At 42.3% G+C, this 46840-nt stretch carries 40 protein-coding genes and 2 pseudogenes; 23 read left to right on the top strand and 19 right to left on the bottom strand.

Going from position 1 to position 46840, the window contains the following annotated elements; genetic code table 11:
* Positions 1-48: 48 nt before the first annotated feature.
* Both VB740_RS23065 and VB740_RS23060 read right to left on the bottom strand, forming a co-directional pair.
* Positions 49-1140, bottom strand: coding sequence for a relaxase/mobilization nuclease domain-containing protein (locus tag VB740_RS23065; protein ID WP_323202232.1), 1092 nt, complete (start codon positions 1138-1140; stop codon positions 49-51).
* Entirely contained in the window at positions 1121-1519 is a 399-nt protein-coding gene (locus tag VB740_RS23060) for a plasmid mobilization protein (RefSeq protein WP_323202231.1), read from the bottom strand. The genes VB740_RS23065 and VB740_RS23060 overlap by 20 nt, the downstream gene beginning before the upstream one ends.
* 669 nt (positions 1520-2188) lie before the next feature.
* Here VB740_RS23060 and VB740_RS23055 point away from each other — a divergent pair.
* The 6 genes and pseudogenes from VB740_RS23055 to VB740_RS23030 all read left to right on the top strand — a co-directional run bounded on the left by VB740_RS23055 (position 2189) and on the right by VB740_RS23030 (position 7742).
* Positions 2189-2593, top strand: coding sequence for a hypothetical protein (locus tag VB740_RS23055; RefSeq protein WP_323202230.1), 405 nt, complete (start codon positions 2189-2191; stop codon positions 2591-2593).
* A gap of 289 nt (positions 2594-2882) precedes the next feature.
* Positions 2883-3331, top strand: a pseudogene (locus tag VB740_RS23050) (fasciclin domain-containing protein).
* Positions 3332-3752: 421 nt separating this feature from the next.
* Positions 3753-6065 carry an NACHT domain-containing NTPase gene (locus tag VB740_RS23045; RefSeq protein WP_323202233.1) on the top strand — a complete coding sequence of 771 codons (2313 nt, stop codon included), beginning with the start codon at positions 3753-3755 and terminating at the stop codon, positions 6063-6065.
* Positions 6066-6468: 403 nt separating this feature from the next.
* Positions 6469-6924: a response regulator gene (locus VB740_RS23040; RefSeq protein ID WP_323202228.1), complete on the top strand. Its 456-nt coding sequence runs from the start codon at positions 6469-6471 to the stop codon at positions 6922-6924.
* Positions 6925-7195: 271 nt separating this feature from the next.
* Positions 7196-7390, top strand: a complete 195-nt coding sequence (locus VB740_RS23035; protein ID WP_323202227.1) for a hypothetical protein — start codon at positions 7196-7198, stop codon at positions 7388-7390.
* 109 nt (positions 7391-7499) lie between these two features.
* Complete coding sequence (locus tag VB740_RS23030; protein WP_323202226.1) at positions 7500-7742, top strand: hypothetical protein; 243 nt, start codon at positions 7500-7502, stop codon at positions 7740-7742.
* Here the strand turns inward: VB740_RS23030 and VB740_RS23025 are convergent.
* The 3 genes from VB740_RS23025 to VB740_RS23015 all read right to left on the bottom strand — a co-directional run bounded on the left by VB740_RS23025 (position 7682) and on the right by VB740_RS23015 (position 12592).
* Entirely contained in the window at positions 7682-11227 is a 3546-nt protein-coding gene (locus VB740_RS23025) for a PriCT-2 domain-containing protein (RefSeq protein WP_323202225.1), read from the bottom strand. The two genes, VB740_RS23030 and VB740_RS23025, sit on opposite strands and share 61 nt — an antisense overlap.
* Positions 11228-11487: 260 nt before the next feature.
* Positions 11488-12213, bottom strand: a complete 726-nt coding sequence (locus tag VB740_RS23020) for a hypothetical protein (RefSeq protein ID WP_185585980.1) — start codon at positions 12211-12213, stop codon at positions 11488-11490.
* 145 nt (positions 12214-12358) lie between these two features.
* Entirely contained in the window at positions 12359-12592 is a 234-nt protein-coding gene (locus tag VB740_RS23015; RefSeq protein ID WP_185585979.1) for a hypothetical protein, read from the bottom strand.
* Positions 12593-12814: 222 nt separating this feature from the next.
* On the opposite strand from VB740_RS23015, the gene VB740_RS23010 reads away from it, so the two are divergent.
* The 10 genes from VB740_RS23010 (at position 12815) to VB740_RS22965 (ending at position 19384) form a co-directional block, all read left to right on the top strand.
* Positions 12815-13930, top strand: coding sequence for a ParM/StbA family protein (locus tag VB740_RS23010; RefSeq protein WP_323202224.1), 1116 nt, complete (start codon positions 12815-12817; stop codon positions 13928-13930).
* A gap of 3 nt (positions 13931-13933) precedes the next feature.
* Positions 13934-14167: a hypothetical protein gene (locus tag VB740_RS23005; protein WP_193947674.1), complete on the top strand. Its 234-nt coding sequence runs from the start codon at positions 13934-13936 to the stop codon at positions 14165-14167.
* Positions 14164-14388 (top strand): hypothetical protein, encoded by a 225-nt coding sequence (locus VB740_RS23000; RefSeq protein WP_323202223.1) that lies wholly within the window; start codon positions 14164-14166, stop codon positions 14386-14388. The genes VB740_RS23005 and VB740_RS23000 overlap by 4 nt, the downstream gene beginning before the upstream one ends.
* The gene (locus VB740_RS22995) at positions 14385-14660 is read left to right on the top strand and encodes a hypothetical protein (protein ID WP_323202222.1); all 276 of its coding nucleotides are present in this window, start codon (positions 14385-14387) and stop codon (positions 14658-14660) included. The genes VB740_RS23000 and VB740_RS22995 overlap by 4 nt, the downstream gene beginning before the upstream one ends.
* Positions 14632-14826: a hypothetical protein gene (locus tag VB740_RS22990; protein ID WP_323202221.1), complete on the top strand. Its 195-nt coding sequence runs from the start codon at positions 14632-14634 to the stop codon at positions 14824-14826. The genes VB740_RS22995 and VB740_RS22990 overlap by 29 nt, the downstream gene beginning before the upstream one ends.
* Positions 14827-14908: 82 nt before the next feature.
* Positions 14909-15352: a hypothetical protein gene (locus VB740_RS22985; RefSeq protein ID WP_323202220.1), complete on the top strand. Its 444-nt coding sequence runs from the start codon at positions 14909-14911 to the stop codon at positions 15350-15352.
* A gap of 11 nt (positions 15353-15363) precedes the next feature.
* Positions 15364-16080 (top strand): hypothetical protein, encoded by a 717-nt coding sequence (locus tag VB740_RS22980; RefSeq protein WP_323202219.1) that lies wholly within the window; start codon positions 15364-15366, stop codon positions 16078-16080.
* 21 nt (positions 16081-16101) lie between these two features.
* Positions 16102-16650 (top strand): hypothetical protein, encoded by a 549-nt coding sequence (locus VB740_RS22975; protein ID WP_323202218.1) that lies wholly within the window; start codon positions 16102-16104, stop codon positions 16648-16650.
* Positions 16647-18488 (top strand): hypothetical protein, encoded by a 1842-nt coding sequence (locus VB740_RS22970; protein ID WP_323202217.1) that lies wholly within the window; start codon positions 16647-16649, stop codon positions 18486-18488. Before VB740_RS22975 ends, VB740_RS22970 begins: the two co-directional genes overlap by 4 nt.
* A 224-nt stretch (positions 18489-18712) precedes the next feature.
* Positions 18713-19384: a response regulator transcription factor gene (locus tag VB740_RS22965; protein ID WP_323202216.1), complete on the top strand. Its 672-nt coding sequence runs from the start codon at positions 18713-18715 to the stop codon at positions 19382-19384.
* 239 nt (positions 19385-19623) lie between these two features.
* Here VB740_RS22965 and VB740_RS22960 read toward each other — a convergent pair whose 3' ends face one another.
* Positions 19624-20460, bottom strand: a complete 837-nt coding sequence (locus VB740_RS22960) for an Rpn family recombination-promoting nuclease/putative transposase (RefSeq protein ID WP_323202215.1) — start codon at positions 20458-20460, stop codon at positions 19624-19626.
* Between the two features lie 374 nt (positions 20461-20834).
* Between VB740_RS22960 and VB740_RS22955 the strand changes: the two genes are divergently transcribed.
* From VB740_RS22955 to VB740_RS22940, 4 genes and pseudogenes are all read left to right on the top strand, one after another.
* Complete coding sequence (locus VB740_RS22955; RefSeq protein WP_265278265.1) at positions 20835-21404, top strand: tyrosine-type recombinase/integrase; 570 nt, start codon at positions 20835-20837, stop codon at positions 21402-21404.
* A gap of 374 nt (positions 21405-21778) precedes the next feature.
* Positions 21779-22087, top strand: a complete 309-nt coding sequence (locus VB740_RS22950) for a hypothetical protein (protein WP_323202214.1) — start codon at positions 21779-21781, stop codon at positions 22085-22087.
* A 176-nt stretch (positions 22088-22263) separates the two neighbouring features.
* A pseudogene (locus VB740_RS22945) lies at positions 22264-22422 on the top strand (tyrosine-type recombinase/integrase); the annotation flags it as partial.
* Between the two features lie 37 nt (positions 22423-22459).
* Entirely contained in the window at positions 22460-22729 is a 270-nt protein-coding gene (locus VB740_RS22940; protein ID WP_323202213.1) for a hypothetical protein, read from the top strand.
* 674 nt (positions 22730-23403) lie between these two features.
* Here VB740_RS22940 and VB740_RS22935 read toward each other — a convergent pair.
* The 6 genes from VB740_RS22935 to VB740_RS22910 all read right to left on the bottom strand — a co-directional run bounded on the left by VB740_RS22935 (position 23404) and on the right by VB740_RS22910 (position 32754).
* The gene (locus VB740_RS22935) at positions 23404-23850 is read right to left on the bottom strand and encodes a hypothetical protein (protein ID WP_323202212.1); all 447 of its coding nucleotides are present in this window, start codon (positions 23848-23850) and stop codon (positions 23404-23406) included.
* Between the two features lie 180 nt (positions 23851-24030).
* Positions 24031-24681 (bottom strand): GUN4 domain-containing protein, encoded by a 651-nt coding sequence (locus tag VB740_RS22930; protein WP_323202211.1) that lies wholly within the window; start codon positions 24679-24681, stop codon positions 24031-24033.
* A 1-nt stretch (position 24682) separates the two neighbouring features.
* Entirely contained in the window at positions 24683-25756 is a 1074-nt protein-coding gene (locus VB740_RS22925; protein ID WP_323202210.1) for a hypothetical protein, read from the bottom strand.
* A 70-nt stretch (positions 25757-25826) separates the two neighbouring features.
* Complete coding sequence (locus VB740_RS22920; protein ID WP_323202209.1) at positions 25827-30608, bottom strand: eIF2A-related protein; 4782 nt, start codon at positions 30606-30608, stop codon at positions 25827-25829.
* A gap of 139 nt (positions 30609-30747) precedes the next feature.
* Positions 30748-31695: a DUF1822 family protein gene (locus VB740_RS22915; protein ID WP_323202208.1), complete on the bottom strand. Its 948-nt coding sequence runs from the start codon at positions 31693-31695 to the stop codon at positions 30748-30750.
* Positions 31696-31749: 54 nt separating this feature from the next.
* Positions 31750-32754: a hypothetical protein gene (locus VB740_RS22910; protein ID WP_323202207.1), complete on the bottom strand. Its 1005-nt coding sequence runs from the start codon at positions 32752-32754 to the stop codon at positions 31750-31752.
* Between the two features lie 542 nt (positions 32755-33296).
* Between VB740_RS22910 and VB740_RS22905 the strand changes: the two genes are divergently transcribed.
* Positions 33297-33530 carry a hypothetical protein gene (locus tag VB740_RS22905; protein ID WP_323202206.1) on the top strand — a complete coding sequence of 78 codons (234 nt, stop codon included), beginning with the start codon at positions 33297-33299 and terminating at the stop codon, positions 33528-33530.
* Positions 33527-33688, top strand: a complete 162-nt coding sequence (locus tag VB740_RS22900) for a hypothetical protein (RefSeq protein ID WP_323202205.1) — start codon at positions 33527-33529, stop codon at positions 33686-33688. Before VB740_RS22905 ends, VB740_RS22900 begins: the two co-directional genes overlap by 4 nt.
* A gap of 114 nt (positions 33689-33802) precedes the next feature.
* Here the strand turns inward: VB740_RS22900 and VB740_RS22895 are convergent, their stop codons facing one another.
* The 7 genes from VB740_RS22895 to VB740_RS22865 all read right to left on the bottom strand — a co-directional run bounded on the left by VB740_RS22895 (position 33803) and on the right by VB740_RS22865 (position 45556).
* Positions 33803-36676, bottom strand: a complete 2874-nt coding sequence (locus tag VB740_RS22895; RefSeq protein ID WP_323202204.1) for a DEAD/DEAH box helicase — start codon at positions 36674-36676, stop codon at positions 33803-33805.
* 88 nt (positions 36677-36764) lie between these two features.
* A complete protein-coding gene (locus tag VB740_RS22890) occupies positions 36765-37877 on the bottom strand; it encodes a ParB/RepB/Spo0J family partition protein (RefSeq protein ID WP_323202203.1) in 1113 nt (370 codons plus the stop codon).
* The gene (locus tag VB740_RS22885) at positions 37874-38629 is read right to left on the bottom strand and encodes a ParA family protein (protein ID WP_323202202.1); all 756 of its coding nucleotides are present in this window, start codon (positions 38627-38629) and stop codon (positions 37874-37876) included. The genes VB740_RS22890 and VB740_RS22885 overlap by 4 nt, the downstream gene beginning before the upstream one ends.
* 308 nt (positions 38630-38937) lie before the next feature.
* Positions 38938-41364, bottom strand: a complete 2427-nt coding sequence (locus tag VB740_RS22880) for a CHASE2 domain-containing protein (RefSeq protein WP_323202201.1) — start codon at positions 41362-41364, stop codon at positions 38938-38940.
* The gene (locus tag VB740_RS22875; RefSeq protein WP_323202200.1) at positions 41357-43459 is read right to left on the bottom strand and encodes an AAA-like domain-containing protein; all 2103 of its coding nucleotides are present in this window, start codon (positions 43457-43459) and stop codon (positions 41357-41359) included. Before VB740_RS22875 ends, VB740_RS22880 begins: the two co-directional genes overlap by 8 nt.
* 437 nt (positions 43460-43896) lie before the next feature.
* A complete protein-coding gene (locus VB740_RS22870) occupies positions 43897-44130 on the bottom strand; it encodes a hypothetical protein (protein ID WP_323202199.1) in 234 nt (77 codons plus the stop codon).
* Positions 44131-45079: 949 nt separating this feature from the next.
* Entirely contained in the window at positions 45080-45556 is a 477-nt protein-coding gene (locus tag VB740_RS22865; protein WP_323202198.1) for a toprim domain-containing protein, read from the bottom strand.
* Positions 45557-45743: 187 nt separating this feature from the next.
* Here VB740_RS22865 and VB740_RS22860 point away from each other — a divergent pair.
* On the top strand, positions 45744-46840 hold a 1097-nt coding region (locus VB740_RS22860; protein ID WP_323202197.1), incomplete at its 3' end, for an ISL3 family transposase.

Raw genomic sequence — 46840 nt, 5'->3', positions numbered from 1 at the left:
ACTTTTGGTCACGTTATGGTTCAAAATTTGGTCATGCAGGGGGTAAAATCACACTAATGCGCCAGTTTTTTCACCATCTAAATCACGCTTGATAAACAAAATATTTCGTTGCTCATCCATGTAAAGCAACTGATTATTATGTAATCCTTGCACAATATAATCTGGTATATAGCGTTTCTCGCTTAAGTACTTGTGCAACACTTGCCAAACAACTTTATCCTCTGGTGGTGGAGTGAACTGGGGCTGTTGCTGAAAGCGTTCAATTTCTTGAAGAAACTTTTCTAACTCCTCAACTGGGAGTGGTTTAACAGGTTTGAGCAGCAATTCATGAATAGGTTCATCATCACGTTCTGGTTGGTAGTCAATGCCAAGATGTTTTTGCAGGCCAGGGAAAGTGTAAGCTGCACCTAGTTGTGTGCCACTAAAAGCCTGCCCATCTTTCTCATAAGAAATACCTTTAGACTTACCGTTCCTAGTAAATCCTGTTCTGACACTAATGCCAGCTAACTGCAACCGCATAATCAGCGTTGGCATTTGGGGATTATCAACACTAGCCCTATCAATTGTCTGCTGAAGTTCCTCTTTAATAGTGCGTCCTGGTGGCTGCTCAAGTTTACCTAGTTCATATTCTTCTTGCTCTCGCCTTATACGCCTGATTTGCCCAGTGCTGGGTGTGCGATTCAGTTTTTCTCTACTACCTTGGACTTGCACCAAATTATAGTCAATTTCAATCTGTCGCAGGACTTTCTCAGAGCGTACATAATCCCAAGAATCATGCACTACTAGCCCTGTATCCATCCTGATGCGGCTGGCTGCAATATGGATGTGGTCGTCATCGGTGTTATGGTGGCGGAAAATGACAAACTGATTGGCATCAAAGCCCATCTCCTTCATGTAGCGATCGCCAATCTCGCTCCACTTCTCATCATCTAATTTATCACCCTTAGCTGCTGACAGTGAGACATGATAAACAACTCGGTCTGCATCAGAATTTAGTTGTCGAGACAGCTTAAATTCCCGCGCCAATTCTCGCGCATTTCTCCCGCTCATATTGCCGCCGATTAGTTTAGCATCTTCACGAGATTCCAAATAATCCAACAACTTGCGAAAACCTCTGCCTTTAGTCTGCTTCCCAATCATCCTCTTCCTCTTCCGAATCTTCGTCTTCAATGTCATCCGAGGCAATGTCTCGTCTACACTGGTGCAACAGTTCTAAAAGTTCTCGTAACAGTTCTGGATCAGCAGGTAAAGTTCGCCCAACTAAGAGTGCTGTGTTAGTTGCCTTTACAAGCTGATTGAGGTTGTTCCCGATTTGTCCTAATTCCCAGTATGTCTGCAAACTAATTTTACTCAGTCGTTTTGGTAACGGACGCATCAACGCATTACGCCTCATCAGTTCACTCGCTGACATTCCCGCGTCAAGTGATTTTATTCGCAGCAGATCCAATTCGATATCACTTAATCTCACTGGAAAAATATGCTTTCGGACTAGAGCTTTTGACTGCTTGCGGTTCGTCATAAATCAAGAAGATATCGGGACATTGCGAGGGGGGTTTTTCAAGGGGGGTTTCCCCACTTGAACCAGTCTGCCGTTCGAGCGCAGCGAGACAAAGCGTAAGCTTTGAGGCATGGCTGGCTTCTAGCCCAAATACGGGGGTGGTGAGGTGTTGTATATTACGGCTGTACGGAGGACACAGCAGGGGGTTGAAGGCAGGAGTATAAAGGCGTAGCCGTGCTGCTGATCATCCTACAACTTACAGGGGAGGATAGCAACGGCGTAGCCGGAAGTTGAATTAAATCAAGCAGGAGATCAATTCTGGTTCGGCGTAGCCACCATAGAGGAGATAAAAACGGCGTAGCTGCTATATGAAAATTCTCTGCTTCAGTGTAGCTGCCACACAATAGAATAGTCCGGCGTAGCCGTAATACTAAAAAATAATTCAGCGTAGCTGTTTTAAATAAAATTCTCTGATTCAGCGTAGCTGTAACAGTCAGATTGTTTAGCATTAGCTTGAATAATCAGACCAGCGAAGCTGCCACACTAAAAAGTATAAGGCGTAGCCGTGATGCGAAGAGGTAATTCGGCGTAGCCGCAATAGCCGATTTTTGTAAGATTTTGAAAATCAATTGGTACAAATTATTTCAAATAGCCGATAATTATCAGTTAATCGGGATTCACGAGATAACCATGAGTGAGCATCAGAATTCAGAAGTAATTACGAAGGGCAAGATTGATAAAGCCATCAATTTGCTGAAGTCACAGAAACCGAAAGAGCGGGAAGATGTATCGGACAGAGAGACCATCAGGAAAATGAGACGGTACATTGAGAAGCTGACCTCTGATAAGTACGGCTACACTTACGACGAAATTTCAGAGATGCTGAAGGGTTTGGGGATTAATTTGGCTGGCAGCAGAATCAAATATTTAATCGGTGAGTTGAAGAAAAGCAGTCGTCGCCGTCATCAGGCATCTGATAACGGCGATAGTAGTATGTCAGTTCAGGGGGCTACTGAAAATCAGCAGGCAGTTGTTGAAAGCAGCGAAAGTGAAGAAGCACCCGTGAAGAGTACGAGGGGTAAGAGTAAAAAATAACTACTTGCAGCAGAGGCAGCAACAACATAGAAACAATGGCATCCTAGTTTTACAATCTATCGCAGGTTTTACAGTGTAGGCAAACCAGATAAAAAAATTGAATTGTGGCTAACAAGATTTTTCCATTAACTCCAAATTTTTAACTCCTAAATTCTGGTGTATTCTAGTTATTTAATTTTTTAGCTCATATTATACAACTTATACGCTTCTCAATCGCTTACTCAAACATGATTTATAACACTAGGATGTCATACTAACAACTATTCATTACTAAATTAAATAAAACCAAGTGAAAGAAGAGGCTCATACTACTGATACTGCCGTTACCTCTGGTTCTTTTAGTACCATAGTTGATGCAATCAAGGCTGCCAATCTGATAGATACTCTCAAAGGTGTTGACTCGTTTATCTCCTCTGCATCCACAGATCAAGCTTTTGCAAAGCTTCCAACAGGTACTGTAGAGACATTGCTTAACAATATTAATAAACTCCAGGAACTCCTGACATATCACATCGTTTCCGGCAAGGTGATGCCCATAAAAGCGATTGAAGGCTCAAGCTTTAAAATTAACCCTTTCAATAGTTTCAATCCAGATTATGAATCACAGCCTCACAACCCGATGCTGTTGATGATAACGGTGTCATCCACATCATTGTTGATTCCTCAGCCAACAAACGTATAAATAATAACGTGTGTAGTCTAAAAACTATTTATAGTCACTACCTCACGACTGTCTAGATATGTTTTCAGGAACTCAAGCAAGTTAAATGTTATACCTCTCTCTAAACCTCTCTCCTAAGAGGAGAGAGGTTCGTTTTATATTTTTTGAGGTTGTTTAACTTAGTAAATACTTTTAGACGGCGACATCATTTATCTTCAAATTTGCCTGATCAATAAAAACAACATCAGCTAAATTAATTTGGCAATTTATGTTTTAAAAACGAAACATTGTTTTAATTCAGCATTGGCAAATCTTCTAATGTATAAGATAAATGTATAACGTTTGAGTTTGTCGCAAAAATTTAAAAACTTGAGAGTAACTCTGGGATTTTGTATAACTTTAAGCAGTGAAAATGCTAGTATCATATAAAAACCTATAATATTGCAGATATTAATAAAAGTTAAAGTTCATAGATTTGAGGAGCAGGGTTTTTGTCCTATGGTCAAGCGATCGCTCCAAGCATCACTCACTGGGATTCAACAGGCTAAAAGAGCATTTGCTTTCAAGGGATGGACACAAGACAATCTAGCAGTAGAAGTCAACCTCAAGACGAGACAACCAATTTGGCGGTTTTTCAGTGGTCGTCCGGTTGAGCGTCATACCTTTATTGAAATTTGTTTGGTGCTGGAACTGAATTGGCGAGAGATTGCTAGTAATCCTCCGGCAGAATTCTTGGAACTAGAAGAATACACTAAGCCCTCTGTCCTGGATATTGATACATTAGTGCAACAAGTGCGATCACAACGCTTCGACAAAATTCAAGACCAGTGTGGTATTTTGCAGTTATTGGATATTAGCCGTCCCGTTGCGATCAATGACATATATATTGATGTGAATATTTTGGAGGAAATTGTTAGTCAACAGTGGTTAGAAATTGCTGACATCCAAAACCTCAATCGAGAAGAATTTGACCACTTTGGCTTAGGCGAAGTATCCCTAAAACAAATACCCGGTATGCGGGCAGTAGAAACCTACCCCAAGCTTAGGGTGCTAGGAAAACCAGGAGTTGGTAAAACCACCTTTTTGCAACATCTTGCCATTCAATGTAACCAAGGTGCATTTGCAGCCAATCAGGTTCCTATTTTCATTGCACTGAGAAATTTTGCGGAAGAATCTAAAGTTAGCAACGAATTCAGCCTATTAAATTACATCCGCCAAGAGTTTGTTATATCTGGAATTTCAGATCCGTCAATAATCGAAACCTTGCTTAGTGCAGGTAGAGTGTTACTGTTGCTTGATGGTATGGATGAAGTTCTTAATCAACAAAGCAATGCTGTCTTAAGCGAAATTCGCAGATTTTCAGATAAGTATCACAAAAATCAGTTGGTGGCGACTTGTCGAACAGCAGCTCAAAAGCTCAGATTGCGAGGCTTTACTGATGTTGAGATTGCTTCATTTACCTCACAACAAATCATCGCTTTCGCTCAAAAATGGTTTGTGGCCTTTACCAAGACAAATATTCAAGATGGTCAGGCACAATCAGTTCAGTTTATTCAGAAGTTAGACTTAGATGAAAACTGGCAATTTCGCCAACTCGTAGTTACACCCCTATTTCTGCATCTTGCCTGCTGGGTGTTTCACGGTCAAGAAAAATTTCCGACTAAACGGACTGACTTTTATAAGCAAGGTTTAGACCTTCTATTGGGCAAATGGGATGAAGCCAGAGGCATTGAACGGGATGATATTTATCGAGGGTTTTTGTTACCACAAAAGCTCAAGTTATTGAGTCAGATTGCAGCGGCGACATTTGAGCAGAGTCAGTACTTTTTTGAGCAACGCATCGTTGAGCAATACATTGGTGAGTATATTCAGAATCTGACTAATGTGCCAATGGATGCAGAGGAACTGCAAATAGAAAGCGAAGCGGCGCTGAAAGCAATCGAGGCTCAACATGGGCTACTGGCAGAACGGGCGCGGGGAATTTTTTCCTTCTCCTATCTAGCATTTCAAGAATACTTCACGGCAAGGAAAATCGTTGCCAGCCATAACCTACAGGCATTGGAGCAAGCGTTGGGAGGGCTAGTGGGTCACATCACTGACCCGCACTGGCGCGAAATCTTCTTGTTAACAGCTACCATGCTCAGGAGTGCAGACGGGCTGGTACAGTTGATGAAGCAACAGATTGATGCACTGGTTGCCCAAGACCCTTATTTACAAGAGTTTTTGGCCTGGGCCAGCCAAAAATCTCGTACTATTCCAAGCCAATCAAAAGATGCGACAGTTCGAGCATTTTACCTAGCATTGAGTCGGACTCCTAACATAGCTTCTCAGTTTGCCTTAGCCAGCAGCCTCGACCAAGGCATGTTTCTGGATGCGGCATTAAATAACCTGCTGCTAGAGTGTGCAATTGAAGGGAGCCAAGACTTTGCCCACATCCACGCCTGCGGAGATGCTCTCTCGAACATTCTGGGTATTGTTCTGGATGTTGGACTTTATAAATCTCTGCAACAACTCTCTGACCAATTTCCAAATTCTCGTCAAAGTCAAGAACGGTTTGGGCTATGGTGGCAAACGAACTATTCAGCCTGGGCTAAACAGTTAAACATGACGGTGATTAATTACCGCAACATTAACCACCAGTGGCAGTTTAGCCTTGAGCAACAGCAAGTGCTGCAACGCTACTATGATGCTAATCAGTTACTACTCGATTGTCTGCATAGCAATTGTGAAGTGACATCTGCTATTAGGCAGGAAATTGAAGCCACTTTATTGTTGCCTCAGAAGGAACTTGAGGACAGGGAATGGCAATAATTCTTTTGGTTAATTACGCAAATAGGTTGGCTACCAAATTAGTTTTTATTACGTTTTGTATCGTAGTTAATCAACTAATCTAGTAAATCAAACAACACCTTGCCATATTACAGAAAGTTTTTCATTTGATTTCTAGCAAAAATCCATCTTTCGGTACTTTTCTTTGTGACTACTCTTCTCCTGAGCCAGAAGCTGCATATAGCTTACTTAGAGTGGTACGGAAACGTTTCCAATGAATGTACCTTTTCACCGAACAAACTAGAGACGCGTTAGCGGGGCGTACCCCTGCGGGGAAGCAAGCTACGCTATAGCGTCTCGTAGAGAAGCCCAGTGCAATTTCGCATCTCTACTTACGGATTTTTCAGATCACTTTGCACTTAAAATCCTAATGGCAGGTCTTGTTATGAATTTAATCAATGGCTTTTGCTTGACAGTTGGGATACTCAAAGGTGTAGAAGTACTCATTGTAGACAACGATCGCGACAGTAGAGATTTGTACGCATTTTTACTCAAAGACTTGAGCGCACATGTGATTACTGCTGGTTCCGTAAAAGAAGCTTTAGAAATTTTGAGTTGGTTCACGCCCAATATTCTTGTCTGTGAAATTAGGTTTTTAGGTGAAAGTATTTATACATTGCTAAATACATTGAGTGCTATGGAAGCAGACAATGGAAATCATATCCCAATCATTGTGACTTCAACATCTACCACAGGTACTCATGACCAAATTCCAGATGTAGAGTTTGAGGAATATTTACTCAAACCATTCGACCTTGACAAATTTGTTTTCATAATTAGGAATCAAGTACAGGAAGATGTAGCAAAAAATTATTGCCCCGATGTATTAGTTTTACACTAGTAGACTGTGCCGGAAGTTTGCTTACCTCCTGTGATTACATACGAACCATCTCAATAGTAACGGATGAACTTTACTTAGATAGAGTGATTATCGTATACAAAAAAGCAAATAAGTGAAGGTATGCGCTAGCCACTTTTCATCGTCGTCTAAGTCAGCCAAATTTTTATTACTACCGCTATTAAGACTATCTAATAGCAGAAGTAATATTTTTTCAAACGTAGCCCAGCCCTAGAAGCATTACAATTCTCAAAGCTTTAGTTTAATTAGACTGATGACGTTCACCTATTCTCTATACCCAGATAATTGGTCAGAAATTGCCACGGAAGTTAAGCAACAAGCCCAGTGGCGTTGTCAAAAATGCGGGTTACAGTGCATTCCTCCTGGTGAAAAAACATCACATACAACACGCTCAAAACGCAGGGTGTACACCCTACAAGTTCATCATTGGGACAGAAACCCAGCTTAGAACCACAGAAGCAACCTTATAGCTCTTTGTAGTGCTTGTCACCTTTTATACCACAGGTGTGGGAAATCAAATGTTTCACCGGGGCAGCTATCTTTGTGGTAAATAAGTCATGGATGATGATACTCAAGAACTAATCGCAATTCAGCAAGAACTTTCAGGAATCAGCGATCGCCTGAGAAAGATTTTTCCGTCAACTCATCCCCAATTTGACAACGTGTTTGAAGACGTGGGTGCAGCTGGATATTACATTCGGGAAGCTGGTTATCGTCTGGAATCAGTTCTTATGACTGTTCAAGGTGATAGCGCAGGTTCTGCGAGTGACCCAGAGATTGAAGAAACTGAAATTGAGTAAACTTCAGTAGGCAAACAACTCACGAAAGTCATCAGCAAGTCAGCCCTAACTTGAGGGGTACATCCGTGTAAAACTCGCCGCATCGCCCTAGTACTAAAAACTTCGGCAACTTCCGCCACCCCCTCTAACAGGTGATCTGGTGATGACTCCGATTCAGCAATCAACATCGGAAAGTATGTACGCGCTAGCCACTTTTCATCCTCGTCTAGGTCAGCCAAATTTTTATTACTACCGCTATTAAGACTATCTAATAGCAAGAGTAATAATTTTTTAAAGTGCTGCCAGCCCCCCCAGCGTTGGGTAAATCGGCTCACCCATCCTTGGGTAGTGTCTATGATTTTGGCTATAGCCTTTTGTCCAATTTTCTGGTGTGACTGCCAAAGCTGGGTAAACGCTTTGACGATGGCGTGTCCCGTCTGCTGGTCGCGGCTACCAGCTTCAATGCAGAAGTCGCAGGCATCAACGCTTTCTAATTTCACCCCTGGTAATTCACGATCGAGAAAACCCAAATCATAGTCAGCGCAGAAGTAGAATGTTAGCTCCACATTGGGGCGACGATGAGCGCGTAATCGCCCAATCTCTTGGATGATTTCTGCACGGATCAGGTCTGTGAGATACTTTTGGAAAGCGCTGTTTTTATCTTCCAGGTTGACTGGTTCACCAGTCATCACCTGATATTGTGCTGCTAAAACACCGATGTTTTGGTAGGGAATGCCAAAAGAAGCGATCGCATCACACTCACTAAAGCGATTAACACCACGCCCATCGACAAAGTGACCGTATTCTGTGCGGCCCTCGGCTTGGGTTGCAATCTGTTTCCAATCGATAATGCCAAGGTTGGGACAGAGTTTTTTTAAGGTTTCTTTGAGGGCATTGACACGGTTGCTAAGTGGAAGAGAGCGATTTTTGGGCAGTTTCCCCAGCCCAGTGACGTTGACCACTTTTAAATTGCTGTAGTCTGGGCGTTGTTGCTCAATTATTAATACAGGCTCATCGATGCCCAGTTTCAATTTCAACTTGTGAGATTTGAAAGTGGCATCAAGATAAATATTAAAGTTCGCTGATTTGGCCAATTCAGTATGCTTGGGGTTTCGGCGGTAAATGCTGAGTACACCCCATTGAGATTGGAAACTACCATCACCTTTCCAAGCTTCGAGGAAGTCAGGCAACCAGTAATTAGGCAAGTCAAGAAATTCCCTGCCTGCCGTTCGTGCGCTGTCTTTAACTACCTTTTTGGCAGCATAACGAGCCGCAGAGCTTTTTTTGAGTTGTTTATCTTGGGTAATATCAATTGAATCCAAGTCTTCTAAGAAAGTTAAATCAGGTTCAGAGAAAAGCTGAATCGCTTCGATATCTAAGCCTGTGGGGAAAGGGGGCAGCAGCGCACGGATGCTGGCATCATCAAAGCCGTAGCGGTCATTCGGTTTAATTTGCTGAGTTAACAGTTGGTGTAAAACTAAGAGTGCAGGTTGTAGCTGTGATAGAAGATTTGGTTCTAACAGTAGCAGTTTGCCGACAGTAGTTTCAAAATCGCCTCGGTTCACATCAACCGAGCGCACGGGCTTGATAAGTGTGCCTGCTTCTTCCCATAACCGCCCAACGGTGAAAGTTTGGTCAGCAGCGTTAGTTAAGGTGACTGGTGTAGAGTCTGGGTGCGCTCTGAGTTCAGAATAATTTTGAATTGCTGTGCGTTTTTGAAAGCGGAATCCAAAACCGTCACCTTTTGCGAAACGGCACTGATTTTTAAGGGAACAACCGCCACAGATGGGACTAATGCCGCTCTCTTCAAAATCAAGGCTGCTAAAATTCTTGTTGCGGAAGGCGTTAAATAAGTAAGTTCTGTGACAATTGCCGTCAGTGTCGGCAGTCTCACCCGCTTTAGTCCACAGTTTAAAGTCCTCACCTGTAGGAGTTTTGCGAGTGGGATCTAGTTTAAAGCCGTTGTGTCGCACTGGCAAATCAACAAAGTTTTCTTCAATGGGCAGTGTAGATGGGTTTCTGTGGTTGGCATCCTGGTAAATTAGTTTATCAACACCGAATAAGGCCGCCGTCAATTGCCCCGCATTGTAAGACTTGCCCAGTCCAGGGTGGGAATTATCTAAGATTTGTGTCCAGCCCTTAGAAACAGCTTCCACCCAAGCAGCAATATGTTCCTCTGGCTGGCAGGAGATAGAGATATTGCCTGTAACTTCAGTTATGTACGGGATATTGCCGGGTTTGTAAATAATTACATTGGGCGAAGGCGTGTCAATTTCAGGTAAGGGCTTTGGTGTTGGTGGGGCTTTAAATCCTTTAAATATCGAACTAAATGGAGCGATTGCTTGCTTCAATAAATTTTGGAAGCTGCTCAAGTCCTCTCTAACTCGCCCAAGCTCCCACTGTTCACGGTTAATTACTCCTTTGGGCTGGTATGCTTGGTACTGCCGTTGCGGGAAGCGAAAGCCATACTGTTTGGCAATGTGAAACAGTGTACCGATTGAGATTCCCCCACGTCTAAAACTGCGAATCTTAGCGCGAATGTTCCAAGTTGAGCCTTTGATACTGGGCGACCACTGCTCGGCTATGATTTCCGCATCTGTTGCCCCATAATGATTAACCAGTGCCATCAACACCTGACGGCATTCGTCATAGTTACCGCTTCCTGGGGTACGTGGTGGGATGAATGAAAGAGCGTTTTGGATTAGCTGGTCAATGTCCCAGCCTTCAGTGAGGGAAATCTCACGCCACTCTTTACGCCGTGACTCAATTTCTTGAATTCTTAGCTGATACTCAATACGTTCCTGTTGCGCGATCGCAATCGCCTCACTTATCCATTCTGCTGGTAAAGTGGCTTCAGGGTTGACCAGGGGGAATTCTGCTTCTGTGCTGCCGTAGAAAACACGACTTGCATCTTTACAAGCTGGATCATGCGGTAACTGCTGCATGAGGAAGCGCGTACAAGCTTCTACAGTATCAGCGCCTTGGACATATTCGGGCAGAAGGAAAACCAACCGGAATTTATGCCAGTCTTGTTTGTGACTGGCAGTGGTGTACATTAAGGCGCAGTGTTTTTTAATGAAGGGATGGACTAGCGCTTCTTCTATGGTTAATTGGTGATCGTAAATTTTGATAGAATTACCGTTTGCGTCCTTAATCGGATTGCCATAAGCATCACGGGCAACATCGGAATTATCAATGTCAATTAGTAGCCAATGAGAACCGATGACGTTGGCCTTACTGCGCCATTTTCCCCCTAACAGTCCGGCACAGATGGCGTGACCTGCTTTAATGTGGTGCTGGACATCGGCTAGAGTGCCTTCTACATCAATGAAGTTACCGGCCAGCTTCTTAAAGTCCCAGTCTTTGTTTCTGCCAGTGGCGTTAAACGCAAACTTGATTATGCGACTCTCAATCAACTCAAGTTTTGTCTTTACAGCAGAATTTGCCCCTTGAGCATCTGCTGATTGCGGCGATACTGAGTTATGAGATTGTTGTAATGGTGACATGAGAGCTATTCCTCCAGTTTGTGTGTTGGAGGAATTGGAGCTATCCCGAAAGTAATCTTTTAGTACAAACGTTCAGAAATCGAATTTGATAAAATTCCTGAGTTGCCGTTTTTTGTGTAGCCAGTGTTACAATCGCTTAACACTCAAAAAGGTTTGATAAGATTACTATTAGGGATATTAATTAGGCGGCGAAACCTATACCCCAATTCCAATTGAAAGCCCGTTTGTCTCATCGAGACTTAGGGTTTTCAGCTTTTAGCCTATTCGTACTTGGCTAACCAAGCCTTGATGAACTCGGTTACTTCCTCCTCTTGAATTACAAACGTAGTACCTTTTCTCCTGAGAGCCAGAATTTTCATACTGCCCATCTCAGAATAAAGATGTGGGTTGTGGTCAGATGCTGCCTGAGTTGGACTCCATAAGACCAAAACTTTTCCTGTCGGTGTTTTTGTTACCTCTTTCGAGGACATTCCAAACAAATCTCTATTTTTAGTCAGCCATCTCTCGTAATCCGATAGCTCAACTAATGGGCAGGGTTTCCAGGTGGTTAAACCATTTTTATCTTTCTTTTTCACCTGTAGAATTTCCCTTTTTTCGTTGTAGACCACCTGACTATCTCCCCGTGAACGAATGGAGATAAACAGATGTGTCTTTCTCGGAAACCTAATAAACAAGTCGATGGGGTTCTTGTCTTCGGGCTTTAGCACTGGAAAGACTTGTATACCCTGGCTTTTAAACTCATTCAAAAGTAGGGCTGTTAATTTTTCCAGCCGCGCAAGTTTTTGAATTCGTATCAACGGCTTGTAAGCCAATCCAAAAAGAACCCATCCAAATGGATGAATTATGCCTCCTGTAGCCAGCGCAGCAGCACCAGCCGCTAGAGCTTGAGTGGACGCATAGTCTTTCGCCTCCCTAAGCATCTCTAATGCCGGTTCGTTGTGCGGCGGGAGTTGAAAATCGGTTGGTGGGTCTTTCACTGTAGTCATTGGAGACAACAAAATTAATGATGTGAAATTATACGAACTTTACTGATAGTAATGTTTGACACTGGATTTTGAGCAAATAGCCCTACTTTCTGTAAATAGGCCAGAATTTCCCTTAGAGCGTTTTTTTCTGATTGGCTTTCTTTGGTCATGCTGTACCCTTACCTTTTTTGCCCTTGGGTGTGGAGGAAGGTTGCTCATGATTTGCTAGCCAAAGGCTAATTGCTTCATCTAGTGCATCGCTTTGGGTTATTTGCAAAGCAGTGCAAGCAATTTTAAAGTTTAAAGCTTTCTCCTTTGGTATGTACCCGCTAACTTGAGTGAAATTTGGATCGTCTCGTCTTGTTACCACATCACTGTTTTCTATTTGTTCTGAAAACATTTTGACATTACCTCAAGAAAATTAGTAAAACATTACTTCATTACTTCATGAAGTAATGCTATCATAACACTAGCAAGCCAAAAAACGACGCATAACATAGGTGACAGAAGCCGGAAAGCGAAGTGATGGCAAGCCCTTAACTGGATATGTGGATTTAAAGCGATTGAGTCTCTAAATTCTCCAAAGCCAGAAAAATCAAGACTTTTACCAATCATCTGAACCATGACAGCTATATATTCCAATGCCAAAAATTGGCTAGTTCAGGCAGACTTGTTAGCCAAATCCGGGCTAACTGACCTCATCGCCGGAAAAGACTCAGGTGCAGGATATGGCAAGGCAATCATCGGTGATTTTTCCATCATGATGCCAGCCGCATACTCACTTGTTCGCAACCGAAACATCATGCACCACGAAACCATCTCAAAAGATGGGGCATGGGTGCGTTATGTACAAGGAACGCGGCTTGACTTAAAAGATGTTCAATTCTTCTGGGGCAGTGCGGCTCTAGCTCAAAGTGACCACACCCTGCTACACGAGGACAAAGCGAAAAAGGCAGAACTGGCGTTAGAAAGCATCCTTGCAGACTTAGCAGTTCTGAATATTCCCGATGAAGTCAAGCTAGAAATTAGTTTGAGCAATCACAACCCAGAACGCTGGGGCCAAGAGATTAAGCGCCGAGTAGAAGGGACTCACACCTTTGAACATCTGCACCCTGTAACTCGTTCCATTGTCACCAAGACAGTTGAGATTGTTGTTACAGGCATTTACCCCGAAGGATTCGGAAGCATTGCCCACTGCTTATTTGGTGAAGCATCCCTGGTACTTGACCCGTCAGAATTAGCGATCGCTCTTGATATCGGTTCATCAACTTGGCTTGTAACCGTGTTCAACGGTAGCGGTGCGGTGATTGACCGTCACCTGATTGAAGGTGGAGCGGGTGAACTGCATACCATGATTGCAGAGGCACTAGACAAGCGAAACGACCGAGTGAGTCTGCTATCCAAGGATGTGAAGCACTCGCCCAGTCTCGTTAACCAGGGAATTGTAGAAGGGACTTTCACTTATGGCGGCAACCACCTCACAGGTAAGAAGTTTGAAACCGAGTACAGCCAATGCCTTGATCAGTGGTGGAGTAACAGGATTGAGAAATTCGCCAACTTTGTGACTGCTGGCAATTATCTAGACCGTGCGAAATACCTTGTCGCCTGGGGTGGGGGTGTTTCGCTGCCAGTAGTGGATCAGAACCTAGCCGATTTAGGTTTTGTGGTCTTGAATAATCCCCAATTCATCAATGCCTTGGGGTTGAAACTATTAACTCAAATATCGAGGGGAGCCTAATCAATGAATTATGAATCTCGGCGTATAACCATCTCCTACCTAGCAGTAATTGAATTGTGCAAGATTTTTGATTTACCCCAAGATGCACCGACACAAGCACTTTCAGCAGGTGTAGAGAAGCTGATTTTTCAACACGGCAATGTGCAAACAACGCCCAAACCCGAAACAGCAACATCTACACAGCCAAATAAATCAGCACTTAGCGCAATGGTCACTAATTTCAAGGGGGCAGCATGAGCAGAAACACATTCAGAAACACGGTTTTAGGCATTGGAGCAACAGCAGCAGCGTTAGCCCTTGGCTACTTCGGAGTGCAGCAGCTTGGCAGAAACAATATGTTCACTATCGCCGCAGCCGTGGGTGGTGCTGGGGCCATCAGCTATGCAGTTCAAAAGCCAAACCAGCCAGAAGCGCCAACCGCACCAATCAAAACCCAAAGGAGAAGAAACAAGTCATGAGCGACCAAGACACCATGCACACACAACCATCGCTAACAACAACCGAAATAATGACCATCATCCTCGGTTGCGAACAGACTCTAAGATTTGTGCAAGCATCGCCAAATTACAAGCAAATCGAAGCGTCTGAGCGGTTCAGCACATCGAATGACCTGCGTTTGGGTGATGCTGTTCAAGCCTTGATGGAGATTCACGAAGCAATCCTAAATATCGAGTTCTATTCCCAAGTTGAGGGACAAACTTATGCTTTCAACGACAGCCTTACAACGTAACCACCTCTATGAATTCCGTGGTCAACAACTGCGCTACAGCCACCTTTCTAACTCTAGAGTCAATGCATCTTTCATTTTCAATGACTCGAAAGCTAGACGCTTTGAACTAAGCCAAAACCAAGTGCAGAGGGAGGTTTTTGAATTAAATGAGTTTTGTGAGAACTGATGATGAAGCGATTGCATCGACGACCAATCACTGCAATCGCCCATCTGTGCATCGAAACTACACACATTTTGGATTCTAACAAATGACACTCGATTACAAAAATCCCAATGATTGGGGCAAATCACCTCTGACTGACCGCGCTTTGAGATTAGATCAATTCAAAGCAGAAAATCCTGAACAATGGTCAGCAATGATTTCGGCAGATATTTCGGCACTCTCCACACCAATATTCGAGAGTGAAGATTACCCCCCCTTTACCGGGACGGAATTTCTAGCAACTCATTCAACTATTGATGAGCATCCATACTCTGCTGCATTTGGTCAATTCTTGGGTAATGGTATTGACGCGGACATTGCAAATATCTTGGCGTTTGGTGAGAACAGATTTGATTTAATCTCTGATGATTTTGACGACCCCGTAAGGCAATTAGCAACGAGAATTTATAGCCGATTTGAAGAGATTGGTTACTGGGATGAAGTGCCCCAAGAGTCGAGTGATATCAACTACGACTACATACCTTATTAGGAGTTTTAGCAATGGACTTTGCAATACGTAATCCGGTAGTTGGTCATAGTTCCCATATCGATGAAAAAGCGCAAGCATGGGGAGGATTTGAGTCTGATATTTTGGGCTATCTCTCTGATATCAATAAGCTCGAACAGTTCGCTGACTATGCGAATAATGCCCAAGAATTATCTGACCGATTAGAGCCTTTCTTAGATAACGCCAAGGTCGTCTTTGAGGCGATGGAGAAGTTGACCAAAGGACAAGTTACCTGGGTCGAACTTCGTAAACAATACGGCTCTCATGTTGCGGGTGCTATCGCCAAAATTCGCAAACTCAATTCGGAATTTGATTCAGAAATGAGTAAGATAGATGCCCAAGATAGAGCCGACTTGCTGCGAATTGATCAGAAACGTAAGCACGCACTGACCGAAGTTGCCGCCCAACTTCACCACGATTTGCAAGCAGAATTGTGGAGGCATGAAAACAAGATTAGCGGCATCGAAAATAAGCAAACTGTGCAAGCAGAACGGCAAGCAATCACTACAGGATTGAGAGAGAAACGCCAACAACTTTTAGCTCGTGCGAGGTTTGGCTCACGGGCGCTGGAGCCAAATCAAACACCCCAGGAAGTGATACCAATTCAATCCCAAAATCATGCACCAGCATCTAGTGTTTCAGCAACAGGAACAGTTCGCGGTTGGGGTGCGATGTTGGGTAACTTGTGGCAGAAATTAGGCGACAGATAATCAATTAATTAGGTAAGGCTGATGCTAGTAAGGAAACGAAATGAAGATCCTCATAGCGTCAGCCCTTTTTTGCATGAAGGGCTGGCACAAACACCACAATCAACTAAGCAGCATCAACAACCCGAACAGCCACAACAATTACCAGAAAATAATAGAGGTCGGACATTTAGACGTGCTGGTAATGCTTGTGAAATTGTCGCTGGCAGTTGTCTAAATAGTGCAGTTATTTTCACATTTCATCTGCTACAAGTTCACCCAGTTGGAATGTTCCTTGCTGTTGGCACTGCACACTTGTATTTTACTGCTACTGCAACGGGTGAAGGGTTTAATAATTTCGTCACTAATTTAATGACTGGTTGCAGTGCATCACTGGCGTTATTGTGTGCGCTTAGTGAACCGATTGGCGAGTGGAATGAAGCGAGAACTTCTACTAGTACAGTTAAGACTTCTATTGAGTCAGTTTATAAGCCAAAAACTGCTGAATCTTCAAGTTGGATGGATGGTGCAGGAGTGGGCATATTTCTAGCGATATTAATGCTTTTTCTATTTGGTGGTAAAAAAGGTAAATGAACTATCTATCTGAGAAACATAAACAGTTATCCGAGTCGCAACAATCGGGTTTAATGAAGTGGTTCGGACAGTTGCCGATGGATAAAAAAGCTGTTGCAATTGGGCTGAGTTTAACTGTGGGAATTAGCTCGGCTGCGATGGCTTGGAAAGGGGAGTCAAGCGACCGCATTTATTTCTGCCTTCGGACTCCCCAGAAAAAATTGGTATGTCAGGATCAGAATAACAGACCATTCCGCATGACCCCCTATTACTGGGAGCAATGGAAGAGTGATGGAATGCCGCGCCAAATAGTGCGTAACCCAGCTATGGGGGTAAATGGGCTGGTGAAGGCGACTAACCCATACAAAGCGTTTTGGGCGTTTGGGGGATTCCTGGGGTTTGCGCTTGCTGGGTGGATGCTTCGCCATTGTCAAAATGAGGAGAAGCAGAGGGCAGTTTTTGAGGACATCGCCCAAAAGCGGGATGCTGCAAAAGCAGAGATGGCTGCACGTTCCGAGTTGTTGGACAGCTACCGAGACGTTGCTGTTAGAGAAGTGGAACTACAAGCCGACTTGGATCTAATCGCCAACGATCGCACAGTTGACATCCAAAAAGCTGAGATTTACGCTCACACGGAAATTGAAGTTACCCAAATGGAGGCATCCGAGGCTATCTTTGAGGCGCAAACGGCTGGGATGACCGAGCAACAGAAAGCAGATTACATTAAGCAGTTGCGCGAGATGAAAACGCCCTATCTGCAAGGGAGTCAGACTCTACAGGGGACGATTGACCCCAACGATAAGGTTACTGGATCTGAGCCAGGAGCGATTGCAGACGGCGACAAATATCGCTGGATCAAAAACACCATCGGCTACCCAACTTTGATATTTGGTGGCATGGGTGCGGGTAAATCGTGGACTACTAGAGAGATTATTTGGAAAAAAGTACAAGCTGGGTGGAACATCGTAGCGCTTGATCCTCACGGCACTATTGTCGAGTGGCGAGGTGTGAGGCTGATTACTGGCTACAAAGAAATAGCCGAATTCATGCAATGGTACATGGATGAAATGCGCCAGCGCTATGAAGATTACCGCAAGAGTGGATTAACAGAGGAGCAATGGACAGAACAATTACGAGCATCGGGCAAGATGCTATCAGTTATCTGTGAGGAATTTACGACCTGGACAGATAACATTGTTGAGCCAATGCCAGACGATTGTGAGGATGAAAAATGGAAGCCCGACCCTGATTTTGTTGGCAGGTGGTTTCGCTGTGCCATGACTGAATCTCGCAAACAATTAATGATTCCTTTGTTCGTAGCTCACGACCGCACAATGGAAATCTTAGCCAAAGCCAAAGGGTTATCAAAACTTCGAGATGCGGCACTCTTAGAAGTAGAACTAATTGCAACTATTGACCCAATTACCACAGAGGCTAAAGCGAGTGGTCAGGGCAAGATTAAATTACCTGGGCATGGGCAATGGATTGATATTGAACTGCCTAAGCTCGACCACAAGCGAATTGATTTTCGGCTTGATAAACCTGTGACCAGTAATGAACCGCCAACAATCGATAAAGCTACTTTAGAGCGGATTTATGAACTGGAATTCAATCTTGGTAACAAGGCAGGTGATACCCAAGATGCACCTAATAAACTATCACCAATGGCGCAAAAACTGTATGAATATCTCACCAGAACTGAACGAATAGAAGCTGATGTAAGAGAGTTCAAGGGCAATTTTAAAGTGAACGGTGAGAGATTCACTGTAGAGCAAATCAAGGGCTGGATGTATGAAATTGTGGGGGCAGGATTGGCGGACTGGATAGCCGAGGGTGTTATCAAGCTTAATCAAATTTGACTGCCATCGGTGTCTGGTGTCTGCTCCCAAAAACCCCCTTTTTTTGCGGACATCAGACACCAGACACTACAGACACCAAAGCTCAAAACCCTTGTATAGCATAGACACCAGCAGACACTACCCCAGACACCGCCCAGACACCAAGTGTCTAGTATGTGTCCGCTAGACACCAATAAGAAATAACCGAAGAAACAGCCATTTATTATTAGAGGATTATCAACATCATGCTGAAAATAGTAATTGTTGAACCAGAAATATTCACTCTCTTAGGCATCAAAGGCGCTATTTCACAATCTCCTGATATAGAAGTAACTGGTGATGCTACCAGTGGAAAGCTAGGTTTTCAGTTAATTGAACAGACCAACCCTGATGTTGTGTTAGTTGATTTACTCTTACCCGACATGAGTGGTTTAGAACTGACTCGCTCAATCAAAAGAAAGACTAATAGTAAAGTGGTGATTTTTACTAATCAGACTCATTCCGACTTTATTAAGTCAGCTTTCCATCATGGGGCTGATTCTTATATGCTCAAAAGTGCTGATGTAGAATTGATTGAACTAGCCATCAAGAGAGCTTACTTTGATGAATGCCTGCTTGACCCTAAGCTGGCTAAAAAACTGTTAAAAAGCCTTGATAAAAATAGATATATTGACCCTAGCTTTGCTGACAAAAACTTGCTTGATTCTCCCACCGAACGACAAATACAAGTCCTGCGTTTACTGGCTCAGGGTTTAGGTTTTGAACAGATTGCCAAAGAAATGTTTCTCTCTGTTAGTACAGTCAAACATTACGCCAGCGATTTGTACAGTAAATGGCACGTCAGGAACAGTTATGAGGCTATAAAAAGAGGGGCGATGCTTGGTTATATAGACTATAACTTGATTGTGAATGAATGATGTATTGGTGAGGAGAGCGAAAGAATTAAGTCGGGGAGTGGTGGTAGTTAACTTTTCTCTATCTTCCTTCTTAAGAGCGGCTGGCTACCTACCCATGTTCATTACCCTTCTTAAAAAAAAGCCTTTGGTGATGATAGACAGAGATTCTGTCGAACATCTTTAAGTTCTGCCTTTAGCTTGTTCACTCAACTGCTAAAGAGTAAATTGACGAATCAATTCCTGCGTTTGTGGTGAAAATTTTAACTATTTTCCTGCTGTTCTAATAAAGTTACCAAATCAGATATTGCAGAAAAATCCATAAATTCCTCACCCAGTACTTCCAATTGTTCAGTAGACAATCCTCGAATCCGTTCAATTATCGATGCATCTATCTCACCAAAACGCCGATTTAATTGACGCATTAAAAACCGAAAAGCTTCAAGTTGTTGTCCCTGTTGTTGTCCCTTTTGTAAAATATCCTGATAAATTACTGACTCTTGCATCACATCCTCGCTTAAAAATTGCCGAATCAATTCCTTTTCAAACTTTAAACCAGCTAAAATCTCTGCGTAAGCCGCAATATCCTGCCTAGTATTCCTATCAGGAATTCTAGCAACACTCTGGGCAACCTGCGATAGCAACCTTTGGGGTGAGGTTGTTCGGGTTAATGGTGCTAAAGGTAATAATGCAGGATTATCAAGAAATAGTGCTGATTCTTGTTCCCACATCCGCAAGGCTCGATAACGGTGAGTTGTTGTCTCCGAAACATATTCTTCAGTAAAAGCAATTTCGTTATTTGTCTGTTGTAAAAAAATTACTACTTGGGTGACGGGGACGTTATATTGACGTATTAACCTCACGGAGTAATCCAGCATCCTGAATGGAAGCGGCGGATTTGAGATGGTGCGCGTTTGAAATTCGATGTGTAAAATTCGATCTTGTGTTTGCAGGAAGGTAACAGAATCTGCACGGATTGGTTCTAAACTCAATTCGGTCTTAAGTACCTTAACTTTTGTCGGTGCTTGGGCCAGTAACCAACTAACAAATTCTCTTGGGTATTTTTCAGCTAAAACCTTACAAACGTTGTCAAAACTCACAATCTACACCCCATTTCACATTTATTTACAGTTGCACGCACGGTCTACACCATATCTAGACGCTGGCGCAGAGAAAATTGATATCGGTTTTGATAGCAACGATTTATCAACTCTTGGTATAGAAGCGAGTATAGACAGTTGAGACAGCCGCAACATGAGCAGATCCTATTGGTGCGGATTATACCTGATTGAGGGTAATGTGCTGCTCTCCATAAGCAAGTTTAATCAGCCAACGAGACAATGCGGGTTGTAGCGGTCGTGCTTGAGGGCTGATTCATAAGTCTAGGTTAATCGTGTGTCATCGCTCACGAGAGAATAGGCTTTTTGGTCAGTTACATTGTTTTATTGGGTTTAGACAATGTAGGCTAGAACCTATGAAAATAAACCGGTTCGGCAGGGCAGAAATCCTTACCCCCGATCAAATCAATCTCCTATTTAACGAGGGCTTTGTCAACCCACGCGATCGCGCTTTATTTGGGGTGTGCCTTTACGCTGCCTGCCGGATCAACGAAGCTTGCACGTTGGCAGTGAAAGACGTATTTGGCAGCAACGGTGTCAGAGGCGTGTTAGTACTACGCAGTGTCAACACCAAAGGCAAGCGAGACACAAGGGAAATTCAAGTGCATCCGAAGCTCAAGCAGTATCTAGAAGAGTACAACCCCAACCGTCGCAAGGAGTTCTTGTTTCCTGGGCGGCATGGGTTGTTACATATTCACAAGGTCAGCGCTGACAAAATCCTCAGAGATACCTGTGTGCGGTTGGGCATTGAGGGCGTTAGTACTCACAGCTTTCGGAGGACGGCGTTAACTAGGATGAGCGATGCCGGAATACCGTTGCGCCACATTCAGGAGATTTCGGGGCATCGGACTTTGGCTGCTTTGGAGCGTTATCTGGGCGTAACTGAGAAGCAGAAGCAGAACGCTATCTCTGCTTTGGATTTTTGAATAATGTAGGGAAATAAGCATTTCCCTACATTTGACCCCACAGGTGACACCCTCGCCAACATTAAAACCTTATTGGAAGAAAAACGCTGGTGGTTCGCCCAAACGCCAGAAGCTCTGCAACATAACAGTTTACAGACTTTAGTCAGTCAAGGATAGTGGATTGCCAATGGCTGAAATGGACTTTTGAGATAAGTTTGCCAAAATGAAGGGTAGAACTCTTGTAATAAGGTCGTTTCATCCCCAAGGGGTTTTCTAATAGGGGTTCTAAAGATATAATCCCTATTAGGGATTGAAACTCCTAAAACTTGTAGAAAGACTAACAATTTCCGCTAGGAAATTAACAAATTTAGAAATCCCCGAAAGGGATTGAAACTATGTTAAGCGTCACAAAACCAAACTTCGGATTACGGATCAGGAACATCGTCGCCCCCAAAGAAAACGAGCAAATGAGGGCGATTGCTTATAGTATGGATTTGCTAATCCCTGGTTTATATGTGTGGCTCCCAGGATTTAATATTCGGATTGGCGGAAGTATCCCTGATGATTTACCTTACAAATATCCTGGTAAGATTCACAGTCTGGCTGGCATTGCTTTAGTATTACCTGGATACAAGATATTTACTACGTATCAGGGAACCTATGACCCTAGAGAAGCACCAAATACAAGGAATACCGCAATTTAACTCTAAGGTCATAGACTCCAGTCAATTTGAAGAAATGATGCAAAAAGCTGGTTACTTCATAATGGGAAGTTCTCCAGCGCAAGGTAACAGGATTAAAGTCTGGTGGACGCATACTGAATATCAAAGAGTTGAATCAATATACAGTCCAGACAAAACAAAAGTTATAACGGCGTATCACGTTTAGGCGAACTACCCTCACGCAGATGTCAAGCGCGGGAATACCTTTGAGAACTATTCAAGAAATATCTGGTCACAGCGACTTGGGGACGTTGCAGCGTTATCTGGAGGTTACGCCAGAGCAGAAGCGAAAGGCTGTTTCTGTGATTGGGTTTTAGATGGGCTAGATTCTGCTTATCCTAAAAATAAACTCCCATGCCCCGTCAACCTCGTGAAATAAAACCAGATTACTGCTACCACTGGGGAAGTAATTTTCTGCCCAAAGTTATTAAGCACAAAGGTAAAAAGACATCGCCAGGGCAGATGCGATTACCTTGGGTGGAATGGGAGTTTGAAGATTTGCCAGTCCGTGAGGTGGCTGAACAGTCTGTTGGGTTGGCGATAGAGGAACTTGAAATTTTACGTGTTCGTGTTTTGTCTGAACTGAAATTGGGTAAGCAAGCTACTGGGTATAAAACTGCTTAGAAGGTTCTGGGGGTAAATGAGCAATCGTACAGAAAGTTACGCTAAGGCTGTAGCCTTTACTGGATAAGCATTCTGCAAATCAATATTTTTCGCAATTCTCGATGTACCAATTAACCTATAGGTTATTTAGTACAGCTTTATTGTACGGCACAGTAAGGATTTGAGGCTTTTAAATTTCAGACAGATCAATTGGTACAGGTTTATAAGAGGCGATCGCAATATTCAAAAGGCTAATCAATTCCTTAGCGTAAGTTTCTGTTCGACTGCTCATTTCACCCCGTTCTCAATCGTTTCATTGCTGAACTAATCGGTTCAGTTTAGCTGTTTGGGGAATTCGCCAACGGTATCCGTATCTCGGCTCAAGACCTATTAAAGTTCAACCTGGCACGACGGGATTCTTCGACTTGTTGGTGGAGCGTAAGGGCATACGTAAAGGAAAGCAATTTCTTGAGAGAGAGCTATTCAAGTTCGACGGACAAAAATATGTTAGGGACTTCCAAAGAATAAATTATTCCAAGAAAAACAAGAGACAGTTTTGAGAAATGGAAACGACCAAAACCTTAATATCAAATGATGCAAGGTCGTGTCTCTTGAAAACGGTCGTTTTTGAGAATTCAAAATGCGGTCATATTTTCTGTTTTAATCTGTCCGCAATGAAACACGAAGCATTAAATTTATTTCTCTTGATATAAAAGTTGAACTCCATATTCACAAGAAATTTTTCTACAACCTCGCATAATAACTACAAGTTGATATGTATCGCTCTCTCTAACCAATAAACCTACTTTTGCGTTTGTACTATTACCCTTATCAGAATCAATTTCATTTCCATCACGGTCTAACAATAATAAATCAAGGTCTTGACATTCATTATCATCACAAGATGCAATCATATTATAATTATAACCTCTGGTTAAGTTATACTTGATAAAGGTATATGTATTACCAGGCAAAACATCATAGTATGCTTTTAAAGCCGCTTTATAATTCAAGGCTGATAAAGCTAGAGCTTGACCTACCAAAGAAGCTGTAATATTACCGTCGGCAGATAAAGCAACGCTAGCATTCAGGCTTAAAAGACCAATGGATGTTATCAGGGGTGCTACAATCCTTTTCAACATTATTCTTCCCTCTGTCAAAGTCTTTGTTATGAGTGATGCAACCTTCTTGATTGCTTCTTATTTGTGTTTCTGCACCCATTCAGTGTTTTTACGCAAGGGAAGAAGATCGTTACAAAAGTTTACTTTTGCTGGTCTAATGTTATAGTTAGATGCCTAAGCCAGGAAGTCCCTAAATTGTGTCTAGAAAATCTGACAAGCTCTGGCACCATAAAACAGATAAAACAGATCACCCATCGCTGATCTATCACCTCCATTGAATGTGACATTGCGATTACGCCCCCAACTAGGGAGATGTCCCTGAGGAGCATTTAACGTGAAATTTAAACTGGTGTTCCAACCAAGCTGTTCATTAAATTGATCGTATACATCATCAAAGACTGCACCATGATCTGCTTGCATACCTCCCAAACTTTCCAAAATAGCTGCTTGAACACTAAAGCCAAAGCGTCCATTGCTAGACTCTAGCCAAAGCTTGTTAATTTTATGTAGTTCTTTACAAGGAAACTTTTCTATCCAGTTTGAATCTTCACTTGGATTTTCTATACCTTCAAAATCAGATACTTTTGGTTTAGATACTTTACGAGAAATAGCAAGCATGATCTTATCAGTTTCTTGATCTGCTTCTTTCCATCTACCAGCAGCTAGAAGATTTTGTAATTTGGCATACTTTCCCTTCCCAAAAAATTTAGTGGCAGAGGTTACAATCACTTCAGAGTTATTAAAATATAGCTCTTTGCTTATTTCTTCTGGTAAGGCTATCACTGAGATGGGATATATAGCCTTAATTGCAAAGATTATCGTAGTAGATACAAATGTTAATATCAATCTCATATTAAATATCCTGAAGACGTGACTTGCACCACAATGCTAAGTGAGCCATTAGAGGAACTGCTATTGTTTCTTGATATTGTTCAATAAGTTCATCAACTTTTGATAAAAATTTAGATTTTCGTTCGAGAGAGTCAAGTGGTTCATTGGCTAATGAACCCATCTTAAAAAACAGTAAAGATTTTGATTCAAATTTATCTATAGCTTTTCGATAAGCATCTAGCACCTGATTCTTGTCATAATCAATATATGCTGATAGAAACAATTCAGGTTGTCCACCTCGGTTTAACTCTCTAAGAACTCCTAGAAATTTGACTTGACTTTCAGTAATACTAGATGGTTCTAGTCCGATTTCTTCAAACATTTCTCTTAGAAATGCAGGTAATAATTTATCAGCGCTGAATTCTTGTTGATAAGTTGGAATATCTGCTTTTGTTAGTGTTCCTGAAGCTGATGAACAAATTTGATTAGGACGAACTAGGGTATGGGCAGACCTCTTTTGGAGAATTAGAGTTCCATCTGATGTAAATATCAAAATATTGATTCCCAATATATTGGCTAATGGAGAGTCTTCAAGTTCCTCTAATTGATAATTGTTATCTCTGATGTGGACTTTCTCTCTTAATGAGATATGGTTTTTATTTAATTTTGCATCCAAGCAAAGGTTAGTTTGAACATAATCAAAGTAGTCAGATGTTTGAAGTTGAAACAAAATACATTTGGAATTTGTTGATTTTTGCTGAACTTTTATTGAAACAAGCCTGAGACAAGTCTCATTAAATAGTTTGCGTTTGTGTAAATAGATAAATTTTTTATAGAGTTTAAATATTTTCTCAGCTTCCAGACTCTCATCTATTTTAAATTTATGAGAAGTTAATTGAAAGTTAATTTTGCTTAAATCTAAATTTTCCTTTGTGTTATCAAAAACAATAACTTGTGGAAGTGATCGATAACATCCTTGATAGTAGATATTTAATAAACCAGTTTGGTTTTTATAAATTTCTTGCCAGTTTTCAAGTTTCCAGTCGAGGAAGAAATCAGAGAAAAACCACTTTGGTAATATTTTTTTTAAAATCATAACGGCTTATATCAAGTTAATTTAATTACTAGTGATTTTAATTACTTAGAAAACTTACCGCTTCTGCTTGTCACTCCGTCTCTGCGTCAACCTTAATTGTCAAGTTTTCTCTAAACTTGCTCTGACTAATAGTATCAGCTTTTTCGCAAACTTTTTTAATATGCTGATCACTTTTATCAGCATTCAAATTATGTTGTAAATAATCGCCTACCCAATCACAACTTTGTTGCATTACCTGATTTAAATCTGACTTCCATAGAGCAGCAGTTCGCTCTAGTTCTTCTAAATCTAAAGTCCACAAAATAACCGAATCATCCCTGCTGGCACTGGCAACAGTTTTACCATCAGGACTGAAACTAACATTGTCAGCGATGTCAGTGTGTCCCTCTAGAATTTTGAGTAAATCACCGTTTGTATTCCAAATTGTGATCCTTCCATCTCTAGTTGCGGCAGCAATTAATTTACCGTTGGGGCTAAATCTAGTACTGTAGACTTGGCCGGCGTAAATAGAGGAAACATCAATAGTGTTGAGCAGTTTACCATCTCGATTCCAGAGTTTAATAGTTCCGTCCCGACTAGAAGTAGCGATCATTTCACCATCAGCACTAAAGCTAACGTTAAAAACTTGATCAGAATGTTTGTTCAAGTTCAAAGACTTAATTTCTATTTCTGTACCTTTGAGATTCCAGAGTTTAGCCTTTTTATCTTTGCTAGCTGTAGCAATCATGTTACCATCTGGACTAAAAGTGATGTCGTAAATTCTGTCTTCATGTGCTTGAAAAGAATCTAATTTTTTACCGTCTCGACTCCAAAGCTTAACTTCTCCAGTCCAATCTGCCGTTGCAAATATCTTACCGTTGGGACTAAAACTTAAACTATCAACCCGGTTATCTTGAGAATTTTTAAACCCCGTCAGCGTCTTGATCGGTTTACCATCTCGGCTCCATAATCTCACAGTCTTATCTTTGCTCGTGGTAGCGATTATTTCACCATCCGGGCTAAACGTTACACTTGTCACTATGTCTTTATGCCCTTGCAAACTATTAATTACTTCACCATTACGATTCCATAGTTTAACAGTTCCATCTTGGCTAGCTGTAGCAATTGTTTTACCATCTGGGCTAAAGGCTACTCCCCAAACGTTGTCTTTATGTCCATTCAGCCTCTGAAGCTGGTGACGGTTAAAAGCCCAAAGTTTAGCAGTTTCATCGAATCCAGCACTAGCAATAGTTTTACCATCAGGACTGAAAACAACTTGATTCACTTGTCCATTGTGTCCTGTCAGAGGTGGTTTAAGTTCTTCACCATTGAGGTTCCAAAGTCTAACTGTCTTATCAAAACCAGCACTGACAATAGTTTGACTATCACGGTTAAAACTAACACTACTGACTTCATCAGTGTGTCCTTTGAGGGTCTTTGGTTCCTTGCCCTCTAAACTCCAAAGTTTGATAGTTTGATCCCGGCTAGCTGTAACTAGCATCTTACCATCTGGACTAAAGCTGACGCTGTTGACTGCATCATTATGGCCGCTTAAAATTTTCTTCTGTCCATCTTTGAGGCTCCACAGGCTGACTGTTTTATCCCAGCTTGATGCTGCAATGGTTCTTCCGTCTGGACTAAAAGTCACAGTGTTTAGTCCACCATCACTCTTATCTTTAGGTGCTGGAACCACAAATTCTCGAGGCCACTTACCAAACTTACTACCATCTCGATTCCAAAGCTTAACGGTTCCATCTTTACTGGCAGAGGCAATAATTTTACCATCTGGACTAAAGCTGACACTGTAAACCCAGTCTGTATGTTCTTTTATAGTTTTTAGTAGCACCCCCTGACGATTCCAGAGTTTGATAGTTTTATCAAAGCTAGCAGTGGCTATTGTTTGGCTATCTGGACTAAAGCTGACGCTAGATACAACACCTTCATGTCCTTCCAGGGGTTTTAGTTTTTTCCCCTCACGACTCCAGAGTTTGACAGTGTTATCAGCACTAGCAGTAGCAATTAACTGATTATCTGGGCTAAAGCTCACACTCCAAACTTCATCTTGATGTCCATCTAGACGATTCTGCTCTCTAACTTGAAACAATGCCCATTGCAGAGCTTTCTGTGCTTGTTTCCATGTTTTATCATTAGGCTCTACCTGAATTTGCTTTGTTAGGATTGGTTCTGCTGCCTTCATTGCTGAAAGTAAAGCATCAAATGGCCGGCCTGAATTTCTCAGTACATCAGATGAGCCACTCAAAGCATTAATTTGGTCTTCTAAGGCGACAACTGCTGCTTGTCTAGATAACCAAGCGATACCAGCAGCAGCTGAAATAATCGTAAAAATAGTGCTAAGTGTAAAGATAGTGATGTTTCTACGCCGATGCCGGAGTGTAATACTTTGCTCAATAAATTCCTGTTCTTCTCTACTCAATTCGAGGTATCTGTCTCGTAGCCAGTTTTCTGCTTCGATTAGAAATTTCCCTCGCAGTAAACCTACATCATCCCTGTTATTTTTTTTCCATTCGATGATCGATGATCGTAGCCTTTCTTGCCAGGTGCGAAACTCTCGATCAAGATCCAGCCAAATTTTTAGTAGGAACCATTTTTCGATTAGCGCTTCATGAACAATTTCGACAATTTCTTCTTCGATGAGTTTGCCATTGTTATCTAAAACTAAGTGATTATTAGTTGTTACAAGCCGAACATTGGCTAAATGTTGAATTAAATCCCAATTTTCTTCACCTATCTGCTTACGATTCGCTATCCGTCTAGTATCTGGAGTTCCTTCTCCTGAGTTTCCTGGGCGCACAAGTTGAACAAAGATGCGTCTGACTCCTTCTTTTTGTTCTTCATTGAGTTGATCAAAGACCTGATCTGCATAGTGAGCGATCGCTTCTTTGATTCCTCCTAGCTGTTTGTATGCATCGTGCGTTAATTGAGCATCCTGTTGTTTCTCCCATAGCTGCGTGAGAGTAAACTCCACCAAAGGCAAGTATCCTGGTTCCATGACCTTGCCATTCGGCATAATCTCCTCTAATATCAACTCTGTTAATCCAGATTCAATCGTTACACCAAATAATTGGGCTGGTTGAGTAATTGCCTGTTCCAACTCAACAGGATTCATTGGCCCAAGCATCTGATCGGCAATGGGAATGACATCAGCAAAGGAACGGTCAGAAAGAGCATAACCAAGAAAGTCCGCCCGTAAAGTCAGCACCAGAGTCAGATGTAAATTGTGATGGTTAACAGTTTTAACTACTTCTAATAATCGCTCTAAAAAACTCTGGCACTCTTGTTTTGAACAAAGGGTATAAAGTTCCTCAAATTGATCTATCACCATTAAAAAGCGAGTACCAGGATTATTCCAAATAATCCGTTCGATCGCATCTCGCAGCGATTCTGGTTCTTGTCGTAAATCAGCAGCTAGTTTGCGAGTTTCCCTGAGTCGATCATTCTCACTGTCTAGATTTAGTTCTAAGTGCTGAATTAGCTTAAATGCCAGAGCATGAAAGGGGCGATCGCCAGGACGAAAATCCAGAGTCTGCCAATTGCCTTGCGAACACAACTTAGGGATTAGTCCAGCAAATACTGCTGAGGATTTACCGCTTCCTGATGGGCCAATCACCGTGACTAAACGCTCTCTGTGGACAGCATTTTCTAGCTGTTGAGTAAAGTTTTCTCTGCCAAAGAAGAATGGTGCATCCTCCTTTCGGAAAGCAAACAAGCCACGATAGGGGGAGATGTTGGTAGGCCGTCGTCCCAACGCTGACCACTTCATCGGTGCAGATGCAGCATTTTGGCAGAGTATAGGAATCCAGCTGGCACAGGGATACTTATCTTCTAAACCGTGCAGCCGTTGGCGTGCGTCTCGTACTGCTGCATCTAGAGACCGCCCATCGGCAAAAGCACTAAGGAAGTGCTTCAAAAACTCCCGTGCTACTTTATCTTCCACAGGTTCCCGCATAACAATTATGTAGGGAATGTGTAAATCTTCTAGCTGATATGCTAGCCCCAATCCATCACAAGAATTAAATATTGCCAGCTGCAACCCGTGTCGAATAGCTTTTTTGAGACCATACTTCAAATCCGTAATTGTCAGAGTGTCCGGGGGGGTATTTTGATTAATCTCTATCTTCCCCACTTCTTCTAAAGTTTCACTGTGACCAGCAAAATACAAAATATCCCAAGTTTGTTCCCATAATTCATCATTGATTTGATAACGCTCTGGCTGTTGCAGAACTCTGATTTCTGACCTTGGTAATTGCTTTAAAAATTCCAGGTCTTGCTCGGACTTAATACCTTTGGTATTACCCACAATAGCCAATATTCTAACTTTATCTTCAATAGTGGGTATATTATTTTTGGCTACTTTTTCAGACTCTGGATTACTCAGGGCTACTTCTCCCATTGAGTATTCCTCAATCAAGTCCCACAGATGCCAAGGGATGCGTCGTAGATTAACTAACTTAGTGGCATTTTGGTTGCGAAGGCGAAGCAGTACCCGCACTTCTTCTGAGGATGTATACTTCGCTAGCAATTTGTCTCGGATACGGCGAAATGACTCAGATTGGTTTAGCCAGTTATTTAGGTTCCGGCGCAATACATCAGCTTTTTCTTGGGAGTCTTCAATCAGAGGCTTAATGGAAACTTGTTTAGTTTGTGATGATGGAATTTTTATCCGTCCCCTCTTTAGCCACGCTAATTGTGATAACTGCCAATCTCTATAAAAATTGAGCATTTCTGGCTTGGGAGGCAGTTCACCAATGGTTTCAGAAGTAGGGCGTTTATCTCCCCCTTCACCGATTTCAAGAGTGGCTTTAAAGCCTTGCTCAAAATCACCCTCTAAACTTAGAACAAATAATTGGCTCATTGTTGATATCTGTAGTTCTTACGTATATGGCTAGAGTCACAACATGGGCAATTCACATTCAAGCACCCACTAATTCATACTCCATTATGCAACGCCCGCCGAGTTTGGGTTAATGAGATGATGAATTAAGATTTATTTGCTAATTCTCTGCAACGAAAAACGACTCTGTTACACTGGCGTTTTCTAAAGAAACAGCAATACTGAAAAGGTCTCCTGGTTCAGCGGTAAACTTCAATTGGATATAATTATCAGACCCTCTAGATTGATTATCCAAAACAGCAGTTCCATTTTTATCAAGTATTTTCATTTGTACACTTTCTGGTAGATAGAATTGATCCTTAATTGGATGTAACTGTACAATCAGGTCTACTTCTGTTTCATTAGTCACCCTTGGTATTACAATTAAAGCTAGTGAATGAGAAACAAGTTGCATACCTAAGTCTATTTTTCTAGCTCTTATGATGTCAAATTCTGGTGATAATAAACCTGACTGTCGGTTTCTTGCACTACCAAAAGCCAGTTCTATCTGTTCTTCGCTTAAAAGTTCCTTCAAACCCAGCCAACCCGCTTCAAAAATTCCCTCAAACCATTGACGCAGTTTTACTGGTTTTGGTTGTCTAATATGACTCAGATATTCTGAAAACTCTGCAAGTATTCGCAACTCCCTAATAGGTAGAATACCTTTTTTTTCGGATACTGTTGTGGCGAATCCTATAATTTTCGCCTGTTGCAATGATTCGTTCAGATGGACAACCATATAGCCAATTCGGTCTGACCAAACATCTGGTGGTACATAACAAACCTCTGCATCTGATAGCACCGGACGACACTCTAACTTGCCGTAATTTTTTACCTCTAAATCTGCCACATCTGTAAAAGTTAGCATTACTTTATCATGACTATCACTTTGATCGAAATCCGTATCTAGTCCCATGCATCGCAGATAAAAATCTACTGCATGTACGGCTAAAATATTGTGATAGACTTTTCGGGCTTTCTCGGCAGTAAATTGTGCTTGAGATAACTGTTGTGCTATTCTATGCGCTTCCAAAGGGATAGGGACTGTAAAAGTCAATGCTTCTATCATGCTACTAATTTCCATAATTGAAAAATTACCTCGCCAATTAACTAAATTTTTGTATTAATCTTGTAAGTATTCCTGAAAAGTAGAGCGAAATTTTTTTAGGCAACGATTAAAAAAACTAGAAAGGGTTTGAATAGAATCTATCTGCCATTTATCTGCCAAATATTCCCAAGTTTTATCTCCCCACACTTTCTCCAACGCAACAACTTTAAAATTCACATCTGGTCTTCCTGTGATGTGTGCGTTACTGAACACACTATCTGGGTCTGATTCGATCAAATCTCGCAGTTGTTTTGATTCAAAAGCCGCTTCTTCTTTTTGCCAAAATATTTCTAAAATTTCTGCGTTATCTAGGGAGACTATTTTAATTCCAGACTGCTTCTCATCTGTTATGTTCTTGCTAATTTTTGGTAATTTTGTGATGCCTTGCTTCATATATTTATCGCGTACATCACTAAATCTTTTAGATAGCAAAAAATTAACCCAAGTCATTAGGTGACCACGACTTGGGTCGTATTGGTGAATATTCAGGCACACATACAGTAGAGTTTCCTGAATTGCCTCGTTATATATGTATTTATATAAACCAGGCGAAAATGAAAAAGATCCGTTGTTGAAATGATAAAATTTATCTGCTATTTGAATAGCTTCAACTAACAAATTTAAAGCCAGCCTTCGTTGATTACTATCAGGTGCGGCATTTTTGGCTTCTTGAGCTATCTGATTAATTATTATGTTATCGCTCAATATTGTTTTCAAAGCTCGATGCCGCAGAGAATTTGCCCATTCTCTTATGGGTATGCGTTGTGGATTATAACCATCTATATTCTGGCTAATGTCGTGCAAAAGTTGCTTTTGTAAGTCCAAAGAAATTTTTTGCACAACAAGAGGAAATAATTTCGACGGACGACAAAATCTGTGTGATCTCATTATTGCATCAACTAGTTCACTCAGAGCTTGCTGTCGTTCCTGACTTTGTGTTAGGTACTGTTGTATCCTATTAACTAACTGTTGAAGTTGCACATCAAAATCAGGTAAGTCACTTGGGAAAGAGTCAACCATACTAAATTCTTCCAAAGCTTTCAAGATACAGTGTTTCTAGAAATAGTATCAATTGATACTGGTTAACCCCGATTAGTTCAGCAAATTTAAAATTGCACTCCCGACTGATAATGGGGAATGAAACTTTGAACCTCTAATCATCTTTCTGACTGACTGGCAAAACTTTATGCAAGTCCTAATTTTTTTTTACAAAACTTTACACTTAAATCTACAGCTACTCCTATAACTAATGAGGATAAAAGTGGCGTAAAAACTACGGGGTATTTCTGAAAGATTAGTAAGAAAGTTGATTTGGTAAGTTTAAATTTGATTAAAAAACGTTCTTATCAGGGTTTCAGATTTTGCTCTGTTGAGAGTAATAGAAGAGCGTTAGTTATGATTTGGCGCATCTGTGCAAAAAGCAGAAAGCTCTTGCTCCTTCTGCTGCCTAAATCATAAGTCTTCAACCGAACACGATACGACAACATCAGGAAATAGTTAAATAGCCTTTGGCTGAGTCCCATCAGCCAAAGGCTGTCAACAATCTAAACGAGATTTAAATTATGACCAAGAAAATCAGTAGCGCCTTTAGCAAAGGCGTACTATCTCCTATTTTAGTTATTTTAGTGTCTGGTTCCCTTTGTTTAGCAATGATTGATAAGGAAAACCGACCTGCTTACTTTGATATGGTCAAGGTTGCAGTAGGGTATTCCTTCGGCGCAATGAGGTTCCAAGGAAGTGGAGATTCCAGTAATCAAGATGAAGAGGATAGCGAACAGCCTGATGAACAGGGGTGAAGCATCAGGAGCTTAACCGCTTCCATCTGCATCTCGGCTCAATACCTGAATGGCATGAAAGTGCAACTGCGCTCGCTAGTCCTGAACTGGCAGCTGCTTTTAATGCCGAAACTGATGAAGTCCCATTAACCAAACCATCTGCCGGGAGTGCTGCGTGAGAATCCTTCCCCTGCACCCACACCGTAATTCTTACCGATAAAGAAGAACCGGAGGTTTCACTTAAGCGATGGTCTGATCAGTTATTTTGCTCTAATACTTTACTGATTCAAACCTCACTTATAGCGAATTTCTCCATGTAACCGAATGTGTTCAACTAACCGCTTGGTTTCCCCACCAGCTAATTCTAGTTCCCTGAGATTCCCCACCAAAATAAACAATTCCTTAGCGCGGCTAACGGCAGTATTCAGTAAATTTGGTTTGCGGTTGAGGAACCAAAAACTATGCTCTTGGTGGCACTGGTAAGGAGAGAAGATGATGGCTGCTTTCTCTCCTCCTTGAAAGGTGTGAACCGTGCCAATATCATCCCAAGAAAAGTTTCGCCAACGGTTAGAGAGTCGATACTTGAGCGCGTTAGCTTGCTGCGAAAACGGCGACATCACCCCAATTGTTTTTGAGTTGTCATCCGAGTTAGTAGAGTACCCATGTTTTAGCAAGGACGCAATTATAGTTTCTACAGCATCAATTTCTTCTGGATTAGTGTTATGGGTGTGGCTTCCCTCGACATGGTAAGCCAGCAGATGCTTGACTGTTGCAGTCTGGTCATAATCTGAAAGGATTTGCAGACCACCGGGATAGTTGGGGCTGCAAAACTGAATAATGGGTGGGGTGCAACGGTAATGATTAGAGAGAATAATGCCATTGCCATTATCTCCTTCAGTACCACTAGCACCAGCAGCACGATGATAAGCGGTAGCCGTGTATTTAGCGGTGGGGGCATAGCGATAATAATCTTCATTCCTCATGCCCCGATCCAGAAAGGCAGTTTTGAAATATTGCTTGATGGTATCGTCGCTCATATTAACGATAGGCTCAATTTGTTGGGGGTCGCCTGCTACTACTGCCTGTTGCGATCGCACCAGCAAGGGAAATAATTGATGTATAAGAGTTGTCCCTGCCTCATCTACCAGTGCCAGCTTGATGATATTGGGCTGAAGAATTGGCAACATATTACGCATTGATTGAAGGGTGGAGGTAATGACAGGGAAAATCAAGCTCAAGTCACGATAGATGGCATCACCATCAGTTGAAAGTTTTAGTAATGCCTCTCCATCCCCTGCTAATACACTGCCGTAAGTTTCTAATGCCCTCATAACGCTATGCTTGCGTCGGAGGACTTCTTGCAACAGAAACGCCCAGGCACATTGAAATAGGGATTGCTGCAATTGGTGGTAGTCACGGTAAAAACGACACAAGAAATCCGTTTGAGGGTAAGTATCAAGTTGCTTTTGGATTTGTTGGTTTTGAGCTTGCTTTAACTCTAGTTCCTTAGTTAAAACCGCTATTTGGTTTTGAATTTCAGTTACTTCCAGGTTTAGATTGCGCCATTGCCGTGAGAAACCGATTTTTTGGTTAACAGAGGTGATTGCTATAGTTAAACTAGAGGGGTCAATGGGTATCTGAAAGGAATGCGCTGTAGCCAAGGTGTTTAGAACAGCCGCGTTAACTCGATTCGCCAATCTGCGGAAAATTCGCTGATCGGTAGTAGCATTAAGCCAGTTCAAGGCGCGTTTTGTAATAGAGTCAGAATCTTTGGGCAGTTCGCGTTCTGCTTGGAATAACGCAATTTGTATCTGTTCGTAAGCCTCAATGGGAAAATTTTCGTAAGCAGCCAAACTTGATAGCTGTTCAGTTAGGGCTTGTAAGGAGGCAGACTTAGCAGCAATATCGTCATTGAGAGATTGGATTTCTTCATTCAGTTGCGATCGCCGTTCGACATCAATAACTTTTTGAGCAGTATTCAAGCGGTCTTGCTCTTGGAGTTGCTGAATTTCACTTTCTGCTTGCAGCAATTCAAGTTTGGCTTGTTGCCAAGAATCCTGATCAAATTCAGTATTACGCAGCCAATCTTGGGTTGATTGCAGTTTGGGTAAGGTTTCCTTACGGATATTAGTTTGGTTTCCGCCTGAAAGATAAAACTGTTGAACAGGAGAATTTATAGCCAGTCGTTGTTGGAATTTTTTAACGGTACTGTTATTAGCGCCGACAAAGAATATTAAATTATTTACATCATCTTTACCGTGAACAAGTCGTAACGCCCGATTTACTACTTGCTGTGCTATGAGGTGCAGAAATACTTCTGTTTTTCCAGTTCCGGGTGGCCCACAAACAGCAGTTAGTAAGTTCTCTTGGGCGTGTTTCAGGACAGAGGCTTGAAATTCATCAGGCGGATGGGAGGGAAAAGCACCCCAGAATATCACCTCATCTCTGGGCGATTGTGGCTGACCCCAGAGGTACTGCATAGCTGGGTGAGTTTCAGTTAGCCATTCAGCCTTAGATTCAGGTTGTTGCAGTTCCTTTAGGATTTCTTGTATGTCTTGCTTGAGAAGGGCGTTATAGGGTGTAAAGTCGCAGCGAAGCAAATAAGGTTGTCGAGAGGTTTTGTATTTTCCTTCGGGTAAGTCCACCAGTTCAAGAAAGTCTCGAAGCGTTGGGAATCTTCCTTTAAAAGTGTCTTCTAAAAATTTTCCAATTCCTGAAGCAACAATCAGTGATTCGGCTTGCTCCTCCTCTAGCCCGTACAGCCGCATCAAATTAACAACCACAGGCTGAAACTCGTATTCGGTCAAGTCCCAGCCAGTTTTGCGGTAATTACCTTTAAAGATGGGTGAAATATCGATGGTGAACAGAGGCAAGTATTTCAGCTTTTGGTCTTTGCCCTTGCCGTTGATTATATAGATTTGTGGGAAAGCAACAGCCATCTGAACATCATTTTTGTTCCCTCTTTTAGCTGCTTGTTGCTGTTGCTGGAATTGCGTAAATACTTCGCTATCTAACAGTAGCTTGTTCCCAACAAGCTGCACTCCCTTATCTACTACTTTTGAATAAATATCTGAAGAACGCTCGACCTCAGCTTGAGTCAGTTCTTCTAACCTGATGTAGCCTAGCCAGGATTGTACTATCTGGATAAGTTTTTCTGACTCTAGCATGAGGACTTAAACTTAAAAAGGAACACAAGCTAAGTATAAAAAATATTTGAGCCTTTTGCCTTCTACGTCCTGGTTTTGGTATGTCAGGTTACTCAACATTTGTCAGCGTCTCCAGTTGTGCAAGTAGTTTCTCTATTTGCTTGCGCTTCTTGGGGTCTGACCAAATATGCGATTTTCTTAGTTTGGTAGTCGCAGCAGTAAAGCGCTCTCTATAATCGTTCGACTCGGTGTTTGCGGTAGAGGCTGGGGTTTTCTTCTCAAGAATGCGCTGTCTGATTTCACTTAAAGACCAGTTGTTAGCAAGAGCTTGTTCTAAAAATGCAACGCGCTCATCTAATTTCTGAATCTGGGCGATGGCTTTGGCTTTGGTGTACTCAAGTGAGCCTTCCCTTAGCGCATCAAGGATATCTTCTGGGAGGTTGAGCAAGGGTAGACGGTTCTTAACAAAAGATTCCCAGGTCATTAAGCCCAAGCCTTCAAACACTTCTTTAACGATTTTGAGGTCTGGGTTTAATGGCGGCTCATGATTAAGGGCTGAATCATCAGTTTCGGTTTCGCCCATAACGTTATGGGTAGATAGCTCAATATCACCTTCATCGTCGCTGATAACGTTATTAGTGGACTCAGTTTCAACTTCGCCCATAACGTTATGGGTAGGTTCATCACCTTCGCTATCGTGTGCGCCCATAACGTTATGGGTAACTGTAGATGCTTTGTTCTGTAAGCGTTGTAGACGATAGAGTAATGGCGGTATCTCCTCAACACTTCGACCTAGCTTGAGAGACAGAAGTTGCAGGATACCTTCAGTTTCTTCAACTGGGTTGAGGTCTTCTCGCAGTAAGTTTTCTATAAGTGCAAATTGAAAAGCTGCGTTGTCGTCTAACTCTCTAATGACGACGGGGACAACTTTCAGTCCAATACTTAAGGCAGCACGATAGCGGCGTTCTCCTGCTACTAATTCGTGTTTCTCTCCATCAAGAGGGCGTACCAACAAGGGCTGCAAGATCCCATGCTGTTTGATGGATTCAGTTAACTGCTTTAATGCCTCGGAGTCAAAGTAACGACGCGGTTGATTCGGCGGCAGAATAATCTGGTCTAATGGGATGCTCACTTGAGAATCGGCATTAATAACGCCTGTAGTGTCCCAAGGTACATCAATTTTGCTTTTGAGAGGTTGGCTTGCTTTAGTAGTGCGTCTCATTTTAAGGATTCTAAACTAACGGCTATTTTTTTCAAGATTGCAACAGATGGGTGCTTTGGTTCGTAAACTGCAAGGGGCATTCGCTCCTCTGAAGCATCAACAAAAGCAGTGGAGCGAGGAATGGGCGCAAAGACAGTTCCAGCACTTGCTAATTGTTCGGTGATGGCTGCTAGGGTACGAGTGTCCTGGGAGTTACGGGCATCGTATTTTGTTGGTACAAATCCGGCTATTTGCAATTTGCGGTTTGGTTTATTGCGTACTGTAGCGACCGTTTTTAGTAATTCGCCTGTTCCCTCAAAGGCTTTGAAATGGGTTTCCAGAGGCACGAGAACATGAGTGGCTGCTACAAGGGAGATGTAACTTAGTAGCCCTAAGCTGGGAGGGCAATCTATCAAGATAAAATCGTAATCTTCTTGAATCGGTTCGATGGCTTCTTTCAGGCGAAAATCGCGCATGGAAGCACTAACCAATTGCATTTCTGCCGTACTCAGAGAGATGTTAGCAGGTGCTAAATCCATGCCGTGAATCCCCTCAAGAATTGGCAGAGGTTGTTCATCCACAATGGCATTGTTGACAGTTTGCTCTAAATCCCTGGGAACCAAGCCCATAAAAATGGTTAAGCTGGCTTGAGGATCTATGTCGATGAGCAGAACACGATGACCCAGTTGTGCTATTTGGTAGCCCAGGTTTTGGGTAAGGGTGGTTTTGGCAACACCTCCCGCCTGATTAAAAACTGCGATGATTCGGCTCATAAGTGAGTTGGTTTACCTGCACCGTTACAACTTAAGATAACGGTAATATGTCAATTGGCAATGTTTATTTTTGTTTTGGGTAAATCTCACCACCAATATACAATTCATACCAAGTTTTATCTCTAATTCCAGTAAAAGCTAATTTCTGCGATCGCTTATGCAATTACGGTATGGTTATTAAAATTGAGCCTCAAGTTTCTCGGTTGCGTGCCAACTTGATTGCAAGTCATGTCGAAGGTCTAAAGCAAGAGCGCTCGTACCATCACTCAACCCAAACCAGGCAACTTCGAGCCTACAAAAAAAACAACCTAGTTATTGCGTTCCTGAGATCGTCCATCGCTACTGATAGTAGGCACTTCGTTTTGTTCGGTGTACTCAGTGATGAGCCGCGCTATCACGTCTGTCATCTCTTCACCCTTGAGCGCACAGGTAGCTTCGAGCTTATCACGTAGTACCTTGCTGATTTTGAGCCGTTGCTGTTTTTGTAACGTTATATGGGATACTACTACACTCCCGCTTGTAACCACTAATGCCAACGCTGACGGAATTAGTGGCACCCATCCGCCTTGCAAAAACAAAGTAACGCAGATTACTACTAAACCAAGTAGAGTTGTCCCTCCCACCACTAGCAAGAGCAAAGGATCTTGTAGTCGCCATGCCAGTACACCTCCCACCAAAGACCAGCCCCAGATCCATAAAAAATCACCCCCTACAGGCCAATACCAAATCAAGGGTCGCCCATCCAACACTGTACTGATGAGTTGACTTGCTATCTGTGCATGAATAAGCAAAGCAGGCATTCTGGGTGGTTGATCTGGCAAAGCGCTGTAGGGTGTATAAAAGCTACTTTGAGGGAAATTAGCTGCTGTAGTGCCAATAATTACAAGGCGATCTTTGATTAAACTGGGTTTGACTTGTCCATTGAGGACTTGTGTGAGGGTTACTTGGTCAGCGAGGCTGTTGGGGTGATGGTAATTTAATAATATTTGATAGCCCCCCGCATCCAGATTTTGGTAGCCGCCAGAATTAGGTTGTAAACGTGGAAACAGGATTTTACCTAACTGAAAATCTCCTTTATTTGTGAAATTGTATTCAATACCCTGTTTTTCCAGATAGTTAATTGCTATGAGCGCACCAAACGCAAATGATGTTGTACATTTTTTTTCTGGAGAGTAAACAAATAACAAACTGCGGCGGAGAATTTGGTCGTTTTCATTGTCAGCAACCACATTGCTAAACCCAACATTACCTATAGGGAAATTTGGCGGTGGTGGAATTTCATCTCTACCCAAGCTGCTAAACAAACAGGTGCTGACGATGTTATCTTGATTTTGCAAATTAGCTGCCAAATAGTTGTTTTCTGGTTGGGAAAGATATAAACCAACAATTCGCGGTTGATAAGACTCTATTTTTTTTAATAGCTGATTGATTCTACGATCTGATAGAGTCCCTTTATCTTGTTTAAGATCCTCGTCAGTGATTTTTATTAGCAAAATTCGCCGATCAGGTGCTTCTGCCGGACGCGATCGCAACATTTGGTCATAAACTCTCAACTCCCAAGGCTGTAGCACTCGCAGCTGCCGCATACCTAGTGTCAGAAGCGCTACAACTACACTTGTAAGAAGCACCATCTGAACTGTCAATGCTTTTAAGGGAACTGGCAGATGTTCTTGAAGCCACCTGTTATCAAAGACTTTACTATATATCAAATTACGTACACACAAGCTATCGTGTTCTCGGCGCACGATACCTGAGAGTTTGAGGTGGGACTTGGCCGACGACTGCTCCTCATCAAAGACAATACGCTTTCCACGGAGGATCTCGCGGTAAGTATTTAAGACAGCGAACAGATTAGGTGCCCGTTTGGTAAGCATATCCTGCACGAATTGCAAGTTATTGTCTTGCTTGCTCATTGCGCCAAAGAACGTGCTGTTTACAACGCGGTCAACTTCGGCTTTAGACCAATTGCTTTTGCCTTGCTCTGTTATAACGTGGCAGAGACGCTGGGTTAAATAGGGGTGTCCGCCTGTCCACTTCAGTCCCCACTTGAGTATCTGCTCTGATTGTTCAGGTGGTAAACCTAGTCCATCAGCAAAAGGTAGTGCTTCCTCTAACGTAAAATCGGTTAACTCTACGCGCTGTCCAATATTGAAGGGTGTCCGCTTGGAGTCGCGGATCAGATCGCCTGGTGTTGCCACACCAATCAACACGAAGGAAAGACGCTGAAATTCAGGTATGCGGGCACGGGCAACGTATAGATATCGAATAGCTGCAAAAAAGTCATCGGTGAAGTCGAGGCTGAGAGTGGTGTCAATTTCATCAAAAAAAATCACCACAGGTACCGCAATTTCAACCAGCAACATTTCCTCAAAAAACGTGGTTAACCGTTGAGTAATGCCCAAATGCTTAAGAGACTGCCACCACTGAAGAACATCGGTATCCAGCATAAGTTGATCGGCAATGATGGTGAGCAAACCTAGATACCATTCTTCAGCAGTAACCTGTACCCCTAGCTGAGTCAAATCAATAATTACCGACTGGATACCTTCATCAGCTAGTTGTTCAGCAGTCCGCACCATCAAGCTAGACTTGCCTACCTGCCGTGGAGCAAGAATATAAGCAAAAGTTCGGGCACGACAAAGTGCTAAGAGTTCCTCATCGGCTTGACGAGGAATATAAATACCATCGCCAGCCTGTACAGTCCCGCCAACAGTATAAATACTTGGTTCAGCCACGCAGGTTCTCCCGAAAATACTCCCCATAAAGCTGACAACGGGGCATTACTAGCCGCCCTTGGCGATGCACTAGACCCGCACCCCGCAAACGAAAAAAAACACGCTCATCCTCACAGGTATTCTGGCGCATCACTTGCAGCATCCCTTGCACTAATTCAGTTTTGTTATGCAACCGGAACAGATGGTTACGCAGATGATTACCAAAAGGGCCATTATCAGCCGTAGCATTGGCAAACAGTTCACTGCTAGAAAGGCGCTGGCTAGCAACTGAGTACAATGCCAGCCTGACTAAATAAGGATGTCCGCCCAGCAATGCTATTAATTGCCGTTCTTCGTTGAAGTTGAGGGGGGAACCATGACGGCGGTTGAGGTCGGCAACCTGTTCTGTTGTCAAATCTTCTAATTCGATGATCACTCCCACATTAAAGGGTGATTGGTTAAGATTATCAATTAATTGGTAAGGCTCAGTCGATGTTACCAGCGCTAAATCTAGCTTTTTCCACATGGGAGTAGTTGCACGGCTATTGTGCCAGCTTCTCAGCATCCCAAAAAAATCTGAACGAAATTCGCTATCAAAAACACTTTCTACTTCATCCATTGCAAACACTAAAGGCTTACCAAAATCCTTCAGAAGATATCGGCCTACATAGCGAGTACAACGTTGGCTATTACCTAAAGGCATCTGCCAATACTCATCTACTTTATCTGCCATTTCTAATTCATCAGTTAGCCAAGAGCAAAACTGCCTAAAGAAGCTGTCAGCATTCTTTAAAGTGGCTTTGTCAAATAATTGAAAATCTAGAAATGCTACCTGCTTACCTGCTGCCACAGCAGCATCAATAGTCCGAATTAATAGGGAACTTTTGCCCATCTGGCGAGGGCCTTTGATGGTAATAGTCACACCCTGCCGCTTAATTGCTTCTAGGGCAAGTGGGTCTGATGACCGTTCCACGTAAAATTTCGATTCACAGTCCATCGTCCCTTCTGGCATTTCCAGGGAAATCGGCTGTGCAGAAGGAAAAGGCATTGCCAATGATGGTGAAGGGAGACTCTGGAGGATGTCAGCTTTTGCTTGTATTGCACCGATACTTAACTGACCACCACAAATAGCCTGATTTAATTCGGCAATTAAGCGCGGTGTATCCTCCATCCCTTGCCAAAATGCCCAGTTTATATTATTTAAGTAAGCACTCAGGGGATACTGAAACGGTTCCCGATATGCCAACCGCACTGGCAGAATCCCAGGTTTCCCTCCCTGTAATTGCGCTAAGTTATGCGCCATCCTAATTTCTGCCTCTACCATCTCGCTATGAACTGACTGTCCTGACAAGAAGGTAATGAGAAAATCTGCTTGGCGGATTTCTGCTTCAATGCGTTCAGCCCAACGTGTACCCACTAACATCTTTTGGTCAATAAATACCTGATGTTGCTGTGCTAATGCCTGGAAGACTTGCAGCGCCGCTGATTCATCAGGATCTACATTCCGCTTGTAACTGATGAAGATACGTTTAGTGTGTAATCCTTGCTCAGTATTAATTGTGTTTTTTTGATGTTTGAGGACTGGCGTTGCTGATTCTGGGATATTCTCTAAGGCAATAGATACACAACCAAATTTGTAAGCATCCTGGTAGGTTCTTCCAGCACCGAGGGCATCATAAAATCCTACAGTAAACTTAATTGCTGCCTTATCTCCTATGGCTTGATTCATGCCCACAACATAATTAATATGTTGTTGAATTGCCTCTGCTTGCACCTCACTGTAACAGGCATTTAATAATACACACTCAATCCCTTGAAATAGAGAAAACAACGTTGAGAGTGACTCACTACTCACCAGTTGCATTTTCCCCGTGTTATCTTCAAGAGCTAAACCTTGACTTCCTCCCCCATGTCCCGAAAAATGAATAATCTGAGGATTATGATCTAGAAGGGCGCGGCGTAAATCATCTGGACGTACTGCCCATTTAGTAATAATTTCAAACTGCTCCCGAATTTTGGCACGCTCCAACCCTGCCTGAATTTCTCTGACTTCTTCATCCAGACGCAATCTACCCGTATCTGTGGGATTAGCCGACAAAATCAGGATTTTTTTCACAGTTACGTCAATTATTGTACACAGACTTTCTCTAAAAGCAGTCTACTACATCTCATTTAAAAATAATTACGCCTCTTTACGGGGTGAAATGAACAGTGATTCCGAAAGTTACGCGCTTGGACTTGATGAGCATGACAAGTGCTACAAAATAATGCAATCACACTACAAAAAAGACTAAAACCTCTTTTGTAGTCTTTAGAGTGACAAAAAATTATTTGTGGGGTTTCATCGAGTTTTAAAGATTCAAGTTTTGTGATCGCTGCCAGTAATCAAAGCATTCCTTCCAGGATTTAAGAACTCGTGGCTCGGAGTCGGCGTTAGCGGAGTGGCTCTTGCGGGCTAATTGATCTAGTTAGCTCGACCAGTAATCTTTCTGCCCGTAAGAGCCACCGACTCCGAGAGCGAAGCGGTCACGAGTTCGTCGGGTCAACGCGAGATTACCGACTAAAACCCCTAGAGCGTTGCTTTTGCTCCACTATCTCTTGCTGCTGCTGTTCTTCAACAAGAATCTCATTCCAAGTTCGCCCACTAGGTGCAATTCTTTTAGCCTGGGGCAGCATTGACTGAACGACTTGGGCCGCTTCATTGCCAAGATCATCATTATTAAATGCCACCCCAATTCTGCTGATATTTTTGAGAAGTTCAAAGGGCAAGTGATCCAGGTCATCCACGTACCAGTTCCTTTTTATCAATAGACATCTTGCCCTCTAAAGATTTTCTATGTGCAGGTGGCGAAATCATACTAATTTTTTTGGCTGACGAAAAACTTCGCACCCGAAGCATTAATTAACTCGAATGGAATTTATAAGGTATTTACAAGGATTCTTTCTTTAAAGGCATTTATAAGGTTTTGCAATGGCATTTCAATGGTATTCCAATGGCAAATATAAGGATTTACTGTTGCCAAAAATCAAGATTTTTCAAAATCTGGTTATTTTGCCAAAAATAAGGTTCTGCAATGGCATCTCCAAGGTATTTACAAGGTAAACATAAGGTAATAAGAAGAATTTCGACCCCAAAAACCTCATTTACCACCCTGATTTCTCCGCCAAAAATTTCTGACCAAAACTTCCGCACAGTACGCCAATTTTGGCGGCCAGTTTTTTTGAACCAAAACTGAAAAACTTTGAACCAACGTCAAAAAACACTACTAAAGAACTACTTTTGTAGTATCAAAACTGCACTCCACTTGTGAGCTACACCAAAGCTATGCTGCAAACACCACTTATTACATAGCTTTTATGTAGATTATAAGTATTGAAATAGTAGTTCTAAATACCTTGCCCAAGTCGTAGCTGTTGGGTAGCTCAACTGGTGACACACAGCTACCAGTTGAGTAGTAAAAAAGCGAGTTGTTGAAAATTTGATCATTCCCCAACTGGTAGCTATAGAGTAGCCCTACTGCTACCAGTTGAGCATAAGACTTTTACCGAAAATTTCTGGCGTAATGCTTACTGATTATGACTTACAGCAAATTTTGAACGCCTGTTTCATTCTCAATAACTTCAAAATTATTGAGAACCAATAATACACTTGTGTTGCAATTGTGTTTCAAAAATTCTTTCTTGAACTTAACCCAGCACACCTTTCCATTCGAGTCAGGTGTACGCTCCGCGTGGCTCACAGGCTAAAACCACGATCCTGCTGTATGAGCTTTTGTTGCTCCTCCCTGAGATGAGCTTCTAGTTCCTGACTCCAATCAGGATTATGGGTTTTGAGCCTTTTACCCTGTGGCAACAATTCTAATACTGCACTAGCTGCTTTATTCCCTTGTTCATCATTATTGAATGCTACGACCACCCTATTGAAACTCCTGAGAAATTCCATAGGTAGGTTATTCGGGTCATCAGCTACCATCAACATGGTTCTAGTTGGTGGTAGCCCTTTGCAGCTTGAGATTAGGTAAGTGGCTGCTGACATCGCATCAATTGGTGTAGAACACAAAAAGACGTTTTCTACGTTGTCCGTTGGTTGCCCTCCCAATCTCAGATAAAACCAACCATTTGCTGTAGAAGTGTTTTGGTCGTACTCCACAGCACGATGATTTTCTCTAGGCTTTGACCAAACTAATTGTGATTTGAACGATAATTTAGCCAAACGGTCACGAAATACTTCACTCTGTACTAGGACAACATATAGGTTCTTGGCAACTTTTGGTGATCTCGGTTGGGGGAAGGCAGAAGGCAGAGGGCAGAAGGCAGAAGTCGGAAGTCAGAAAGATATAATTGAGATACTTCAAACTTCACTCCATCAAACATTTGAGAGATAAGCCTCACCAAGCCCTATGTCGGTGCTAACTCACCTCTTACCAGATTCAAACAATCTGAAACTTGAGAATTGCCAAATTGACGAGATAAAGACGAAGATTTGGTTGATTGTTTCTGCAATCAGTAAAGTAGTTAATTGTCCAGTTTGTAACCAAGCAACTCATAAAATTCATAGCCGCTATGAACGCTTCTTAGCAGACTTACCTTGGGCTGATTACAGCATTACTTTACAATTAAGGGTGCGGAAGTTTTTTTGCATTAACACTTTATGTAAACGACGCATTTTTACAGAAAGGCTGACCAATGTAACCGCACCTTGGGCTAGAAGAACTCTACGTTTAGCTCAACGACTAAGTGCGATTGCTTTAGCTAATGGTGGTGCAGCAGGAGTAAGACTCTCGGAGCAATTGGGGATAAAAGTTTCTCGCAATACACTATTAAATTTAGTCCGCTCAATCCCACTGCCACCCATCGTAACGCCACATACTCTTGGGGTAGACGACTTTTGCTTTCGTAAATGTAAAACTTACGGGACAGCACTAATTGACCTCGAACGCAGGCGACCAATTGCTCTACTAAAAGATGCAAAGGCTGAAACCTTGACAGAATGGTTAAAAGCGCACCCTGGTGTCAAAGTCGTCTCACGCGATCGGTCAAAAACTTATGAAAGAGGTATTCGCCAAGGAGAGCCAGAAGCTATTCAAGTTGCAGACCGCTTTCATCTATTGCAGAACTTATCTCAAACGCTTTATCAAGTCTTTGGTAATCACGCCAAAACACTAAAAGAAGTGGAAAAACAAGTATTTAATACTGATACTAAAGTGCTAGAAGAGATGGAAACAGCACTTGAAGAAGGCAGAAGTACGTTCGTGCAGCGTCCCGTAGGGAAGGCAGAGGGCATTCGGGAATTGGATGGGGATACATACCCCTCCCAATTGCAGACCACTGAAATTCAAAACTTGGGTGGGGATATTAAACCCTTTTTGACAGAAAATACAGACGGATTGACTGCACGGGAAAACCTTCAAGCCAACATAATGCCTTCTGCCGTCTGTCCTTTGCCTTTCCCCGATAACCTTTCCATGATTGCTGAGACTAATAAGAGTCCAGTTGT

It is taken from the genome of Nostoc sp. UHCC 0251, from assembly GCF_034932245.1.
Taxonomy (GTDB): Bacteria; Cyanobacteriota; Cyanobacteriia; order Cyanobacteriales; family Nostocaceae; genus Nostoc.
This window is presented reverse-complemented; position numbering and strand designations above follow the sequence as displayed.

Coding starts and splice junctions, on each gene's coding strand:
- VB740_RS23065 (WP_323202232.1), bottom strand. CDS start 1,140: ATGATTGGGAAGCAGACTAAAGGCAGAGGTTTTCGCAAGTTGTTGGAT.
- VB740_RS23060 (WP_323202231.1), bottom strand. CDS start 1,519: ATGACGAACCGCAAGCAGTCAAAAGCTCTAGTCCGAAAGCATATTTTT.
- VB740_RS23055 (WP_323202230.1), top strand. CDS start 2,189: ATGAGTGAGCATCAGAATTCAGAAGTAATTACGAAGGGCAAGATTGAT.
- VB740_RS23045 (WP_323202233.1), top strand. CDS start 3,753: ATGGTCAAGCGATCGCTCCAAGCATCACTCACTGGGATTCAACAGGCT.
- VB740_RS23040 (WP_323202228.1), top strand. CDS start 6,469: ATGAATTTAATCAATGGCTTTTGCTTGACAGTTGGGATACTCAAAGGT.
- VB740_RS23035 (WP_323202227.1), top strand. CDS start 7,196: ATGACGTTCACCTATTCTCTATACCCAGATAATTGGTCAGAAATTGCC.
- VB740_RS23030 (WP_323202226.1), top strand. CDS start 7,500: ATGGATGATGATACTCAAGAACTAATCGCAATTCAGCAAGAACTTTCA.
- VB740_RS23025 (WP_323202225.1), bottom strand. CDS start 11,227: ATGTCACCATTACAACAATCTCATAACTCAGTATCGCCGCAATCAGCA.
- VB740_RS23020 (WP_185585980.1), bottom strand. CDS start 12,213: ATGACTACAGTGAAAGACCCACCAACCGATTTTCAACTCCCGCCGCAC.
- VB740_RS23015 (WP_185585979.1), bottom strand. CDS start 12,592: ATGTTTTCAGAACAAATAGAAAACAGTGATGTGGTAACAAGACGAGAC.
- VB740_RS23010 (WP_323202224.1), top strand. CDS start 12,815: ATGACAGCTATATATTCCAATGCCAAAAATTGGCTAGTTCAGGCAGAC.
- VB740_RS23005 (WP_193947674.1), top strand. CDS start 13,934: ATGAATTATGAATCTCGGCGTATAACCATCTCCTACCTAGCAGTAATT.
- VB740_RS23000 (WP_323202223.1), top strand. CDS start 14,164: ATGAGCAGAAACACATTCAGAAACACGGTTTTAGGCATTGGAGCAACA.
- VB740_RS22995 (WP_323202222.1), top strand. CDS start 14,385: ATGAGCGACCAAGACACCATGCACACACAACCATCGCTAACAACAACC.
- VB740_RS22990 (WP_323202221.1), top strand. CDS start 14,632: ATGCTTTCAACGACAGCCTTACAACGTAACCACCTCTATGAATTCCGT.
- VB740_RS22985 (WP_323202220.1), top strand. CDS start 14,909: ATGACACTCGATTACAAAAATCCCAATGATTGGGGCAAATCACCTCTG.
- VB740_RS22980 (WP_323202219.1), top strand. CDS start 15,364: ATGGACTTTGCAATACGTAATCCGGTAGTTGGTCATAGTTCCCATATC.
- VB740_RS22975 (WP_323202218.1), top strand. CDS start 16,102: ATGCTAGTAAGGAAACGAAATGAAGATCCTCATAGCGTCAGCCCTTTT.
- VB740_RS22970 (WP_323202217.1), top strand. CDS start 16,647: ATGAACTATCTATCTGAGAAACATAAACAGTTATCCGAGTCGCAACAA.
- VB740_RS22965 (WP_323202216.1), top strand. CDS start 18,713: ATGCTGAAAATAGTAATTGTTGAACCAGAAATATTCACTCTCTTAGGC.
- VB740_RS22955 (WP_265278265.1), top strand. CDS start 20,835: ATGAAAATAAACCGGTTCGGCAGGGCAGAAATCCTTACCCCCGATCAA.
- VB740_RS22950 (WP_323202214.1), top strand. CDS start 21,779: ATGTTAAGCGTCACAAAACCAAACTTCGGATTACGGATCAGGAACATC.
- VB740_RS22940 (WP_323202213.1), top strand. CDS start 22,460: ATGCCCCGTCAACCTCGTGAAATAAAACCAGATTACTGCTACCACTGG.
- VB740_RS22935 (WP_323202212.1), bottom strand. CDS start 23,850: ATGTTGAAAAGGATTGTAGCACCCCTGATAACATCCATTGGTCTTTTA.
- VB740_RS22930 (WP_323202211.1), bottom strand. CDS start 24,681: ATGAGATTGATATTAACATTTGTATCTACTACGATAATCTTTGCAATT.
- VB740_RS22925 (WP_323202210.1), bottom strand. CDS start 25,756: ATGATTTTAAAAAAAATATTACCAAAGTGGTTTTTCTCTGATTTCTTC.
- VB740_RS22920 (WP_323202209.1), bottom strand. CDS start 30,608: ATGAGCCAATTATTTGTTCTAAGTTTAGAGGGTGATTTTGAGCAAGGC.
- VB740_RS22915 (WP_323202208.1), bottom strand. CDS start 31,695: ATGATAGAAGCATTGACTTTTACAGTCCCTATCCCTTTGGAAGCGCAT.
- VB740_RS22910 (WP_323202207.1), bottom strand. CDS start 32,754: ATGGTTGACTCTTTCCCAAGTGACTTACCTGATTTTGATGTGCAACTT.
- VB740_RS22905 (WP_323202206.1), top strand. CDS start 33,297: ATGACCAAGAAAATCAGTAGCGCCTTTAGCAAAGGCGTACTATCTCCT.
- VB740_RS22895 (WP_323202204.1), bottom strand. CDS start 36,676: ATGCTAGAGTCAGAAAAACTTATCCAGATAGTACAATCCTGGCTAGGC.
- VB740_RS22890 (WP_323202203.1), bottom strand. CDS start 37,877: ATGAGACGCACTACTAAAGCAAGCCAACCTCTCAAAAGCAAAATTGAT.
- VB740_RS22885 (WP_323202202.1), bottom strand. CDS start 38,629: ATGAGCCGAATCATCGCAGTTTTTAATCAGGCGGGAGGTGTTGCCAAA.